The 48,805-nt window shown below is 59.9% G+C and carries 42 protein-coding genes and 2 tRNA genes; 12 read left to right on the plus strand and 32 right to left on the minus strand.

Annotation, left to right across the window (positions count from 1 at the left end; genetic code table 11):
* Positions 1-131: 131 nt before the first annotated feature.
* The 6 genes from NW858_RS04625 to NW858_RS04650 form a co-directional block, all read right to left on the minus strand.
* Entirely contained in the window at positions 132-449 is a 318-nt protein-coding gene (locus tag NW858_RS04625) for a hypothetical protein (protein WP_414520030.1), read from the minus strand.
* A gap of 114 nt (positions 450-563) precedes the next feature.
* Positions 564-636: transfer RNA gene (locus NW858_RS04630), tRNA-Ala, on the minus strand.
* The gene (locus NW858_RS04635; RefSeq protein WP_414520013.1) at positions 627-1,295 is read right to left on the minus strand and encodes a Uma2 family endonuclease; all 669 of its coding nucleotides are present in this window, start codon (positions 1,293-1,295) and stop codon (positions 627-629) included. Before NW858_RS04635 ends, NW858_RS04630 begins: the two co-directional genes overlap by 10 nt.
* A 159-nt stretch (positions 1,296-1,454) precedes the next feature.
* Positions 1,455-1,751, minus strand: a complete 297-nt coding sequence (locus NW858_RS04640) for a hypothetical protein (protein WP_414520014.1) — start codon at positions 1,749-1,751, stop codon at positions 1,455-1,457.
* A gap of 12 nt (positions 1,752-1,763) precedes the next feature.
* Positions 1,764-1,967, minus strand: coding sequence for a hypothetical protein (locus NW858_RS04645; protein ID WP_414520015.1), 204 nt, complete (start codon positions 1,965-1,967; stop codon positions 1,764-1,766).
* A 93-nt stretch (positions 1,968-2,060) separates the two neighbouring features.
* Positions 2,061-2,360 (minus strand): ferredoxin, encoded by a 300-nt coding sequence (locus tag NW858_RS04650; RefSeq protein WP_414336541.1) that lies wholly within the window; start codon positions 2,358-2,360, stop codon positions 2,061-2,063.
* Positions 2,361-2,827: 467 nt separating this feature from the next.
* On the opposite strand from NW858_RS04650, the gene NW858_RS04655 reads away from it, so the two are divergent.
* The 4 genes from NW858_RS04655 to NW858_RS04670 all read left to right on the plus strand — a co-directional run bounded on the left by NW858_RS04655 (position 2,828) and on the right by NW858_RS04670 (position 9,064).
* Complete coding sequence (locus NW858_RS04655; protein ID WP_414336542.1) at positions 2,828-4,582, plus strand: Ig-like domain-containing protein; 1,755 nt, start codon at positions 2,828-2,830, stop codon at positions 4,580-4,582.
* 145 nt (positions 4,583-4,727) lie between these two features.
* A complete protein-coding gene (locus NW858_RS04660; RefSeq protein WP_414370997.1) occupies positions 4,728-7,676 on the plus strand; it encodes a tetratricopeptide repeat protein in 2,949 nt (982 codons plus the stop codon).
* Positions 7,677-7,691: 15 nt separating this feature from the next.
* On the plus strand, positions 7,692-8,207 hold the full coding sequence (locus NW858_RS04665; RefSeq protein WP_414336546.1) for a class I SAM-dependent methyltransferase: 516 nt from the start codon (positions 7,692-7,694) through the stop codon (positions 8,205-8,207).
* Between the two features lie 17 nt (positions 8,208-8,224).
* Positions 8,225-9,064 carry an FkbM family methyltransferase gene (locus NW858_RS04670; protein WP_414336548.1) on the plus strand — a complete coding sequence of 280 codons (840 nt, stop codon included), beginning with the start codon at positions 8,225-8,227 and terminating at the stop codon, positions 9,062-9,064.
* Here the strand turns inward: NW858_RS04670 and NW858_RS04675 are convergent.
* A complete protein-coding gene (locus tag NW858_RS04675; RefSeq protein WP_414336550.1) occupies positions 9,061-10,170 on the minus strand; it encodes a hypothetical protein in 1,110 nt (369 codons plus the stop codon). The genes NW858_RS04670 and NW858_RS04675 overlap by 4 nt on opposite strands.
* Positions 10,167-11,687 (minus strand): FkbM family methyltransferase, encoded by a 1,521-nt coding sequence (locus tag NW858_RS04680; RefSeq protein ID WP_414336551.1) that lies wholly within the window; start codon positions 11,685-11,687, stop codon positions 10,167-10,169. Before NW858_RS04680 ends, NW858_RS04675 begins: the two co-directional genes overlap by 4 nt.
* Positions 11,688-12,088: 401 nt before the next feature.
* Here NW858_RS04680 and NW858_RS04685 point away from each other — a divergent pair, with 401 nt between their 5' ends.
* Together NW858_RS04685 and NW858_RS04690 are read left to right on the plus strand one after the other, a co-directional pair.
* Positions 12,089-12,676 carry a hypothetical protein gene (locus tag NW858_RS04685; protein ID WP_414336553.1) on the plus strand — a complete coding sequence of 196 codons (588 nt, stop codon included), beginning with the start codon at positions 12,089-12,091 and terminating at the stop codon, positions 12,674-12,676.
* An 18-nt stretch (positions 12,677-12,694) separates the two neighbouring features.
* Positions 12,695-13,540: a hypothetical protein gene (locus NW858_RS04690; RefSeq protein ID WP_414336554.1), complete on the plus strand. Its 846-nt coding sequence runs from the start codon at positions 12,695-12,697 to the stop codon at positions 13,538-13,540.
* A 141-nt stretch (positions 13,541-13,681) separates the two neighbouring features.
* On the opposite strand, the gene NW858_RS04695 is transcribed toward NW858_RS04690, so the two are convergent.
* From NW858_RS04695 to rpmJ, 15 genes are all read right to left on the minus strand, one after another.
* Complete coding sequence (locus tag NW858_RS04695) at positions 13,682-14,950, minus strand: class I SAM-dependent methyltransferase (RefSeq protein ID WP_414520016.1); 1,269 nt, start codon at positions 14,948-14,950, stop codon at positions 13,682-13,684.
* Positions 14,951-15,011: 61 nt separating this feature from the next.
* Positions 15,012-16,133 carry an ABC transporter ATP-binding protein gene (locus tag NW858_RS04700; RefSeq protein ID WP_414336042.1) on the minus strand — a complete coding sequence of 374 codons (1,122 nt, stop codon included), beginning with the start codon at positions 16,131-16,133 and terminating at the stop codon, positions 15,012-15,014.
* A gap of 214 nt (positions 16,134-16,347) precedes the next feature.
* Positions 16,348-16,788, minus strand: a complete 441-nt coding sequence (locus tag NW858_RS04705; RefSeq protein ID WP_414520017.1) for an Hsp20/alpha crystallin family protein — start codon at positions 16,786-16,788, stop codon at positions 16,348-16,350.
* A 179-nt stretch (positions 16,789-16,967) separates the two neighbouring features.
* Positions 16,968-17,261, minus strand: a complete 294-nt coding sequence (locus tag NW858_RS04710) for a PepSY domain-containing protein (protein WP_414520018.1) — start codon at positions 17,259-17,261, stop codon at positions 16,968-16,970.
* A 54-nt stretch (positions 17,262-17,315) separates the two neighbouring features.
* Positions 17,316-19,949 carry a bifunctional aconitate hydratase 2/2-methylisocitrate dehydratase gene (acnB, locus tag NW858_RS04715; RefSeq protein ID WP_414520019.1) on the minus strand — a complete coding sequence of 878 codons (2,634 nt, stop codon included), beginning with the start codon at positions 19,947-19,949 and terminating at the stop codon, positions 17,316-17,318.
* Positions 19,950-20,028: 79 nt separating this feature from the next.
* Positions 20,029-21,111, minus strand: coding sequence for a peptide chain release factor 1 (prfA, locus tag NW858_RS04720; RefSeq protein WP_414334843.1), 1,083 nt, complete (start codon positions 21,109-21,111; stop codon positions 20,029-20,031).
* A gap of 64 nt (positions 21,112-21,175) precedes the next feature.
* Complete coding sequence (rpmE, locus tag NW858_RS04725) at positions 21,176-21,400, minus strand: 50S ribosomal protein L31 (RefSeq protein ID WP_414334842.1); 225 nt, start codon at positions 21,398-21,400, stop codon at positions 21,176-21,178.
* A gap of 77 nt (positions 21,401-21,477) precedes the next feature.
* Positions 21,478-21,891 (minus strand): 30S ribosomal protein S9, encoded by a 414-nt coding sequence (gene rpsI, locus NW858_RS04730; RefSeq protein WP_414334841.1) that lies wholly within the window; start codon positions 21,889-21,891, stop codon positions 21,478-21,480.
* Positions 21,888-22,343, minus strand: coding sequence for a 50S ribosomal protein L13 (rplM, locus tag NW858_RS04735; RefSeq protein WP_414334840.1), 456 nt, complete (start codon positions 22,341-22,343; stop codon positions 21,888-21,890). Before rplM ends, rpsI begins: the two co-directional genes overlap by 4 nt.
* Before the next feature lie 44 nt (positions 22,344-22,387).
* On the minus strand, positions 22,388-23,230 hold the full coding sequence (gene truA / locus NW858_RS04740) for a tRNA pseudouridine(38-40) synthase TruA (protein WP_414520020.1): 843 nt from the start codon (positions 23,228-23,230) through the stop codon (positions 22,388-22,390).
* Between the two features lie 9 nt (positions 23,231-23,239).
* Entirely contained in the window at positions 23,240-23,590 is a 351-nt protein-coding gene (gene rplQ, locus NW858_RS04745) for a 50S ribosomal protein L17 (RefSeq protein WP_414334838.1), read from the minus strand.
* Positions 23,591-23,681: 91 nt separating this feature from the next.
* Positions 23,682-24,686, minus strand: coding sequence for a DNA-directed RNA polymerase subunit alpha (locus NW858_RS04750; protein ID WP_414334837.1), 1,005 nt, complete (start codon positions 24,684-24,686; stop codon positions 23,682-23,684).
* 144 nt (positions 24,687-24,830) lie between these two features.
* Positions 24,831-25,217: a 30S ribosomal protein S11 gene (gene rpsK / locus NW858_RS04755; RefSeq protein ID WP_414348903.1), complete on the minus strand. Its 387-nt coding sequence runs from the start codon at positions 25,215-25,217 to the stop codon at positions 24,831-24,833.
* 63 nt (positions 25,218-25,280) lie between these two features.
* Positions 25,281-25,664, minus strand: a complete 384-nt coding sequence (gene rpsM, locus NW858_RS04760; protein WP_414334835.1) for a 30S ribosomal protein S13 — start codon at positions 25,662-25,664, stop codon at positions 25,281-25,283.
* 233 nt (positions 25,665-25,897) lie between these two features.
* Complete coding sequence (rpmJ, locus tag NW858_RS04765) at positions 25,898-26,014, minus strand: 50S ribosomal protein L36 (protein ID WP_011433187.1); 117 nt, start codon at positions 26,012-26,014, stop codon at positions 25,898-25,900.
* 146 nt (positions 26,015-26,160) lie between these two features.
* Between rpmJ and NW858_RS04770 the strand changes: the two genes are divergently transcribed.
* Both NW858_RS04770 and NW858_RS04775 read left to right on the plus strand, forming a co-directional pair.
* Positions 26,161-28,134 carry a carboxypeptidase regulatory-like domain-containing protein gene (locus tag NW858_RS04770; protein WP_414520021.1) on the plus strand — a complete coding sequence of 658 codons (1,974 nt, stop codon included), beginning with the start codon at positions 26,161-26,163 and terminating at the stop codon, positions 28,132-28,134.
* 108 nt (positions 28,135-28,242) lie between these two features.
* Positions 28,243-29,196 (plus strand): carboxypeptidase-like regulatory domain-containing protein, encoded by a 954-nt coding sequence (locus NW858_RS04775; RefSeq protein ID WP_414520022.1) that lies wholly within the window; start codon positions 28,243-28,245, stop codon positions 29,194-29,196.
* Here NW858_RS04775 and NW858_RS04780 read toward each other — a convergent pair.
* The 3 genes from NW858_RS04780 to gyrA form a co-directional block, all read right to left on the minus strand.
* Positions 29,193-31,193 carry a hypothetical protein gene (locus tag NW858_RS04780; RefSeq protein ID WP_414520023.1) on the minus strand — a complete coding sequence of 667 codons (2,001 nt, stop codon included), beginning with the start codon at positions 31,191-31,193 and terminating at the stop codon, positions 29,193-29,195. The genes NW858_RS04775 and NW858_RS04780 overlap by 4 nt on opposite strands.
* 63 nt (positions 31,194-31,256) lie before the next feature.
* Positions 31,257-31,583, minus strand: coding sequence for a DUF760 domain-containing protein (locus tag NW858_RS04785; RefSeq protein WP_414334831.1), 327 nt, complete (start codon positions 31,581-31,583; stop codon positions 31,257-31,259).
* A 238-nt stretch (positions 31,584-31,821) separates the two neighbouring features.
* Entirely contained in the window at positions 31,822-34,377 is a 2,556-nt protein-coding gene (gene gyrA / locus NW858_RS04790) for a DNA gyrase subunit A (RefSeq protein WP_414520024.1), read from the minus strand.
* Between the two features lie 306 nt (positions 34,378-34,683).
* Here gyrA and NW858_RS04795 point away from each other — a divergent pair, with 306 nt between their 5' ends.
* Entirely contained in the window at positions 34,684-36,390 is a 1,707-nt protein-coding gene (locus NW858_RS04795; RefSeq protein ID WP_414520025.1) for a SulP family inorganic anion transporter, read from the plus strand.
* Between the two features lie 94 nt (positions 36,391-36,484).
* Positions 36,485-37,297, plus strand: a complete 813-nt coding sequence (locus NW858_RS04800; RefSeq protein WP_414520026.1) for a DUF6671 family protein — start codon at positions 36,485-36,487, stop codon at positions 37,295-37,297.
* 127 nt (positions 37,298-37,424) lie between these two features.
* On the opposite strand, the gene NW858_RS04805 is transcribed toward NW858_RS04800, so the two are convergent.
* The 3 genes from NW858_RS04805 to NW858_RS04815 all read right to left on the minus strand — a co-directional run bounded on the left by NW858_RS04805 (position 37,425) and on the right by NW858_RS04815 (position 40,561).
* Positions 37,425-39,005 (minus strand): iron uptake porin, encoded by a 1,581-nt coding sequence (locus NW858_RS04805; RefSeq protein WP_414509185.1) that lies wholly within the window; start codon positions 39,003-39,005, stop codon positions 37,425-37,427.
* A 286-nt stretch (positions 39,006-39,291) separates the two neighbouring features.
* Positions 39,292-39,363, minus strand: a tRNA-Val gene (locus NW858_RS04810).
* A 34-nt stretch (positions 39,364-39,397) separates the two neighbouring features.
* The gene (locus NW858_RS04815) at positions 39,398-40,561 is read right to left on the minus strand and encodes a GuaB3 family IMP dehydrogenase-related protein (protein ID WP_414335148.1); all 1,164 of its coding nucleotides are present in this window, start codon (positions 40,559-40,561) and stop codon (positions 39,398-39,400) included.
* 156 nt (positions 40,562-40,717) lie between these two features.
* On the opposite strand from NW858_RS04815, the gene NW858_RS04820 reads away from it, so the two are divergent.
* Positions 40,718-41,689 (plus strand): energy-coupling factor transporter transmembrane component T family protein, encoded by a 972-nt coding sequence (locus tag NW858_RS04820; protein ID WP_414335149.1) that lies wholly within the window; start codon positions 40,718-40,720, stop codon positions 41,687-41,689.
* A gap of 10 nt (positions 41,690-41,699) precedes the next feature.
* Here the strand turns inward: NW858_RS04820 and NW858_RS04825 are convergent, their stop codons facing one another.
* From NW858_RS04825 to NW858_RS04835, 3 genes are all read right to left on the minus strand, one after another.
* Positions 41,700-44,582 (minus strand): GAF domain-containing protein, encoded by a 2,883-nt coding sequence (locus NW858_RS04825; protein ID WP_414520027.1) that lies wholly within the window; start codon positions 44,580-44,582, stop codon positions 41,700-41,702.
* A gap of 179 nt (positions 44,583-44,761) precedes the next feature.
* The gene (locus NW858_RS04830) at positions 44,762-45,385 is read right to left on the minus strand and encodes an NADPH-dependent FMN reductase (RefSeq protein ID WP_414335151.1); all 624 of its coding nucleotides are present in this window, start codon (positions 45,383-45,385) and stop codon (positions 44,762-44,764) included.
* Between the two features lie 136 nt (positions 45,386-45,521).
* Positions 45,522-47,684: a spermidine synthase gene (locus tag NW858_RS04835; protein WP_414520028.1), complete on the minus strand. Its 2,163-nt coding sequence runs from the start codon at positions 47,682-47,684 to the stop codon at positions 45,522-45,524.
* Between the two features lie 106 nt (positions 47,685-47,790).
* Between NW858_RS04835 and NW858_RS04840 the strand changes: the two genes are divergently transcribed.
* The gene (locus NW858_RS04840; protein WP_414520029.1) at positions 47,791-48,705 is read left to right on the plus strand and encodes an alpha/beta fold hydrolase; all 915 of its coding nucleotides are present in this window, start codon (positions 47,791-47,793) and stop codon (positions 48,703-48,705) included.
* The last annotated feature ends 100 nt before the right edge of the window (positions 48,706-48,805 follow it).

Raw genomic sequence — 48,805 nt, forward strand, 5'->3', positions numbered from 1 at the left:
ATACACCTTGTTGATGGTGGGCGGGGGCATAGGGTTATAACTGACGGCAGCGCGGGAGAGGGGCCGGGGGTGAGGGGCTGCTCCCCCAAAGAGAGGGGCCGGGGGTGAGGGCCAGCGCGGAGCGCTTGGGCCTACCGCCGTTCCAAAAAATCGCGGCGCAGATCTCGAATCTCCTGCCGCATCTCCCTCATCTCTTGGGCCATCTCGTCAGTGCGCCGTTCCAGAGCTTCAGTTCGGCGCTCCAGGGCATCCGTGCGGCGCTCGATAGCGCGGGTGCGCGCATCAAAGCGATCCATGGACTCGCGAAAAAACTTAGCCAGCATTGCCTGCCCTTCTCGCAGTTCTTGAATCAGAAGCTGCTGATTTTGTTGGACAAGACGTAGCTCCTGCTGGGCCGCTTGCAGCTCTTGAACAGCGCGGATCAGCCACTCTTCTTGTTCCGGAGTCATCATCAACCAGAGCGAGAGGATGCCAAGATCCTACCACCAACCCCCCTCTCCCTGAGGGAGAGGGGCCGGGGGTGAGGGTCATCCCTCAGGGAGAGGGGCCGGGGGTGAGGGCAATGGAGAGTAGGGAACTCGAATCCCTGACCTCTGCGGTGCGATCGCAGCGCTCTACCAACTGAGCTAACTCCCCGTGGCTTTACCAGAATAACCCAAGTCCGCCGCCAAGATCTCCCCCGCCTGCAGCTCCAGCCCTGCAAAAACCTTCGAGGGCACCCGCCCGGATCCCTTCAGCTCCAGCAGGTCGTACCAGCCCTCGTGCAACAGCAGCAGGCTCACCTTCTCCTCCATCGGATCCACAATCCAGTACTCACCAATGCCCAAAACACAGTATTCCGCCCGTTTGGCTCGGTAGTCCGCCGCCCGGCTTGATTCGCTCACCACCTCCACCACCAACAGCGGCGGCGGATCCTCCAAGCGAATCAGAGCCTCTCGGGATCCCATCTCCTGCCACTGCTGCAGAGGCAGCACCACCACATCCGGGATCCGCACCGTATCCCAGCGGTTGCCCCGCGGCGACTGGATCCCGATAGCCATCGGCTGAGAAGTCCACGGCAGCTCCTGGCGCCGGATCTCAACTCGAAAAGCGGTATTGAGGAAATCCACAATCTGACCATGCCGTCCGGTTGGAAGGGCCATCGGCACCAACTCCCCCGCCACCAGCTCATAGCGGGTATCGCCGCCATCGGAATACTTGAGGTACTCTGCCAAACTCAGGCGAGCCGCTGTCGGCCCAGGAACGGATCCTATCGTCAAAGCCACAGCCGCCTCCAAAAGCCACTCTGCTGCCATCCTAACCCCCCTCTCCCTCAGGGAGAGGGGCCGGGGGTGTTCGCGCTAGCGGCGCGGAGCGCTTGGGCTGCTCCCTCAGGGAGAGGGGCCGGGGGTGTTCGCGTGAGCGGCGCGGAGCACTTGGGTCGTCCCCCAGGGAGAGGGGCCAGGGGTGAGGGGCTATCGCCGTTCCAAAAAATCGCGGCGCAGATCCCGGATCTCCTGCCGCATCTCCTTCATCTCTGCCGCCATCTCGTCGGTGCGGCGTTCAATAGCCCGAGTGCGCTCGTCAAAGCGATCCAGCGCCTCGCGGAAAAACTGCGCCAGCATCGCCTGCCCCTCGCGGACTTCCTGAATCAGAACCTGTTGATTCTGTTGGACAAGGCGCAGCTCCTGCTGGGCAGCCTGCAGCTCTTTTTGGGCAGCCTGCAGCTCTTGAACGGCCCGGATTAACCACTCTTCTTGCTCTGGAGTCATCGTCAAAAAGTTCTACAGAGAATGAGAAAATCCTACTCCCCTCTCCCCCAGGGAGAGGGGCCGGGGGTGAGGGTCATCCCCCAGGGAGAGGGGATGGGGGTGAGGGTCGTCCCTCAGGGAGAGGGATCGGGGGTGAGGGCTGGGAGAGGAGTCGGGAGTAGTCGCCTGCGGTGGCGCGGAGCGCTTGAGGCTGCCGGAAAGGAGCACCCAAAACAAAAAACCCCTCTCCCTGGGGGAGAGGGGCCAGGGGTGAGGGTCATCCCCCAGGGAGAGGGGCCGCGGGTGAGGGATCGGGGGTGAGGGCCTCACTCAGTACAGCGCCTCTTCTTGATGGGTGATGATGGTGCAGTCAGAAGTAGGGTAGGCCACGCAGGTTAACACATAGCCCTGCTCGATCTGATCGTCATCCAGGAAGGATTGATCGCTTTGATCCACCGTGCCGCTCACCAGCTTGCCGGCACAGGTCGAACAGGCCCCGGCGCGGCAGGAATAGGGCAGCTCGATCCCTTGCTCCTCCGCCACATCCAAAATGTACTCGTCATCCGGCACATCGATGGTGACGTTCAAGCCTCGCTCTTCGTTGATCAGAGTGACCTTGTAGGTAGCCATCCTGGTTGGGTCTCCAGAAAAAACATCCACTCCTCATCCTGCCACCCTTCTGCCCCGGATCAAGCACCATTTTTCAGAGAAATAGGTAGATCTCCCGGTTTTTTAGAGTTGGATCCGAGAAAACCTTGCTGGGCAAAGATTCCGGCCACGTCTCACCTCCCTCGGCCAAGCCTCAACCCAGCCTATGGAGCAGAGTTGTACGAAGCAGTAGCCACAGGCAAGCTCATGCTATCGTCTGTGACCCAGATCACTCCCCATTGGCCCGGAAAAAGTCGATAACTCTTGCCAAAGCTGCCGCATCTGCCTGTATGATTAGCAGAGTAAACAGGCTAGCCACCAAACTGGCGTGTCTGCGTCTCCCCTCGATTGGCCATTTCTCAGAAGGCTTAGGTTGCCCTGAGCGAGCCGATCGGGTAATGTGAGGGAAGTGTTCAGCCGAACCCTACTTTTTGGTTAAGAGGAGAAACATGAACGGAACAATGCACAAGTGGCTGCTCAAGTCACTGGGGTCTCTGTCTCTGGCATCGACGGTGGTGCTGCTGCCCATGCTGCTCACCGGTTGCGGCGAAGATAGCTCCGGCACGTCGGTGCCCGTACCGCCCCCGCCCCCGCCGGCTCCTCCGGCTCCCCCGGCTCCGCCGCCAGCACCTCCCACCCCTACTCCCACGCCTACGCCGGTGGGACGTGTTATCAGCATCAGCCCCTCGGATGGCTCCACCAACGTTGCCATCACCACCTCGATTACCATTCGCTTCAGCGAGCCGGTGCGCGAGGCTCCCTTGGCTCAAGCCCTGAGCATCACCTCGGTGGCGCCCCAAGCCGGAGCTGTCCCGCCTCGGGATCTGGCCTTCAACTCCGACCGCACCCAAGTCACCGTCACCTTCCGCACACCCCTGAGCAACGACTCTGTCTATCGGGTCACCATTTCGCGGGCGGTGCCGGATCTGTTTGCTTCGGGCCGCAGCCTGGCCGAAGACTTTGTGGCCACCTTCACCACCGGCAACGTGGCGGCTACTGGCGGCCCGGTTAGCTTGCTGCCGACACAACTGGCGGCGGTGACGCCCAACGGGCAGGTATTCTCCAGCCCGAACGTGGTGCCGGTGGGGTATGGCATTCGCCGCAGTGGGGTAGCGGAGAACCTGCCGGTGGGGGTTTACACCGACTACCGTGCGGTGCTCTCCTTCTCGATTCCCGACAGCATTCCGTCCAACGCCGCGGTGCAATCTGCGCAGTTGACGCTGGTGCAGTTGCCCTCCAACGACTCGGCGGAGATTGGAAACTTTGGCGATAGGGGGCGCGGCTTTTTCTTCCTGGATCCGACGCCGCACAACCTGCCGGCCAACAACGTGGTGTTCCAGGAAGTCAACCTGGGTGCGCGCGACAACGTGGTTTCCAGCGACTTTTTTGCGCCGGCTTCCACGCCCAGCTTCATTGCGTTGAGCATCAACGGCAACGTGTTGGGTGGGGATGTGTCGGCGGGGCCGCGGACGGCGGATGTGCAGCCGGGTGTGCAGCGGTCGGTGTCGGGCACGCGCTTCTACCAGGTGCGGCTGCAGTGCGCCAAGGAAGTGTGGAACAACCAGGCAGCTCCGGTCTTTTTGGTGACTACGGGAACGACGTCGGTGACGACGACGGGGATTGTGACGGCGACGCAGCGTTTCAACGTGACGGCGACGCAGACGTTTGTCGTTACGGGTGCAGCGAGTGCCACGGTATCCAACACCATCACCGGTGCGGTGACGACGCCGTTTACACAGTCCTTCTCGGCCACTGGCACTGTCTCTGGCGTGGCTACGGCATCAAGGACAGTAATAGTAACACAAGGAGAGGGTACTCAAACTCGAACTGCAACTGACACTGAATCCTTTACCTTTAGTGTCACTGGCACTGCTACCTTCACTGCCTCTCAATTTATTACAGCGGGCCTTGGCTTTACCTCGGTAGCCAGCGCAACGGTGACCTTTGCGGCCACAGGCACGGTCGTTGGCTCTGAAACCCGCTCCGAAACGGTGACGGTCACCGGCTCGGTCACGGCCTCTGCCACCACTACGGTGACGCCCTTCACCCGCACTGCTCCCAATGCTGGCTTCGAAATCAGCCAGGGAGCCAACGGGGTCTGCCGCGCCGAGTTCGACCGCGAGCCGGCTACGGGCACGGGTGGTTCGCCCATCACCACTGCTCGTGGTCCGCGTCTGGATATCACTTTCTCCATCCCGCGCTAGCGGCGCCTCTAAATCTAGGCTGCCTCTGTAGTCCAGGAGCGGCCAAATACAGGAAGTGGGCAGGTCTTGAGAGCCTGCCCATTTTCCTAGGCCGCTAAATCTACAAATTCATCTGATAGAATCGTTGCAGTCAAGGCTTGGAGATATGAGAACCGAGATTCAAGAGCTCCTAGAGCGAGCATTTCGCCATCATCGCTCGGGTGAGCTGGATCAAGCTGAGAAATGCTACCTGGAGATCTTAAGCTTAGAGCCTAACCAGCCTGATGCCATTCAGTATTTGGGCATACTGGCCTATCAGCAGGAACAATACGTCAAATCTGTGGAATGGCTGGAAAGGTGTGTCAGCCTTGGTCAAAGGTCGGCATCGCTTTACACTAACTTGGGTGTGGCTTACGAGAAGCTAAACCGACCCGAAAGGGCAATAGAGTGCTATCAACAAGCCATCCAAATAGATCCAGAAAGCCTTAATGCAAACTTTAACTTAGGTCTGGCCCTTATCCAGCTTGAGCGCTGGGATGAAGCAGAGAAAGCTTTTCTGAAGGTTCTGGAGCTGGATCCGCAACAGTTTGAGGCAGCATACTTTCTTGGACAGGTACTGCTAAAGTTAGGCCAGGTAAATAGTGCTATCGGCATCCTAAAGAAAGCAGTAAAGGATCAGCCAGACTACCTTGAAGCTCATCTTCAGTTAATTGATGCCTTTTCTCTATCTGGAGATAAGGATCAAGCCATTCGACACGCAAAGCAAATAGAGCCCCTATTTTCGACTAGTGCCGACTTGCAAAACAAACTAGGTTTATTGCTAGTAGAACTGGGACACTATGAAGACTCAATCACTGCTTTTCAGAAAGCTTTGATGATCGAGCCCTCTGCTGTCACTCACTTGAACCTGGGTAGAGTATACGGTGAGGTCGGCCAAGAAGATAAAGAGATGGAGCACTATAAGAAGGCTATAGAGATCAATCCGAACTATGCAAAGGCTTATAACAATCTAGGGGCAGCTCTGAGCCGAAAGATCCAACCCCAAGCTGCAACAGAGATAGCCGTTCAGGAGCTAAATCTAGAAAGCAAAAAAAATCTTGAGGATCGATACCAAGCTATTCAAGCTGCAAGAGATTGCTTTCAAGTCGCCATTTCTTTGGATCCAGGGTACGCCGAAGCTCACCACAATCTGGGTGTTCTTTACAGGACAGAAAAGCGGTTGCACCTAGCCAAGCATCATATACGTCTTGCTATTGAGCTAAATCCAGGGGAATCAGAGTATTGGCATAGCCTGGGATGCTACTACTTAGATCTTGCTATGGGTGAAAAGGCAGTTCGATGCCTTGAACAAGCAATTAACCTAGATCCAACATCTGCCCGAGCCTACAATAACTTGGGTCTTGCCTACCAGTTATTGGGGAAGAAAGAGGAAGCAGAGTTTGCTTTTCATAGAGCTGCGGAGCTTTCCCCAGACTTTGCAGAAGTTTACTGCAACATCGGAGCTAGACTCTTTGAGCAGAAAAAGTACGATGATGCTTTAGAACATCTACAGGAGGCCATAAGGCTCAAGCCTGAATTAGCTGATGCATACTTCTACAAAGGCTTGACCCTGGCCAAGCTATCCCGAACTCAGGAGGCCATAGATAATTATCTACTGGCCATTGAAAGAAAGCCAAACTTCGCCGTGGCTTACCAAAATCTAGGCGGTGCTTATCTAGAGCAATGCAGATTACGTGAAGCACTGGCTAGCTATAGGAAAGCTCTCGAGATCGCTCCTGACTTTGCGGGTGCGATGTCAAATATCCTTATGGTCTCGCATTACTCAGAGAACTTTGATCCTCTAGAAACATTCTTGGAGCATCAACGGTGGGGTATTCGCTACCAAAGCCAATATCAAAGTTACTGGAAGCCCTACACAAACTCGCGAACCACTCAAAGGCCACTTAAGATCGGCTACCTGTCAGGTGATTTTCGATTGCATTCGGTACACTTTTTCATGAGTTCAATCTATGATAACCACAATCAAGAAAACTACCAGATTTATTGCTACTCAAATGTTGATCAACCTGACATGGTAACTGAGCAGCTCTCTGCATGGGCGACAGGATGGAGAGATATCAGTAAACTAAGCGACGAGAAAGTTGCAACGCTAATCAGAGAAGATCAAATTGATATTCTGGTGGATCTAAGCGGGCACACTGGCGGTACAAGAGTACACGTAATGGCTCTCCGTCCTGCACCTGTACAAGTTACCTACCTCGGCTATCCTGACACCACCGGTATGACCGTCGTGGACTATAGAATAACGGACAGCTTCGCAGATCCCTATGACGTAACTGATGGCTTGAATACCGAGAAGCTGATAAGAATGCCCCATAGCTTTCTCTGCTATAAGCCTTCTCGGGAGGCACATGAGGTCACGGATCCACCTGTGGTTAAGAATGGCTTTATCACCTTTGGGTGCTGCAACAACCCTTCCAAAATTACCCCCCGAGTAATTAAGTTGTGGGCAACGATACTAAAGGCGGTACCCAACTCAGTTTTACACTTAAAGAATCAGCGGTATAGAGATGAGAGCACCTGTAAGATCTTCCTGCAAAGAATTGGAAGCCACGGCATTTCGGAAGAGCGAGTCAAGCTTGAATATGGTAGACAGGGCTTTGCTGAGCACTACGCAGCCTATGGAGAGGTGGACATTGCCCTAGATCCGTTCCCCTACAACGGAACAACGACAACCTGTGAGACATTATGGATGGGAGTTCCGGTAATAACGCTGGAGGGCTCAGCACATGTCTCCAGAGTTGGTGTGTCAATCTTAAAAACAGTAGACTTGCCAGAGCTAATTGCACAGACAGAGGAAGATTATGTTCGTATTGCCTCAACGCTGTCCGAAGATACAGAGCTTCTGGTCTGGATGAGAAGGACTATGCGAGAGCGTCTCTATTTGTCTCCCCTTCTTGACGGAAAGAGATTTACAGCTTTTTTAGAGAAGGCATATACCCAGATATGGGAACAGTACTGCCAAGATAGGAAAGGTAGAATTAGGTTCACAGATTTGCCATTTAAGTTTCGCAAGCATCCAAACTTGGCTAAACTTACTAAGATGGTTAGCTAGGAGCAATGGGTAAGCATGTTTAATCTACATATTGGTGGTAGAGAGCCACATCCTGACTGGAAAATACTTGACGTTTTGCCCTCGCCTGAAGTCGACTACGTCGCAAACGCAATTGACCTCAGCTTATTTGGAAGTGAAAGCGTAGATCAGATATACGCCTCACATGTTCTTGAGCACTTTGATTATCGAGAGGCAAAGGTAGCTTTGACAGAGTGGTATCGGGTACTGAAGAAAGGAGGAAGATTATATATCTCTGTGCCCAACCTAAAAGCGCTATCTAGAGTTCTTCTAAAGGACGATCTTTCCTATGATCAACTGGTGTACATCATTAGTATGTTCTATGGTGGCCAGGTCGATCAGTATGACTTTCATAAATATGGATATACCATTGAGAATTTAACTCATTTACTCAAAACTGTTGGCTTTGACTTCATCGTCCAAGTAGATCAGTTCGGTATGTTTAATGACGCAAGCACAATTGTTTACTGCAATGAGCTTATCAGTCTAAATGTAATCGCTCACAAGGAGTGAAGTGAAGAAAGGAAGTCATGTCTGAGCTATCTATAGCCTCTGTCTTGGGAACCTCAATGCCTCGCATTAAAGTAATTGCTGCAGGAGCATCTGATCTTGGGACTCCTGAGATCTATACTGAAATGATTCACAAGGGCTTTGGAGACTTAGTTGCATTTGAGCCCGATCGAGAAGCATACGAGCGGTTAAAAGAGAAAAGTTTTAGCAGCTCTAATGTTTTATACCTTCCTATGGCTGTTGGCGATGGCTCTGAATCGACTCTTTATCTAACCAACACCGGGATGACCTCATCTCTGTTCCAGCCCAACCATCAACTGCTGGAGAGGTTCCACGATCTAGCTGAGCTTTACCAAGTCGTCTCAGAGGAAAAAGTCAAGACGGTTCGCCTCGATGACCTGGAAGAGGCTTCAGATGCAGACTGGCTTGTCATGGATACTCAAGGAAGTGAGCTTAGCATTATCCACGGCGCCGCTCGTCTCCTCAGCGAGAGCATTGTAGTGGTTCAAACTGAGGTCCTGTTTGTCCCCCACTACATTGGCCAGCCCTTGTTTTCCGACATAGATATTGCTCTGAGGAAGCATGGCTTTCTTATCCATAGCCTTACTGGGATTGCCTGCCCAGTTATGAAGTCCTTTCCCAAGAATCTGACTTCTTTGTGCACCCAAGCCTCCTGGACTGACTTTATCTATGCCAAAGACTTTATGCGAGTGGGAGAGCTTCCCTCCAGAAAGCGGCTAGCACTTGCCGTAATTCTTCACGAGGCCTATCGCTCATACGACTTATGCTCTCATGTGCTCAAAATTCACGACGAGATAGAGGGCACCTCATTCTATGATATTTACCTTTCGAAGCTTTAAGATGTTATGTTTTTCGCCTTCAGGTCAAGGAAAGACCACATTCGCTTGGCCGCTTCTTCCCACGTCATGTTTTTTGTGTAGATCAACCCTTGCGAGAGTACAGAACTTCTATACTTTGTATCTCTCAATTGATCGATTGCCTGCGATATGGCATGTGGCTCCAGAGGTATCTCAATCCACGGTTCAGGCGCATTGGCATGTTCCACTTTTCTTTGAGATTCTCTGAGAATGATAACTGGACAGCCACATCGCATCGCCTCGAGAACATAATTGCCCATTCCAAGCTCGGGTTCAACCTCAAGTAACCCCGTAGCTCCTGTATAGAGTAGCGGTAACTCGTCAGGCGAAAGTTTGAGGTTGTGGATTCGAGCTCGAATTGGTTTAGATAGGTCCACGAAAGATTCCAAAGGTGAGTCAGTCCTACTTCCATCAACTGATAGGTAAACAACTTCCGGAACTTGCCCGGAAGCTATCTCGCTCAGGCTATCTAGGATAGCGCGGAAGGCTATCTTTCTTCGTTCCCCTGCTCCCGCCCTGTAAATGATGTAGGGACGAGTCAGATCTCGCTCTTCTCGAAACTTCCGTAGCTTTAGAGGAGGAGATGGCCCTAGGTCACCATGCAAGCCTGGGTAGATAACTTCAATATCTTCTTTAGAAATACCAGGATATTTTGCCATCAAGTTTGATGCCACCCACTCAGACGGACATATAAATGCCGATGCATTCAAAATGGAGTTATGTTTCTCTTGAGCTGCCAAGTTTGACAGAAACTCTTGGCTTTCATCCACACTATAAATCATTGCCACACTAGGTGTTCTAAGAGGATATGTGTACAAAGTTGAGATAAAGAGCGTTGACTTAAGCTGGTCACAGGCGCTCTGCAGACCTACGTGATCGGATTCAGCGTCTTCGTAACTATAGTCAGGAATCACCGCTATGACTGTATCGCCTGGAAGAGCAATACGTTGGCTTTCTCTCACCAGTACCACAAAGTCTCGACTGTGGCCAAGCTTTAACCATTCACCTACAACATTTTGCCAAAAGGTTATAATAGACGGTGGGGTTTCTAAGTTACTCTGCAAAGCAACACCATCAACAACAATCATTGGCTTTCCTCGAGCAAATCTTTAAGTAAAGACAACAGGCTTGAATCAAGCTTCTTAGATGGAGATAGGTCTTTCTGGAGGACGCCGTCCTCTATAAGACTAGCGTAGCGCGCTTCGGGAACTGCAATTAAGTTTGTCGCAGAGAGGCTGCGAGCTTGTTCCCGAGCTCTCGATAATTCGTTCAAGGTGGAGTTGTATGCAAAAAAAGTGTACCCCAGATCTGACAGGTAAGAGGATGTTTCCCTCGACACAAATCCCCCACCATCTTTTGCTTCTAGCTGAATGAGTGGGAGACAGCTTTTTATAAGTTCTCGACCTCCCTGTATAACACCTAAGGGATCTACAACTACATCTATCTTGACCATATCGACCAAAGGCTTTCTGTAAGAGCGCCACCAATCATCTAGCGTAATTTGCCGGATGATCTTTACAGGGTGGACTACTCCTGAAAGGTTAGTTACCACTCTATTGTACACACTATCGTCTGTTTCTAGAAAATATGTCTGCCCTGACTCGCTACCCACTGCATATGGGTTTATCGTAACTTGCGATAATCTATTAACGCTGACATTGTGTTTTAATATTTCCACACAAGATTGAGTTGGCTCAAACGCAATTACTTTGCCTTTGGTTCCTACGGCCTGGGCAGCAACAAGAGTGTATAAGCCTACATTTGCCCCTACATCTATAAACATCATTCCCGGCTTCAGGTAGGACCTAACAAAGTCTATCCCTGACTCAAACCATCTTCCTTGGGCCAGATAACAATGAGTAACTAGTGAGTTTAAACTATCTTCTAGCCTCATTGTGTAACCCTCGTAGCATATATCAACAAATTCTCTTTTGCTTCTCAAATTTATCGAGTTTGATTCACCCATCTTTCTTTGAAGAAAGCTTACAGAAGTTTGATAACAGGCTTGAGCCCATCTTTTGGCTGTTTGTGTGGCCGTCATAGCCTGAATTTGCCTCAGATGCCTTATACCTTCGATCTGCAGGTTTTTAGATAGACCAAGGCCTAGGATTGCTTTAGCTCTTAGATCTTTGGGGTGAATTGAGGCAGCAATGCGCCAAAAAGGAATTACTTGTGTTTGGTAAGGCAGCCCTATTCTTTCTGCTATCCAGCGAGCTAAGTAATACAGGTACTGATCTATAGATGGTAGATCCGGATCAAGTGGCTCAAAGTCAGGGGAATCAACTTTCCATGCCAACTCATAACCTTCTATGTTTGGAGGGGGAATATCTTTCCATCTCTCTGGGTTTAACTCTAACTGGTTCAAGAGTTTAAGTGCTTCTTCTAAAAAAGTAAATGAGACACCTAGAACCCAAAGTGCATGGAGTCTATTCAATAAGCAGGGCAGATGATTTGGCTCAGTACTGATCCCTTGATCCCAGTAGTAGAGTGATACTGACCAAGCGTTTCTTCTTTCCTTTGCAGTAGGAGCCGTTTCTGCTACACGGGCTTGACTGATCCCGCGAGCATTCCAGGTTGAGCCTGATTCAGACAATGGGACTGCCATTTCCTTACCTAAGCTTAAACTTGTATTATGACCTACCGATTTATCCTAGCTGACGTAGCCTTTTGCATATTGCTGAGCAGTAGACTCAGTGCATAACTCTACACAAGCAGCAGCCATGGAGGGTAGTGTCACGAGAGGCTGCCGGTTAACCATAGCATCAAAGCTGTACGTTTGTTGTCACTGCTTCCTGGAATGGTATCATAGTTCTGATTTTCGGAGATCGTCATTTTGAATTGGACAGTTACCTCAGGCAGGCCTGACGCAAGTACGGCAGACTCCATCTACCTGTTACATCTCTTAAGCTTCCAGGCCCAATCTGCATCTGCTATTGTTCTCAACTTTCGAGCCAACGTCTGCCGAGGTTTGTCTCGAGACAGCGCATCTTAAACAAGGTTGTTCCTATGCTACGTCACATCAGCACCTGTACTCTTCTTCTCAGCTTGGGTAGCACGATCGCCTGTACGCAGGCCACACCAGCGCAAACCCCCGACCAGGTGGTGAGCACCTTTATCGCTGCCACCGAAAAGGGGGATTGGGGCACCGCCGACGGCTACCTGACCGAGCGCTTCAGCAATGCCCTCAGGCCGGGATCCCTGCCTTCGATTTGGGGGGCAGCGGGAGAGAATGTGCAGGTGCGCAACCAAGAGGTGAGCGGCAAGACGGCCTACGTGTGGGTGGAGGGCGAGTCCTCTCTGGAAGAGGCGGCGCAGCGCCTGGGGCTGGATCCCTTGACTTTGCGCAAGTACCTGACCGAGCCGGATCTTGCCGATCCCACCTATCAGCAGTTGGCCCCGCAATTGGTGGGCCTGCGCCTGGAGGGAGACACGGTGACTTCCCGCCTCAAGATCACCCTTTACCGACAGGAGGGCGGCTGGCGAATCGAGGTGTGGCAACCGGATAAGCCGCCCGCAGAGGGATCCCAGCCGGAGAACCCTGAGCCCTCTCCCTCTCCGGCAGAAACTGAGCAACCTGCCGAAAATCAGCAGTGAAGTGGCGGGGGAAAGGTGTTGAAGAAAGCTTGGTTCTTGCTGGCCCTGGTTTTGCTCAATGGCTGCGGGCAGACGCAAACGGCCAAAGAGACGCTGCAAGCCTTTGTGCAGGCGGCCAACGCTCGGGATTTTGCCACGGCAGAAGCGCTGCTCACCCCGCGGCTGCTGAGGGGGATCCCGCCGGGCGCCCTGGATCGCTCCTGGCCCTCGGCAGAGGAGTTCACCCTCACTCCTATCCAGGAGGTGGGCAACACGGCCATCTTTCAGGTAGACGCAATCCTGAGGCCGGAGGCAGTGGTGCCCACTTTGTACTTCCAGTTCACCGCCGCGGAGCTGCAGCAATTCTTAACCGAGCCGGATCGGGAGGATCCGCGGTTTCGCCCTTTTCGCTCCCAGTTGGGTTTCTACGAGCCGCTGCCGGACGGGCGTCTGCGGGCGGCGATGGAAGTTACTCTCTACCGCCAGGCCCAGGGATGGCGGGTGGAGCTGGCCCGTCTGCAGCCTCTAAACACGAGAGTTCTCTACGAGCCGATCCAGCTAGCAGAAGAAGCGCAACCTTTTCGACTGACAGGAACGGTGCGGCTCCTCAACCGCGAGGAAGGCTGGATCGGGGTCAATTTGGACGAGGTCAGCCCCAACCTGCAGCGCTACGCCGGCACCTGGGTCTCGGTGGTTCCTGCGGAAGATGTCCAGGTCATCCGCCTTGGCCGCCCCGCCAGTTGGCTGGAGCTGCGCCCAGGGGACGAGGTGGAGATGGAGGGCAAGGTGCGTTTTGCCGTCAATGCCGACGCCGAAGGGCGGATCCCGGCGGCGATTCGGGCCGAGCGCATCCGGGTGCTGCAGATCCCCAGCCCCTCTCCCTGAGGGATGGCCCAAGCGCTCCGCGCCGCTCACGCGACCACCCCCGGCCCCTCTCCCGCTCTCACCCCCGGCCCCTCTCCCTGAGGGAGAGGGGGGTAGTGTTCCATCGTGGGTGGGAGGGAAGCTAACGCGGGATCCCTGAACTTAGCGCAGGGGCGAGTGCAGCAGCACCACCAGCCGCTCTTCCAGGAACTTGAGGTTGGCCACCACTTGGTTAAAGGCCTCTTCGGGGGTCCAGTCCATGAGATCTAGGGCCTTGGCCGCCAGCGCCTGTACGGACACAGGCTCTTCCCCAAAAACATCAATCAGCCAGCGTACCGAGAAGGGATCGATGACGATGTTGCCTTCGGATCCCGGCCAGCCGTTGATGTTGACCGGGCCGTTGTCGCGGATGGCATTCTCGAAGGCAACCTTGGCGTTAAGACGCAGCAACAGAGGATGGGCCTGCACGGAGCCGTTTCGCCATTCTTCCAGGGTAAAAGGGGCTGGTGGAGCGGGGCGAGGGTGGCCACACCAAAAATCAATCAGCCGGGTCAGGTTGGGAAAAATCAGCTCGATAAAGTGCAGCAGCTCCTCTTGGCTGAGCTTTTTAAGGTGGCGCAGGGCGTAGGGAACCGGCTTGGTGAGGACTCGCTCCAGCTTCCACTGCTGCCAGTTCACCATGCTAATGAACTCCAGCCCGGCCTGGCGCAGCATCTCGAACACCTGGGGCACCGTAAAGCCCTTGTCGCTGCGCAGCAGAAAGTTGGCCAGGATCCCGTTGGTGGTTTTGATGGCGTCTCCCTGCCAGTGGCTTTTGACGAAGCTGCCTTCATGGAGGGCATCCATCAGCTCTCGGAGAATGGGAACGGCTTTGGCAGCCGGCTCGTCCATCACCCCCAGCAGCTCCATGGCATCCTGCATGTTGAAAATAAACTGCCGCTGATAGAGGCTGTGGACGTTGGTGCGGATAATACCCTCGGGTTTGAGCACCTGGCGCATGCCTTTGAGTCCGGCCACCGGATCTTCCAGCAGGTAGAGCACGTCGTTGCAGGCGATGAAATCAAACTGCTCCCCTAGCGCTCCCATATCGGTGATGTCTGCTACTTCAAAGCGCACATCTGGGATCTGGTGGAACTCGAAGCGCTGCCGGGCCATCTCCAGCGATTTCGGCGAGATATCCACCCCGACCAAAGAGGCACCTGGGTTGGCCGTGGCCAGAACCAGGGTTTCCCAGCCGGAGCCGCAGCCGGCGTTGAGCATCACTTTGCCTTCGGGCTTGACCACCTTGCGATCTCGCACGTAGCAGGCGGTGGTGTAGCTGTTGGCAAACAGGGCAAAGGTATCCGTAACCGTCTGCTCAATGGGGACGTTGGGATAGGGAAATTCGTCGAACTGCGCCTGCACCAACTTCGAGGCAGATTGCTCCGGCATAGGGATCCTTTTTTCTCTGGAGCCTATGGTAGCCAATCTTTAGCTTGACAGCGCCTCTTGTTTATTCCAGCCGCTCCTCGGTTTGCGGGTCAAAGAGGTGGAAGCGATCCATGTCAAAGACCACTTCTGCCCATTGGTTAACGCGAAGCTGGGTACGGGGATCCACGCGGGCCACAAACTCCTGCTCGGGGAGGATCCCTTCGGCGTCGGTGGTGCTGAGGTGGAGGATGACCTCGTGGCCCATCAGCTCGGCGACCGAGACTTTGGCGCGCACGCGGGCGGGTTGGATCCCTGGGGGTTGGTACTGGGGATCGTGGATGTTTTCCGGGCGGATGCCGAAGATGACCGGCTGGCCGGCGCGGGGCCGATAGGGATCCGCCTGGTGGGGGGGGATGGGCACGCGGAAGGCGCCGCTATCGACCCAGAGGGTGCCCTCTTGCTCCCGCAGCTTGGCTGAGAAGAAGTTCATGGAAGGGCTGCCGATGAAGCCGGCCACAAACAGGTTGGCGGGGCGGCTGTAGAGGGCCTGGGGAGTATCCACCTGCTGCAGGCGGCCATCCTTCATGACGGCGATGCGGTTGCCCATGGTCATGGCTTCCACCTGGTCGTGGGTGACGTAGATGAAGGTGGTGCCCAGTTGCATGTGCAACTTGCTGATCTCGGCCCGCGCCTGCACCCGCAGCTTGGCGTCGAGGTTGGAGAGGGGCTCATCCATCAAAAACACCGCCGGGTTGCGCACAATGGCCCGCCCGACGGCGACCCGCTGCCGCTGTCCACCGGAAAGTTCCTTGGGCTTGCGGTGGAGCAGGTGTTCGATCCCCAGCCGCTTGGCCACCCCCCGAACTCGGCTTTCGATCTCCGCCCTAGGCAGGCCACGCAGCTTGAGGCCAAAGGCCATGTTCTCGGCCACGGTCATGTGGGGGTAGAGGGCGTAGGATTGGAAGACCATGGCGATATCCCGATCCTTGGGGGGAACGTCGTTCACGCGGCGGTCGCCGATGTAGATGGAGCCGGCGCTCACCTCTTCCAGGCCGGCCAGCATGCGCAAAGAGGTGGTCTTGCCGCAGCCGGAGGGGCCAACGAAGACGAGAAATTCCCCATCTTCGATGGCGATGTTCAGATCGTGGACGGCCGTGGTGTCGCCGTAGCGCTTGGTAACGTGTTCGTAGGTCACGCTGGCCATGCTCTCGCTCCCCAGCCACTTCGCCCTCAACCTTATCCAACCCCAGGGGCAGAGGTCAAAGGGGATCCTTATCCGGCCCTCACCCCCGGCCCCTCTCCCTCAGGGAGAGGGGAGTTGAGGATGGACAAGCCAAAAAGCAAAAAAGGTAGGCTCATGGCCTACCCTCTGGGATCTGGATCTTGCTTAAGCCAAAAGTGGCGCTCGCCTCATCCCATTAGGAGACAACGTTCACTTTGACCACTTGGGCTTTTTCGGAGTCCGCTTTGGGCAGAGTCAGGGTGAGGATGCCATCTTTGTATTCCGCTTTCACCTGATCGTGCTTGATCCGGTTGGGCAGCGGGATCACCCGTTGGAAGCGCCCGTAGCGGAACTCGGTGCGGGTTACGCCTTTGTCTTCGGAGCGTTTTTCAAAGCGCCGCTCACCGCTGATGGAGACCGCTTCCGCCGTCGCTTGGATGTCCAGATCGTTGGGGTTCAAGCCGGGCAGCTCCAGCTTGAGGGTAATGGTCTCTGGATCGTCGTGCATTTCCACCGCCGGCACAAAGGCAAAGGCATCAGTCTCGGCGGGACGGGCTATCAGCCGGTCGAACATCCGGTTCATTTCCCGTTGAATTTCGTCAATTTCCCGAAAGGGATCCCAGCGAACCAGAGCCATATCTATCCACCTCCTGATCAGATTTTGGTTAACTTTTGGTTAGCTTCTCTTTAAGCTTTACTCACAAGGCTTTAGCCTAGCCTCTGTACATTAAAATAAGCTTTCTGGCTGGCTCCAGAGGTCGAGTTTTCTGGAAATCGGTTGGGGTATTTTCTCACCCAAGAATCAGGAGAAAGCTCTCAGGAATCGCTGCGCTGGGGCGGGCGATGGGATCTCGTTTGCAACCACAAACTTAGGCCGGTAGCCACCATCACCAACAGCCCCAGGCCGTTTAAGAAGGGGTAGATGGCCTGCAGATCCAGCGGCCCCCACTGCCCTTTGTGGATTTGGATTAGCCAGTAGTAGTCCAAGTTGTCGTTGAGGCGGGCAATTTGGTAGAGGGATCCCGTTACCAACGTCACCACCAGGGGCAGAGCCAGGATGGGAGCGAGGGCGCGGTGGATCTGGCGGGTGAGTTTTCGGGACAGGGCCATCAGGATTTCTCCAAGGCTAGCAAACCATGCTGCCATGGTATCAGGGTGGCCCCTTTAGGAACGGATCCCGAGGACTTCCTCCAGCTTGGGCATTTGTTCGCGGGGGATGATCCGCCCTTCGTCCTCAAAGCCGGGGATCTCGTGGAAGTTGAGGTAGCGGTACAGCTCGCCGGCAAAGGGCTGGATCTTGGTGGCAACGATCTCCCGGTATTCCTCAGGGGTAGGGATCCGCCCCAGGAGGGCGCAGGCAGCCGCCAGCTCGGCGGATCCCAGATAGACCCGCGCGTCCTTGCCCATGCGGTTGTTGAAGTTGCGGGTGGAGGTGGACATGACGGTGGCCCCATCTGCCACGCGGGCCTGGTTGCCCATGCACAAGCTGCAGCCCGGCATTTCCGTCCTCGCGCCGACAGCGGCAAAGGTGCCGTACACCCCTTCGGCGCGCAGTTGCGCCTCGTCCATGCGGGTGGGGGGACAGATCCAAAATTGGCGTACCTTGGCCCGACCTTGCCCTTCCAAGATCTTGGCGGCAGCCCGGTAGTGGCCGATGTTGGTCATGCAGGAGCCGATGAACACCTCGTCAATTTGGATGGGTGTGTCGGGGTTGCCTGCCGCGTGCTGGGCGTGGACTTCGCTTAGAGTCATCACCTTGTCGGGATCGTTGGGGGCACAGACGATCGGCTCGGTGATGGTGCTGAGGTCAATCTCGATCACGGCAGCGTATTCGGCGTCGGGATCCGCCTCCAGCAGGGTGGGGTTGGCCAGCCAGGCCTCCATCTTGGCGATGCGCCGCAGCAGGGTTCTCGCATCCTGATAGCCGCGGGCGATCATGTTTTTCAGCAGCACCACGTTGGAGCGCAGGTACTCGGCGACCGTCTCGACGCTTAGCTTGATGGTGCAGCCGGCGCAGTTCCGCTCTGCCGAGGCGTCGGTAAACTCGAAGGCTTGCTCCACCTTGAGATGGGGCAGGCCCTCGATCTCCATAATTCGCCCGGCGAAGACGTTTTTCTTGCCCTGCTTCTCGACGGTGAGCAGCCCCCGCTGGATGGCCACGTAGGGGATGGCGTGGACGATGTCCCGCAGGGTGATCCCGGGTTGCAATTCCCCCCGGAAGCGCACCAGCACCGACTCCGGCATATTGAGGGGCATCACCCCCATGGCGGCGGCAAAGGCCACCAGCCCCGATCCCGCCGGGAAGGAGATGCCCAGGGGGAAGCGGGTGTGGGAGTCGCCCCCGGTGCCGACGGTATCCGGCAGCAGCATGCGGTTGAGCCAGGAGTGGATGATGCCGTCGCCGGGCCGCAGGACAACGCCCCCCCGCGAGGCAAAAAAGTCGGGCAGCTCTTTATGGATCTGGATGTCCACCGGCTTGGGATAGGCGGCGGTGTGGCAGAAGCTCTGCAGCACCAGGTCGGCGCTGAAGCCCAGGCAGGCCAGCTCCTTCAGCTCGTCGCGGGTCATGGGGCCGGTGGTGTCCTGGGATCCCACCGTGGTGATCAGCGGCTCACAACTGGTGCCCGGGCGCACCCCCGGCAGCCCACAGGCTTTGCCGACAATTTTCTGGGCCAGGGTATAGCCTTTGCCGGTGTCGGCGGGCGGGGTGGGACGGATAAATAGGGGAGAGGGATCCAGCCCCAGGGCCTGGCGGGTTTTGTCGGTGAGGGCCCGGCCAATCAAGAGGGGGATGCGGCCCCCCGCCCGCACCTCGTCCGGCAGGGTCACAGGCCGCAGGGAAAAGGTGGAGAGGACTTGGCCATCCTCAGAGCGGATGACGCCTTCGTAGGGATAGATGGTGACCACCATGCCCGTCTCCAGCCGCGAGACCTCGCACTGGATGGGCAGGGCGCCGGCATCTTCGGCGGTGTTGAAGAAGATAGGCGCGATCGTGCCCCCCAGAATCACGCCGCCGGCCCGCTTGTTGGGCACATAAGGAATGTCGTGGCCAATGTGCCAGAGCAGGGAGTTGAGGGCGGACTTGCGGGAGGATCCCGTGCCCACCACATCCCCCACAAAGGCCACGGGATAGCCGCGGCGCTTCAGCTCGGCAATAGCAGCCAGGGATCCCGGCGCGCGCGACTCCAGCATGCTCTGGGCGTGCAGGGGGATGTCTGGGCGGGTGGTGGCGTGGGCGGCGGGGGAGAGGTCGTCGGTGTTGATCTCGCCGGCAATTTTGAACACCGTCACGGTGATGGCCTCGGCCAGGGGCGGCCTGGTAGTGAACCACTCTCCTTCAGCCCAGGACTGCAGCACCTGCCGGGCGCGGGCGTTGCCGGCCTGGCTGAGTTCCAGCACGTCGTGGAAGGCATCGAAGATCAGCAGCGTGTGGCTGAGGGCGCGGGCCGCTGCTGCCGCGATCTCCTGCCGCCTATCCTGCAGCAGCTCCAGCAGCACCTGGACGTTATAGCCCCCCAGCATCGTGCCCAAGAGCTCCACCGCCCGCAGGGGGGTAATCAGAGGTGAGCGCGCTTCTTCCTTGGCCACAGCCGCCAAAAAGCCCGCCTTCACATAGGCCGCCTCATCCACCCCCGGCGGCACCCGCTCTGTGAGCAGATGCAACAAAAAAGCCTCTTCGCCGGCAGGGGGATCCTTGAGCAGCTCACACACCCGGCTGGTCTGGGCGGCATTCAAGGGCAGCGGCGGGATCCCTTGATCCGCGCGGGCAGCAACATGTTGGCGGTACTCGGCCAGCATGGGGAGGATTCCTCGGGTCACTCGACATGGGTATTTATTCTACCGCCAGGTCGGCAGCAGGAAGGGATCCCAGCAGCGCTTAGGATAGCTCCGCCAGCAGCTCTTTTTGGTATAGGCCAATACAAGCTTGGATCAACTCGTCCAGCTCCCCTTCCAAAATCGGCTCGAGCAGGAAGTTCTGGTTGAGGCGGTGGTCGGTGACGCGGTTGTCCTTGTAGTTGTAGGTGCGAATTTTTTCCGAGCGGGATCCCGTTCCCACCTGCATGCGACGGGCGGAGCTGATGGAGGCCTGTTGCTCCTGCAGCTTCATCTCGTAGAGCTTGGCCCGCAAAATCTGCATCGCCCGCTGCCGGTTTTGCAACTGGGATCGCTCCTCGGTGCAGAAGACGCGGATGCCGGTGGGCTTGTGGAGGAGATCCACCGCCGTTTCCACCTTGTTCACGTTTTGGCCGCCCGCCCCGCCGGAGCGCGCCGTCTTGATCTCGATGTCCTTGGGGTCGATCACCACCTCCACCTCGTCCACCTCCGGCATCACCGCCACCGTGGCCGTCGAGGTGTGGACGCGCCCCTGCGCCTCTGTCACGGGCACCCGCTGCACCCGGTGCACGCCGGCCTCAAACTTCAGCTTGCTATAGACCTGGTCGCCGCGGATTTCCAGGATGGCCTCTTTGTAGCCCCCCATCTCTCCTTCCGAGAGGCTGGCCAGGCGCACCGACCAACCCATCTTCTCGGCGTAGCGGGTGTACATGCGGGCCAAATCAGCCGCCCACAGCGCCGCTTCCTCGCCCCCGGTGCCGGCGCGGATCTCCAACATGATGTTTTTTTCGTCGTTGGGATCCCGGGGCAGCAGCAGCAGGGTGAGCTGTTGCTCCAGTTGCTCTTGGCGGGCGCGCAGTTGCTCGAGTTCCGACCTGGCCATCGCCTCCAGCTCCGGATCGGAGGCCGCCTCGCGCAGCAGCTCTTCCGTCTGCTTCAGGTCGCGAGTCAGCTTCTGCCAATCGTGAAAAGCCTGCACGGTGGCTTCCAGGGAGGAGCGGGCCTTGGCGATCCGCTGCAGCTCCGCCGGATCCGTCGCCACATCAGGATCGGCCAGGCGCACCGTCAGCTCCTGAAAAGTGGCCTCGACGTTCTTAAGCTGCTCGATCAGTTGAGCAGAAGCCATGGGTCTAGCCTCACCGAGAAGTCTAAGCAGGGCCCAAATGGGGAACCTTGGTGCAGAAACTCGGCTACTTGGCTTTCTTGCTGCCGCCCATGCCGTACTTGCGCATGAACTTCTCCACCCGTCCTTCGCTGTCGATGATCTTCTGGCTGCCGGTGAAAAAGGGATGGTTGCCGGACCAAACGTCGACCTTCAGCTCCGGCTGGGTGGATCCCACCGTCATCACCACTTCGCCGTTGCAGATGACTTTGGCTTCGGGATACCACTGTGGGTGTATTCCTTTTTTGGGCATGGCAATCTCCTCCTCTGGGCTTGTTTCTATACCCTTGTCTACCAACATCGACCTTGAAAAAGCAATGGCGGGGATCCCTAGCGCTTCGAGTACTGGGGAGCCTTGCGGGCCTTGCGCAGGCCGTATTTCTTCCGTTCCACGGCGCGCGGATCCCGTTTTAGGTAGCCCTCTACCTTCAAGGGGCCGCGATTGGCCGGATCCACCTCGCAGAGGGCGCGTGCCACCCCCAACTTGATGGCATCGGCCTGGCCGTGGACGCCGCCCCCATGGGCTCGCACCAGGATGTCGTAGGCGTTCTCCAAACCAAGGATCTCCAGCGGCGCTTTTACGTTGGCCAATAGCGCTTCTTGATACTGCAGATACTGGTCTCCCGGCCTGTCGTTGATGAGGATCTTGCCGGTGCCGGGCACCAAGCGCACGCGGGCAACAGCGGTTTTGCGGCGCCCGGTTCCCCAATAAACGGCTCGATGGCTGCTGGCTGCTTGCGTCATGCTTTGGCTCCTGGGATCGTGTGAACGGGATACACCTGCGGCTGCTGGGCCTCGTGGGGGTGGTGGGGGCCGGCGTACACCTTCAGCTTGGTAAATTGCCGCCGGCCCAAACGGGTGTGGGGCAACATCCCCTTGACCGCCTTTTCCACCACCCGCTCCGGCAGGCGAGCTTGCAGTTGGGCAAAGGTCTCGACTTTCATGCCGCCAGGGCGGCCAGAGTGGCGATGGTAAAGCTTTTGGGTGCGCTTTTTGCCGGTGACCACCACTTTTTCGGCATTGATCACGATTACATAGTCCCCCGTATCCAGATGGGGGGTGAAGTCGGGCTTGTGCTTACCCCGCAAGAGGGTGGCCACGGCCGCGGCCAGGCGCCCCAGCCGCTGGTCGGCAGCATCCACCAGGTACCAGCGGGGCGCCGCAGTTTCGGGAGTGGGAAGGGGAGTTTTGTTCATGGCAGCTAAGGAGGACAGAACTGCAGGATTGGACAAGAAAACGCTCAGACCAAGGAAGGGACACCCACAGCCAGATGGCGGGCTTCAGGGGGCCCCAAAAAGGGCAACAGGTGGGCAAACTGCCGCCCAAAAGGATCCGCAGCGTAGCCCACATCCAGCAAACACAACCCTTGCGGAGGGGCGCTGTAGCGGGTGCGCATCTGGCTCCAGTCGTTGTGCTGCCAGAGGTGGACAAATTGTTGCGGGCTGAGCTCGCCGCGGCCCACCACCTCCAGGGATCCCACCAGCAGCCGCATCATCCGGTAGAGGAAGCCGCTGGCCTGCACCTCGATGCTCACCAGATCCCCCAGCCGCCGGCAGAGCACCTCCTGCACCTGCACCCGCGAGTGGGGCCGGTCGGATCCGCGCCGCCGGAACGCTTCCAAGCTGTGCTCGCCCAGCAGGGAGTGGAGGGCCTCCGCCATCGGCTCCACCTGCAAAGGCCAACGCACCTGCCAGCTAAAGAGGCGCCAGAACACATCCGGCAGCTCCCGGTTCAGGATCAAGTAGCGATAGCGGCGCCAGCGGGCCGAAAAGCGGGCATGCCAGAAGTCAGGCACCTGAGCGGAAGCCAGTACCACCACATCTTCCGGCAGACAGTCGTTCAGCACCCGCGCCCACTCCGTGGGTGGGATGCCAGAGGTGGTGTCGAAGTGGGCCACCTGGCCTGAGGCATGAACCCCCGTATCGGTGCGCCCTGCCCCGTAGAGGGCCACCGGGTGCCCGGCCCGCGACGCAATCGCCTCCTCCAGCACCCCCTGTACGGTGCGGTGGCCCGCTTGACGCTGCCAGCCGCGAAAGCCGCTGCCGAGGTACTGAATTTTCAGGGCAATGCGACGGTTTTGCATGGGATCCCTTCACACCAGCTCGATGACCGCCATTTCCGCTCCGTCCCCCCGCCGACGCACGGTGCGCAGGATGCGGGTGTAGCCACCGGCCCGATCGCGGTAGCGCTCCGGCGCTTGCTCAAACAGAGAGCGCACCAGCTCCTTGTCGTAGACGTAGGCCAGGGCCTGCCGCCGCGCCGCCAAAGATCCCTCTTTGGCCAGGGTGATCATTTTCTCGGTGGTGGCGCGAATGGCCTTGGCGCGGGCTTTGGTGGTGGTGATCCGCCCTTCCCGCAGCAGAGCTGTGGTCAGCGCCCGCAGCAGGGCTTTGCGCTGGTCGGCAGGCTTGTTGAGGTGGGGGGTACGACGACGGTGACGCATGGTAACCTCTATCCTGGGCTCTTCGGGGATCCTGACTGAGTTTTGCGGTGACGCCGGCGGCGCCAAGCACCTTGGAGGGTTGCTTGGGGCTCTAGGCCTTGCCCTTTTCGCGGGCGCGGGGCAGCGTTAGGCCAAAGCGATTCTTGAGGGCCTGGATCACCTCTTCGGCAGATTTCTGGCCGAAGTTTTTGATCTCCAGCAGATCCTCCTCGGTGTAGACCAACAGATCCGCCACCGTATTGATCTGGGCTCGCTTCAGGCAGTTGTAGGCCCGTACCGATAGCTGCAGCTCCTCGATGGGGATCTGGTTCTTTTGGTTATCTTCGGTTTGCTGAGGCGCTACCGGCGCATCGAAGCTGACCTCCTGCAGGGGCGAGAACAAGCTCACCAAAATGCGGGCCGCTTGACTGAGGGCCTCTTGCGGAGTGAGGCTGCCGTTGGTCCAGATCTCTAATATTAGACGATCTTTTTCCAGGGACTGGCCGACCCGGGCTGCTTCCACCGTGTAGTTCACCTTGCGCACCGGCATGAAGACGGAGTCGATCTGCAGAAAATCGATGGCCGTCGATTTGCTGTCGGAGTAATCGACGGCGCGGTAGCCATGTCCCCGGCCAATCATAAACTCCATTTCCAAAATCGCCCCTTCCGCCAAAGTGGCAATGTGGTGGCGGGGGTTGATCACCTCCACTTCGCTGGGCAATTGCAGCTTCTCGGCGGTAACTTCCCCCGGCCCTTGCGCCACCAAACGGCCCACCTGCGTGTCAGGAGCCGTGGAGCGCAGCACCAGCTCCTTCATGTTGAGCAGGATCTCCATCACGTCTTCCCGCACTCCCGGCACCGTGGAGAACTCGTGGCTCACGCCGGCGATGCGGACAGCGGTTACTGCCGTCCCTTCCAGATTGGAGAGCAACACCCGCCGCAGGGCGTTGCCCACGGTGATCCCTTGGCCGCGCTCCAGCGGCCCCAGAGCAAATTTGCCGTAGTGAACGCCGGTGGCATCCTGATGGGATTCAACGCACTCGGTCTGGTAGGCAACAGCGCTTGCGCTCGCTTTGCTGCTCAAAGCATGGAGGGTTCGGCTGGTTTGAATCATCATAATGGCCCCGTCCGTCTGGCTGGATATCCGCTTGGAGAACTTATGAAACTTCAGAGGTCATCTCGGGCAAACCGGTCGCTGGCGCGGCGCGTAGCCTTGGAAGAAACCCCCCAGACGCTCGCCCGGCCCTCAAGTCGGGATCCTTTAGACACGCCGCCGCTTGGGGGGTCGGCAGCCGTTGTGGGGAATGGGGGTGATATCCCGAATGAGGGTGATCTCCAGGCCCGTTGCCTGCAGAGCGCGAATGGCGGTTTCCCGGCCGGCTCCTGGACCGCTCACCATCACTTCGATCTGACGCATGCCGTTCTCCATCGCCTGCCGCGCTGCATTTTCTGCGGCCATTTGGGCGGCGAAGGGGGTGCCTTTTTTGGCGCCTTTGAAGCCGGTAGAACCTGCCGAAGCCCAAGACACTACATCGCCGTTGGGATCGGTGATGGTGACGATGGTGTTGTTGAAGGTGGACTGAATATAGGCCACTCCGTTAGGAACGTTCTTTTTGACTTTACGTCCGCGCCGTTGCTGCCGAGCCATGATCCATGCGTCCTTGCAATCAACTGTTTGACAACTGTTTGGGATTGGAATGGTCGAAGGGTCTTATTTCTTGGCAGGAGCTTTCTTCTTGCCGGCAACCGTTTTCCTCACCCCCTTGCGGGTGCGGGCGTTGGTGCGGGTGCGCTGGCCGCGTACGGGCAGACCCAGGCGATGGCGGCGGCCTCGATAGGTGCCGATGTCGATCAGCCGCTTGATGTTCATCGCCTCTTGGCGGCGCAGATCCCCTTCCACCTGGTACTCGCCCTCCACCACCGTTCGTAGGGCGGCCACCTCGGCGTCGCTGAGGTCGCGGGTACGAGTATCCGGGTTGATGCCGGTTTTCGCCAAAATTTGGCGCGAGCGGGTTAGCCCAATGCCGTAAATGTAGGTGAGGGCGATCTCAACTCGCTTTTCTCGAGGGATGTCAACTCCCGCAATCCGTGCCATAGTCTGGGATGCCTTATAATCCGACCAATCAAACTAACTCGAACAAACTTGCCCAAAAGAACTGAGTTGCCTGCCGGCTGCTAAGATTGGGATCGCCAAAGTGGGGAATGTGCCACAGCAAGGCCAAACGTGGGATCCATGCTCTCACCGCCGCCCAGGGCTCTGCTCCGTTGTGCTAGGCTCCGCTGTCTTTGTCTTCTGCTGCGATCCTGGACACAGCCGCCGTCGTGCCCTTATCCCTGCCGCTGCTTGTGCTTCGGGTTAGAAGAGCAAATCACCATCACCCGCCCATGGCGGCGGATAACTCGGCACTTTTCACAGATCCGACGGACGGAGGGCCGCACCTTCATGGTTGATCCTGCTAAAACCAGCGAATATCCATTCTAAGTTCGTCTGGGCAGCCTGTCAAAATGTGTTTGGGCTTCCGAGGGCAAGCGAACAGGCAGGTTGGCTATGCTGGGTCCAAGCAGGCGCGGCTCTGGGGTGGAGAAGGGCAATGCAGTGGCAGTGGCTGGTCGTGCTGGGCGGTGTGCTGGGGCTGGGCTCCCCGGTGTTGGGGCAATCGCCTGAAACAGGCTCTCCCGCTTCTGGGGGGAACCTCTCGGCGGCGGAAAACGGGCAGAGGGGGGAGGGGGATTGGCTTTTGCCCTTGCCCAGCTCTGCCGATCGCCTCGATGCGGTGCCGGAGCAGGGCTGGCTGGCGGTGGGACTGTTGGAAGCGCAGGCAGTGACGCTGCTGGATGGGGCGAGCGGGGATCCCCTGTGGCAGGTGGCGGTGGGCTTTGCCCCCGGCGTGGTGCGGGTGGATGCGGCACGGCAGGTGGTCTATGCCTCCGGCCCCAATGCTCCTGGGGTGGTGGCCCTTGATTTGCTGACGGGGGAGCTGCTGCAGGCCTACGGGCTGCCGGCGGGGGTTTTGGATATGGCCGTGGATGCGGCCGGGGGGCGAGTTTTCGCCTCCATGCCCGCCGCCCAAAGTTTGGCGGTGATCCCCGCTCCCAACCGCCAACGGAATGGATCGGAGCCTCCGCAGGCCCGCAACTTGCCGCTGCCGGGGCCACCCTTGGCTTTGGCCTATGACCCAGAGCGGGGAGCCCTGTTTGTGGGCCTGGCCGGCGAGGATCCCCTCAGCCTGCTGGTGGTCAACCCCGACAATGGCGAGCTGTTGGCTCGCTGGCGCGGCGGCAACACTCCAGAAGCGATGGCTCTGGATGCCCAACGGCAACGCCTGGTGGTGCTCAACTCGGGCAGCCAGGATCTGACGGTGCTGGATCTGGGCCGCAGCGGCGAGGCCCTGCAGCGGATTGGCCTGGATTGGCGACCGACACGGCTGGCCCTTTCCGCCGATGGCCGCTGGGCCTACGTGACCTCCCGCAACAGCGACCGTCTGCAGGTGGTGGATCTGGAGGTGGGGCGATTGGCCGCCTCGCTGCGGCTGGAGGGACAACCCACGGGTTTGGTGAGGCTGGGGGAGCGGGATCTGTGGGTGGTGGCGGCAGGGATCCCGGCTTTGCGCCGTCTGGTGGATATTCAGGCTCAAGTTGGCGACGGACGGGCGGAGCCCTGGAATGGGGGGGCAAGCCAGCAGAATGGGATCCCCTCTTCCGGCAACCGCGGCGTGGTGACGGGGCGGGTGCTGGATATTGCCGGCCAACCCGTCCAGACGGGGGTTTTGCGCCTGGCCGTCACCTCCACGCAGCCCCCGCAGACGGTTCGCATCGCTGCCGACGGCACCTATGTATTGCCGGAGTTGCCGGCGGGGCTGTACCTGGTGGATGTGGAGGTGCCGGGGTTTCCGCCCACCAGCACCCAGGTGGAGGTGCGGGCCGGTTTTGTATCCACCCAAGATATTCGCCTGCCGCCGGGGCAGCCGGCCCGCCAGCCGGAGGGCATTGGCCTTTTGCCGGATGAGCCGGTTTACTCGGATGAGCTGGCCCGCCACCTCAGCCTGGCCCTGAAGGAGTTGCAGCCGCAGCGACCGGTGCTGCTTTTGAACGGGCCTTTGGGGCCGGATCCCCGCTTTGAGCCGCTTTTGCCCCTCATCCAGGGCCTCACTCTGTTGGATCGGGATGAGCGCTACACCGCCGACTTGGCCAAGCTGAAGGCCATCGGCGATGCCCTTGGCTTGCGCTACATTCTCTTGACCCAACTGCAGATTTCGCGGGACTACAACCGCCAGGGCAGCTCGCTGCTGAATACGGCCCTGCGCTTCCTGGCCCCGGCTGTGCCGGTGGAAATTCCCAATTTCACCCCCAACCAGTTGCGCAGCCGCGGCCTGGTGGTGGTGGTGGACTTGCAGCGGGATCGGCCGGGGGATCGGGCTCGCTACTATGAGGCCTATGGGCGGGATGATGTGGGCGGGGATCCGCTGTTTGAAGATGCGGCAGCGGGCCTGTTTCGGCTGCAGGTGCGCAACATGGTGCCCGTCTTTATCCAACAATGGCAGGCCAACAATCCCTTTTCTGGGTGAGGATCCCTGCAGCAGGATTTTGCTCTGATAGAACCGACTGCCACTACTGGATGTAGCCTTGCCATGCCTCTTTTCTTCTCCCTCAATTCTCTCGGGTGCAGGGTCAGCTTGGGCAGTCTGGCTCTCTGCGGCTGGCTGGCCCTGACTCCGGGAGCGCTGGCCCACCCCATTCCCCACTTCACACCGCTGTTTCCCCATCGAGACCAGGCGGGATCCCAGGCGCGGCTGGTGGGGCAGGTAAGCAACAGCCTGGGGCAGACGGTGGCCGGGGCGCAGGTGCAGTTGGAGGGCTTGGAGCCCGTCCAGACGGACGAGCAGGGGGCGTTTGAGCTCGACCAGGCTCCTGCCGGACGTTGGATGTTGACCGTATGGCACCCCGACTACGAAAAGGCGGAGCACGAGATCCTGCTGCAGGCGGGCCTGACCACCCCTGTGGATGTGGTTTTGCAGGTGCCCATCCGGCCCCAACCCCGGCGTCGCCTCGGCATTTTGGGGGTAGGAGGACTGGAACATACCCAGCTTTTGGGCCAGCGCCTGGCCATCGAAGCGGTGCGCCTGGGCCTGATCCCCAACAGCGAGAAGGTGGTGCCCCTGGACAACCGCCGCATTCAGCCCCTTTTGCGCCAGGTGGGCTGGCCGGTCTACGAGCTGTTTGAGTGGGATCGCCGCAAGCCGGAAGCGGTGAGCCAGTTTTTCGATTACCTGGGCCTGGAGGCCATTGTCATCGCCCGCGTCGATGTCCTCACCCGCCCGGCCTCGCCGACGGAGGTGAGTCTGCGCTCCCGCAGCCGCCTGGAGCTGTGGCGGTTTGACGAGCAGGGCAACCTCATGGCGGAGGTTCTGGCAGAAGCCAGCCGCGATCAGGTGGAGCGGGGCAACCTCAACGCCGCTGAGCTGGCGCAGCTCTATCAAATCCAGGTCACCCAAATGGCCGGCGAAATCGGATCCCGCTGGAAAGAAAATCACCCCCTGGCCCCCTACCTGGAACTGGCTCCAGGCGAGGCCCCACCCCCGCCCTCGCGCCTGGATACGGCTGTGGAGCTGGTCATCCCCACCCCCTAGCGACGACGGGAGGAGCCGCCCGAAGAGTGGCGGGAAGAGCTGCCCCCGGAGGAATGGCGGGAGGAGGAGCCGGAAGAACCAGAAGAGCCGCCCCAGGATCCCGTGCCCGAAGAGCGGCCAAAGTCCCTGTCCCAAGAGGAAGTCGAGGTAAAGACTGTAACGGTGCTGTGCCGCTCATCTTCTTGCTCCGCCTGCCACAGGGATCGCTCCAGGCGATCCAGCCTGTCTGCACAGCGCTGCAGAGCGGCTTGAACCCGCTCGATCTCTTGCTGGGCCTGATCGAAGTTCTGCTCGGAGAGGCTGTTCCAGCGCTGAATGGCCGGGATCCCCTCTTGGCTGATGTAGAGGAGGAGCCGCCTCGTTTCTTCCAGCGCTTTGCGCTCTTCCTGCGGCGGGTGGCGGAAGAAGCCCCCATACACCCGGCGATCCAGGTCGGGTAGGCGCTGCTTGAGGCTTTGGAGCTGAGTTTGCAGGCGGCTGAGCTCGGCCTGGTTTTTTTGGTGTTGCTGGACGTAGGCGCGGCTGTGGTTTTCTAGGCTGTCGATGGCGCTGTGCAGCTCGGGCAGGGATCCCAGGGCTGAGGCCAGTTGGGCCAGGTCGTCGGCCTGCCGGGGAAAGCGGTAGCCCTGGTTTTGCCAAGTTTGCAGTTGAGCCAGCAGATCCAGCAGGCGGATCCCGGCCTCGGCCAGCTCCAACCCATCCAGATCCAAACCCCTTTGCTGCAGGGAGCGCACTTGGTTCAACAGCCCGGCCAAGCCAGAGCCGAGAGAGGTCGGGATCCCCGCAGGGGCTTGGCGCAATCGGTTTTCCAGAGTAGCCAGCTTGGCGGAGAGCAGAGCAGGGGCCTTCTGCAGGCGATCCAGCTCCCGTTGCACCCGCTCGATCAGGCCGAGAATGCCATCGGCATCCAAGCGGCTGGGATCCACCCGCAGCAGCTCGACTTTCAGGGGGCGACCTTCCAACTGTTGGCGCAGGTCTTCCAGTTGCCGCAGCAGGGATCCCCCTTCCTCGGCCAGGTTAGAGGGAAGAAACTGCACCGGGTTGAGCAGAGTTTGCAGTTGCTCTTCGCTGAGGTTGAGCAGGCGCTCACGGCTGCCCACCAGGCTGATGTAGAGGCGTTCCCAGGCTTCCACCTGCTGCTCCAGCTCCCTGAGGGTGGTGGGAGTTTGGTTGGAGAGCTGCCCTTGCACCCAAAAGGCCTGCGTGAGAGCCTGCCGACAGGCCTGCAAAGTCTCGAGGAGGCGGGATCCCAACTGTGGGTAGCGCTCCCCCCCCAAAATCAAATAAAGCCGGTAGAAGATAGTCTCCTCCGGCTTGTCACTGGGCAAGAGACCCTCTAGGGCCAAGAGCAGAGTGGCCACCGGAGCTTGCAGGACTTGGATCTGGTTTTGCAACTGCCGGCGGCGCCGCTGCCTGCGCCAGGAGATCGTGCCGCCGATCACCGCTGCGGCACCGGCCCCCACTCCCAGCAGCGGCCAGGGGGAAGGCGGAGGCGGATAGGCCAGCCGATAGCTCTGCTGCAGCCCGACCACCAGCGCCTGCGAGGGATCCCCTTGGCCAAGCAGCTCGCGCACCTGGGATCGGAGGTGTTGGTACTCGTGGTCGGCGGTATCGAGGCGGGTGCCGTAGAGGGTTTCGCCATAGGTGATGTTGAACCCCCAGGGCGGGAAAGTATCGGTGCTGGCGGCTACCGTCAAGCCGTTGCGGTCGTAAAAATCCCCTTGCGACAGATCCCGCAGGCCGGCCTCTGCCTCCACACGATCCAAACGGGCAAACCAGGCCTGCTCCGAGGGATCCCGCGCATCGGTGAGATAAACCAGCACCCGAAAACCTTTCGCTGCCCAGGGGGCAGCCGCCTCGCAGACTTGCTTGGCATCCACCGCCAGCCTGGACTCCAGGCGCAAGGTGGCGTAGGGGCAAGCAACCCCTTGGGCTTGAACCGGGCTGGGGGCAAACAGCCACGCCAGTGCTAACAAAAGAGCGACGAGAAATTGCATGCTCCTGGCCCAGCCCGACAGCTCCACTCTAGCGCCATGCCGCAGGAAGTTATGCCTGGGCGGCTAAGAATGGCCGCTCTCCGAATGAGGAGAAGTGTCAGGAGCGGACGGGCTGCCCAAGGATTGCTCCAGGGCCAGACGCTGCTCCATCACCCGCAGAAAATAGCCGCCCATCATCGCGCCGGAGAGCATTTTCGCCAAGCTCTCGCGGTTGGTGATGATCTGCACCCCAAATTGATCGGAGGGCAAGCTCCCCACCAAGCTGCGGATGTTGTGGCCCAAGATCTCCAGCACCTCAGGGGAAGAATTGCGGGCAATATCCTGAAAAATGCTGGGATCCTGAGCTTGCAGATACTGCCAGAGCCGGTTGTCGGGGCTCGGAGTTTGCACAGCCTCAAAACCAGGGATGAAATTTAATGGGCTCGACATGGAGTCACCAAGCTCCCCAAACACAGCAGATCCAGCCCAACTCGGAAGCCCGGCCTGATCCCTCAGGCCTTCGCAGTTGGCCGTTTTGGGCTATGTCAACGCTAACACCCAATCCTCACCCCTCTCGGTACGGGATCCTACCCCTCTGCCGTGGCAAATACCGCACCTGGGATCCAGAGCTGAAACTGGGGCCTCAGGATCAACGGCTGTCTTCCGAGGTTTCGCCCGCGGGCTCTTCCTCGACTTCAGTGGGATCCCCGACAAAAGAGGCCGGCACCACCGTCACCGCTACAATGCTGTCTTCGGGATCCAAGCGCTGCACCAGCACCCCTGTTGCCTCACGAGACTGAGTGGGGATGGCCTTGGCCAACTGGCGCATAACAATGCCTCTGGCAGTTACCAACAGGATCTCGTCCTCGGCATTGACGATGCGCAGGGCAGCCAATTCATCCGACTCCTGGCGGAACTTGGTGGCGATCACCCCCTTGCCACCCCGGTTTTGCTGACGGAAGTGGTCGATGGCCGAGCGCTTGCCCCGCCCTTCTTTGGTGATCACCAATACCCAGGGGTTGGCCAGCCCCTCCCCCTCTCGCTCAGCAGCCATCACCGACTCGGCGAAAATAATGTCCATACTGACGATGTCGTCACCGGGGTTGAGGGTGATGGCCCGCACGCCGCGAGCAGGCCGCCCTAGGGGACGCAGTTGCTCGTCATCTGCCCGGAAGCGAATGGACATGCCTTGGCGGGTTGCCATCACTACATCGTCGCTGGAGCGGGCGCGGCGCACCCAGCGCAGCTCATCGTTTTCCTCCAGAGAAATGGCAATTAGGCCGTTGGAACGCACATTGGCAAAGGCGCTGAGGGCCGTTTTTTTGATGTAGCCCCCCTGGGTCAGCATCACCAGATATTCGTCGTCGCTGAACTTGCTCACGGGCACCATCGAGGTAACCCGCTCTTCCCGGCTCAGGGGCAGCAACTGGACGATGGCGCTGCCGCGGGCGGTGCGGCTTCCCTGCGGGATCTCGTAGGCAGGCAGGGTATAGACCATCCCCCGATCTGTGAAAAAGAGGATGGTGTCGTGGCTGCGACAGGCAAAAAATTGCTCGATGGCATCGTCGTCTTTGATACGGGTGCCAGCCTTGCCGCGGGTGGCCCGCCCCTGCACCTGAAATTCTTTGATGTCCATGCGCTTGATGTAGCCCTGCTCCGTGAGAAAGATGACCGTCTCGCGGTTCTCGATCAGATCGGCTGTCTGCAGCTCACAGTCTTCCAGACAGAGGCGGGAGCGGCGCGGGCTGGCAAAGCGGGCCTTGAGCTGCTGCAGCTCTTCGCTGATGATCTGCATCACCCGTTCCCGCCGAGTCAGAATGTCCCGCAAATCGGCAATTTGCCTCACCAAGTCTTCGTGTTCGGCCTGGATTTTCTCTGCTTCCAGGGCGGTGAGGCGGCGCAGTTGCATTTGCAAGATCCCGTCGGCTTGCGCTTCGCTCAGGCCCAATGTTGCTTGTAATTCGGATCGGGCGGCGGCGGTATCGGCGGCTCCGCGGATGAGGGCGATCACCCGATCCAACTGCCCCAAAGCCACCAGGTACCCCTGCAACAGGTGATCCCGCTCCTCCGCCTTTTGTAGCTCATAGCGGGTGCGCCGCTCGATCACCGCCTCCCGGAAATCCAAGAAAGCCTGCAGCGCGTCCCGCAGGGTCAGGGTGCGCGGCTCGCCGTTGAGGATGGCCAGCATGTTGACCCCGAAACTAGACTGCAGGGGGGTCTGCTTGTAGAGGTTGTTGAGCACCACCTGGGGCTGGGCATCCCGCTTCAGCTCGATCACCACCCGCATGCCGCTGCGGTCGCTCTCGTCGCGAATGTCGGCAATGCCTTCCAGTTTTTTGTCGTTGACCAGCTCGGCAATTTTTTCAATCATGGCTGCCTTGTTGGTCTGGTAGGGCAGCTCGGTGATGATGATGGCGTCCCGCGCCGGTCGGCCCCGCTGCTCAATGGTCTCGATGGTGGCCACCCCCCGCAGGGTGATGGAGCCGCGCCCGGTGGTATAGGCTTCGCGGATGCCCTCCTGGCCCAGGATCAGCCCGCCGGTGGGGAAATCGGGGGCCGGGATCCACTGCATCAACTCCAAGCTGGTCAGGTTGGGGTTGTGGATGAGGGCAATCAGGCCGTCCACCAGCTCTCCCAGGTTGTGGGGGGGGATGTTGGTGGCCATGCCCACGGCAATGCCGGAAGATCCGTTCAACAACAACTGCGGGATCCGCGCCGGCAGCACCAGCGGCTCTTGCTGGGATCCGTCGTAGTTGTCGATGAAGTCGACGGTGTTGGCGTCGATATCCTGCAGCAGGGCTTCCTGGGCAAAGGCGGTGAGACGGCACTCGGTGTAGCGCATGGCCGCCGGCGGGTCGTTGTCGATGGAGCCGAAGTTGCCGTGCCCGTCCACCAGGCGCTCCCGCATGGAGAAGTCCTGGGCCATGCGCACCAGGGCATCGTAAACCGCCTGATCCCCGTGGGGATGGTATTTCCCGATCACATCCCCGACAACGCGGGCGCACTTGCGAAAAGGGCGATCCGCCGTCAGGCCCAGCTCGTGCATGGCGTAGAGGATGCGGCGATGCACCGGCTTGAGGCCGTCGCGGGCATCCGGCAGAGCCCTCCCGACGATGACGCTCATGGCGTATTCCAGGTAGGACTGCGCCATCTCCCGCTGCAGGTCGGTGGAGATGATGCGTGCGGTCAATTCGTTGTCGCTCATGGGGTGGGGGTAGAGGTGAGGGATCCCGGTCGGCTTGGGCGCGGGCAGGGTGCAAGCTCAGAAGGTTGTTGCCCGCCAACAGTCGGCAACCTAGGGCAGTAACCCCAAATCCAGGTGTTTCCAGTCTACCATTCTGGGGTAGAGCGGCTGTCGGCAGGCAGCTCTGCTTGGCAGAGAGAGTTTCCCAAACTCGGCGCCGAAAGGGGATCCCTGAAGAAACTTATAGATAGAAATCTATTCTCTAGTCTAGTCTTTATGGTAACGCTCAATGGTAGCCTACCTACATAGTGTCGAGAGCGGTGGAGCATGCTGCAGCAAGCGAAAGAAGAGCAGGCCGGCGGTAGGAGATTTCTGGATTGGCAGCGGCGGCTAAGCCTAGAAAACTGGCGTGGGGATCTCTTCGGCGGCCTGACGACGGCGATTGTTTCCTTGCCGATGGCTTTGGCCTTTGGGGTGGCTTCCGGGGCGGGGCCGGTGGCAGGTTTGTACGGGGCGGTGTGTGTGGGCTTTTTTGCCGCCCTGTTCGGCGGTACCCCCACCCTTATCTCCGAACCCACCGGGCCGATGACGGTGATGATGACGGCGGTGGTTGCCAAGGTTACCGCCAGCTATCCGGATCAGGGGTTGGGGCCAGCTTTTACCGTGGTCATGCTGGGGGGCCTGTTTCAAATTTTGTTTGGATCCCTGAAGCTGGGCAAGTACATCACCCTCATGCCCTACAGCGTCATCTCCGGCTTTATGTCGGGAATTGGCTGGATCATGATTTTGCTGCAGATCCCGCCGCTGTTGGGCCACGCCAGCCAGGGGGGAGTGATCGGGTCGGTGCAGAACCTGCCGACCTACCTGCTTAACCTCAAGGTGCCGGAACTGGGGTTGGGGCTGCTGACGCTGGCCATCCTCTTTTTCTATCCCAAGCCCTGGCGACGGGCGGTGCCGCCCCAGTTGGTGGCCCTGGTGCTGGGAACGCTGGTGGCCAACTGGTTCATGGCTGACTGGGATTTGCGGCGCATTGGCCCCATTCCCACCGGCCTGCCCCAGGTGCAATGGCCGCAGTTGCCCTTTTCATCTTTGGCCAGCTTGGTGTTGGACGGGGTGGTGCTGGGCATGCTGGGCTGCATCGACACCCTCTTGACGGCGGTGATTGCCGACAACCTCACCCGCACCCGCCACGACTCTGACCAAGAGCTGATCGGGCAGGGGATCGCCAACCTGGTCTCCGGCTTCCTGGGGGGCTTGCCGGGGGCGGGGGCGACCATGGGCACGGTGGTGAATATCCAGTCAGGTGGGCGTACCCCTTTAGCCGGCATCACCCGCGCCCTCATCCTCTTGATGGTGGTGCTGTTTGCCGCTCCCCTCACCCAAGGGATCCCGATGGCGGTGCTGGCGGGGATCGCCTTTAAGGTGGGGGTGGATATCCTCGACTGGAGCTTCCTGAAGCGGGCCCACCGCCTCTCCCTCAAAGGGGCGGCCATCATGTACGGGGTGATGTTCATGACGGTGTTCGTGGATCTCATCGCTGCCGTGGGAGTGGGGGTGTTTGTGGCCAACTTGCTCACCATCCAGCGCTTGAGCGAGCTGCAGTCGGAAGAGGTGAAGGCCATTACCGATGCCGACGATGCCGTAGATCTCACGCCGCGGGAAAAGGAATTGCTGCGCCAGGGCCGCGGCCAGGTGCTGCTGTTTTACCTGAGCGGCCCGATGATCTTCGGGGTTTCCCAGGCCATTTCCCGCCAACACCAGGCGGTGGCTTCTTGTCTGGCTTTGGTGGTGGATCTGTCGGATGTGCCGATGCTGGGGGTTTCGGCGACGCTCTCTCTGGAAAATGCCATTCGTGAGGCCCTAGATCGCGGCAAGCAGGTGTGGATTGTCGGGGCCAGGAGCCGGATCCGACAGCGCTTGGAAAGCCTACGTTTGCCCTTGCCGGCAGAGCGGTTTGTGGAGAGCCGGGAGGCCGCTTTGGCCGAGGCCGTCGCCCAGTTGGGCTTGGCGGCAGAACCCAGTCCCCTGGTTTGAGCCATCCGATGAGCCCAACAATAAAGCTGTAGACTTCGTTTGCCGGATCGGGGTCGGGCCTGAGTCTATGCAATGGAAAGGTCGGGTTGCCTACTTGGCAACCCTGCATCGCAAGGAGCAAGTGATTGGCCCCCTCTTGGCCCAACACCTGGGGATCCAGGTGCAAGTGATACCTCTCGACACCGACCAACTGGGCACCTTCTCACGGGAGCGGCCCCGACCGGGGGATCCCATCCACACCCTACGCCTAAAGATTGAGAGAGCCCGCCAAGCTTATCCTGCCTCTTTGGTTTTGGCCAGCGAGGGATCCTTCGGCCCCCACCCCCAGCTTCCCTGGATCCCTTGGAACCAGGAATGGGTCATGCTCAAGGTTTTTGAACCTGACGCGGATCCCTTGGAGCTGGTGGGCTATGCAGAAAGCGTGCAAACCAATTTCAGCCATCGCTGGGTGCAGAGCTGGGCAGAAGCGCTCGACTTTGCCCGACAGGTGGGGTTCCCACAGCACGGCCTGATCGCCCTCGACCAGCCGGAAAACCCCCAACTTATCCACAAAGGGATCCAAGACGAAGCAACCCTAAAGCAGGTGGTGGAGGAGCTGCTGGCCCGCCAGGGAGGGCTGCACCTGGAAACCGATATGCGGGCCCTGTACAACCCAACCCGCCTGCAGGTGATTGCGGCAGCCACCCAAAACCTCATCGCCAAAGCCCAAAGCCTCTGCCCCGCCTGCGGCACTCCCGGCTACTGGCGCATCCGTTCCATCTCGGGGCTGCCCTGCGGCCAGTGTGGTGCCCCCACCCCTGTAACCAAGGCGTGGGTGTATGGCTGTGCCCGCTGTTCCCACACCCACACCGAGCCTGTGGCAGAGACCTGGGCAGATCCGGCTCAGTGCGCCTTTTGTAACCCCTAGCTTCCCGGCGCCCGCTCCAACTTGCTCGATGTCTTCCAGGGCAAGGCTTGGGAAACTTCCCATCAAAAAAGGGATCCGCCGCGGCGGATCCCCCCGTTGTTTTTAACCTAGGCGGGAGAGCAAGGGGTTAGAAGGTGAACACTGCCCGCAGAGCACCCACACCGATGGTCGGGTCGTTGTCCCCTGGCCTGCCCCCATTGGGATTGCTCACAAAGTAGGCGGCGGGCGTCAAGGTAATGTAGTCGTTGACCGGGAAGCTGTAGTAGACATCCACAATGAAGGGCCGAGTATCCCAAACCCCGTCGTTGTCTGTAGTCACAATCGGCTGACCGAAGACTACACCACCCTTGGCACCCTCAATGAAGAGATCCGGGAAGGCAAAACCAAGCAAGAACCCGTTGAAGTCTTCATCGCCCGGATCGATAGTGCCAGCCGGCACCACATTGGGCAGGTTATAGTCAACGTTGCCCGCCGTAAACCAGCCGGACAGGATAATGCGGGGGCTCAGCTCCCAGTTAGCAGCCACTGTAAAGGCATTGACCCGAGCCGAGGGGGTGACGTCATTCCGGCGCAGCGGACCGCGGAAAAGGCTGCTGCCGGTAGCCAGGAAACCGGGGCCGCGGCTAGCGTCCTGCAGATAGGTGGAAGCAAATTGCAAATACAGCTCCAGATTTTCCGTCGGCAGAAAGCCCAGCTCCACCGTGTGAGCGCTGTCGTTACCGGTCAAACCGCTGTCACCGAAACCTCTGCCCAAGGTCTGGCCGCCGCGGGTGCTGTAGGCGTAGGCCAGACGAAACTGGTCGCCGAGGCGATAGCGGAAGCCAAACAGCGTGCCACTGGGCACATCTCCCGTGGAGTTGGGGAGGTCGGCAAAGTCGGAGAGGGCATCGAAGGGGACGCTGTATTGCAGGACACTGGACACCCCAGTGCCCGTGATGCCGGCGTAGATGGTGGCAGCGCGGTTAAAGGCAGGGAACTGATAGACCAACTGGGCCAGTGTGAAGGTGCCACCACCACCCCCTTGGAAGCCAACGCCTGGATCCCCTGCGAAGAAGGTGGTTACCGCATCGCGAGCCTGCAGACGAATGCGCAGACGGTCACGCCCAGCAAAGGAAGCGTCGAAGTTCAAGCGCACCCGGTAGGGCAGGGTCATGTTCGCCTGATTCTGCTCGGCCACCACCCTGTTGTTGACCACCCGGTCGTCGGTGAGAGCGCTGCCCAGGACAGCGGTGATCACTTGGGCATTCAGCTTGGTGACCGGGTTGAAGACCTTGCCCTTCAGGTCATTTACGTCGGCTTCCAGCGCGTCTACCCGTCCCCGCAGGGCTGCCAGCTCGGCGGCAAACTCCTCCTGCAGCCGCTGCAGTGTAGCCAAGTCCTCCTTAGAAACCTTGTCGGCCAGGCCGGCGGCGATCAGCTCGTTGATGCGATCCAAGCAGGCATTCATCCCGGCGGCAAACTCAAAACGGGTCATGGCCCGGTTGCCGCGGAAGGTGCGGTCAGGGTAGCCGGCAATACAGCCGTAGCGCTCGACCAGCGATTGCAGCGCCTGGAATGCCCAGTCGGTGGGCTGCACATCGGAAAGCTCAGAGATGGAGGTGACAGGCCCTGTAGCTTGGGCATAGGCCACTCCAGGGGTTAAGACTGCCGCTGCACCCAGGGTGCCAGCCAGCAGCGTTTTCCAGTAGTTCGTGTGTTTCGCGGGCATGTTTCTCTCCTTGTTTTTTGTCCTCACACCTGTTTAGCTGTGGCAACGTCTCCTAGCGATGCCCAACTGCCCAACTCTAGAGCGAGCCTGACAGTTGCGAATTCTAGAAGAACATAGTACAGCCCTGTCTTACATCGTCTACCACTTTACACACTTTTTGAGCGAGACTCAATGCGAGGCTCAAGGGCGGCAGACGCTCCAGGCCCTATACCCATTACTTTACCTCAGGGATCCGGCCCTGGCTAGCGGGTGTATCCTGAAGCTGAGCCACGGGCTAAGGCGGGGATGGGCGGTACCGGACTCGAACCAGTGACATCCTGCTTGTAAGGCAGGCGCTCTACCGCTGAGCTAACCGCCCCCTCGGCTCCCTGAGTCTAGCATTTCCTGAGGGGCTATTTCCCCATGCCCAGGCTCTGCGCCTTCTGGTACACCTTGCCCTCGGTCAAAAGGGAAGGGGCAATGCAGATCGCCACCTGGTGCATTTCCTTGAGGTTGGCGGCGCCCAGGGTGGCCATGCTGGTGCGCAGAGCGCCCCAGAGGTTGTGGGTGCCGTCATCCAGGCGGGCGGGGCCGCGCAAGATCTCTTCCAGGGTGCCGGTGGATCCCACGCGAATGCGGGTGCCGCGGGGCAAAACGGGGCTGGGGGTGGCCATGCCCCAGTGAAAGCCGCGACCGGGCGCCTCCTGAGCGCGAGCCAAGGGGGATCCGATCATCACGGCATCGGCCCCACAGGCGATGGCCTTGCAGATATCCCCGCCGGTCACCAGGCCGCCGTCGGCGATGATGGGAACGTAGGTGCTGGTTTCGGCCAAGAACTGGTCGCGGGCGGCAGCGCAGTCGGCAATGGCGGTGGCCTGAGGTACTCCCACCCCCAGCACGCCGCGGGAGGTGCAGGCAGCGCCGGGGCCGATGCCCACCAAGACGCCGGCAGCTCCCGCTTGCATTAGCTCCAGGGCGACATCGTAGGTGACGCAGTTGCCCAGCACCACGGGAATGGGCATGGAGCGGCAGAACGCGGCCAGATCCAGCTTTTGCATGCCCTCTGGCACCTTGTGATGGACGGAAACCACGGTGGCCTGGACGAAGAAGAGATCTCCGCCTGCTTCCGCCACTAGGGGGCCATATTCAGCCGCATGGGCGGGCACGCAGCTAGCGGCGGCAATGGCGCCGGCGGCTTTGATCTGGCGGATGCGCTCTTGGATCAGCTCCGGCTTGACGGGCTCGCTGTAGAGGCGCTGCATCAGGGGAACAAACTCGTCTTTGCCGACCGCAGCAATCTGATCCAGCACCTCGTCGGGATCCGCGTAGCGGGTTTGGATCCCGTCCAGGTTCAGCACGCCCATCGCCCCCAGCTTGGAGAGCAAAATCGCCATCTTGACATCCACCACGCCGTCCATGGCGCTGGCGATGATGGGGATGGGCCGTTGGATCCCTCCCAGAGTGAAGTGGGTGTCTACCAGGCTGGGATCCAGAGTTCGCCTGCCTGGTGCCAGCGCGATCTCATCCAGCCCATAAGCGCGTCTTGCCTGCCGATTGCGGCCCAGTTGCACGTCCATTTTTGCCTTGTTCTGCGGATCCCTCGTTCTTATCATGCCGCCAAGGGGGGATCCAAGGCTAGTGAGGGTTGTGTTCTCTTGGCCGCGATTTGAATACCGCCCAGCGGTCGGAGTCGGGTAGCTTACATAGATAGGCTGTTTCCCGCTTGCCCGATCGTGGATATCCTGCGCAATGCCCCGCTGGGGATTTATCTGGAAGAGCCTCGCACCTGGCTACATTGCCTGGATCCGCGCGTGAAGCTGGCCTGGCTGCTCAGCTTCCTGCTCAGTCCCATTTTGGCCGGCAATGGCTGGCGCCTGGCGGTGGTGGCACTTCTCTTGCTCTTGACGGTGGCAGCCCGTCTGCCGCGCCGGGTTTGGTCAGGCCAACTCGCTCTGGTGTTGGCTCTCAGCCTGCTCACCTTTGGGATCACCAGCTTGGCCCCAGATGGGTTGGGGGTCTTTCCGCAGCCGCAGCGGCAGGATGTGCAGGTGGTGGGCTATGGGCTGACCGGGATCCCCGGCGTTCGCGATAGCCTTCACCTGGCTGCAGAACAGGGATCCCCAGACCGCGCCTGGCGCGAGCAAACCCGTGCCTGGCCAACGCCCTATCGCTACCGCTTGGTTCAATTGTCCCTGTTGGGGCGAACCTTTCAGGTGTCGCGCCGTTCTCTGTCGGTGGCCTTGCGGCTGGGCACCCTCATCTTTACGCTGCTCTATGCCACCAACTTGTTTTTGCTGACCACCGCCCCAGAGGAGATCACCGCTGGGATCGGCCAACTGTTGCAACCTTGCCAGCGCTGGGGATGGCCGGTTGCGGAGGTGATCCTCACCCTCACCTTGGCGCTGCGCTTTCTGCCGCTGGTGATGGAGGAGGTGCAAAACCTGGTGCGGGCGGTGCGAACTCGGGATGTGCGCTGGGGATCCCTCAGTTTTCGGGGCGGGATGCAAACCCTGCTGGCCCTGGTGGAGCGCTTTTTTGAAAACTTGCTCCTGCGGGCCGAACAGATGGCCATGGCCATGCAAGCCCGTGGGCTGACCGGCCCCGACCATCCCCTGCGCTGGCACCGCCTACAACTGCGGCGGCTGGATCGAGGGGTGCTGGCCTTCTTGCCCCTGTTTTGGCTGCTGAGGATCTTGTCTTCCTGAGGGCTGTGCTCTACGCTGGGCTCAGCGGCAGGAGCAGTCGGGAAACGGAGCGCCCATCCCCAGACAGATAGAAGGAGAGCTGACCTCCCATCCGCTGCACCACCCGTTGGCATAAGCTGAGTTCCAGGCCGGGGCTGGCCGCCAAAGGCGACTTGAGCAAAGGATCCGCGTAGATCACCCGCTCCGGCTCCAACTGAAGTGCCGCTGCCAGGTGAGGGTCAAAGCTGCCCTGATCCACCACCAGCAGCTCTGCATAGCCCTCGCCAGCCTGGCTCCACAGATCCAGCCGCCCCCCTTCCGGGCTGCGCAAAGCGGCGGCCACCAGCAGCTCCCAGAGCACCATCTCCAGGCGTCCGGGATCCCCCTGGATGGCCAGACTCATGTCCCCATGGGCCCGCGGCCACAGCTTGCGTCTTTGGGTCAGGCCCTCCACCCGGCGCAGGCTTTTGCGCACCAAAGTAGCCAAAGATACCGACTGCAACTGTGGCTGGATCTGCCAGGTTTCCGCCTGCAACAACGGCTCTGTGGAGACCGTCAGCTCTCGCAGCCCCTTGCCGATCTCCACCACTTTTTGCCAGCGGGTGGCTTCGTCGCCGGGGATCTCCGGCACCTGACCCAAGCGGCGCAGGCCGTCCAGGAGGGCATTCTGTAGGTCTAGCAGGCGGCGGTGTTTGTACCAGTTCAACTCCCTGAGCACCTCCTGCTGCTCTTGCAAAGTTTGCATCCAAAGCAAGCGCCGCAGCGTCCAAGCGCAGGTCTGGGCGATCAACATCACAGCCGCCCGCTCGTCGGGATCCCAAACCTTACCTGCCTCTGCCCCCAGGATCAAAACCCCCAGAGGCTCCGGCAGAGAGGGATCTGTCTCGCCCAAGGGCACCAGCAGCCAGGATCCCAGGCCGGCAGAATTGAGCCAGGTGCGGCTGGCAGCCGGGATCTCTTCTTGGGCAAGCTGAAGGGGCTCCCCCGCCTGCAGCACATAAGCCAGCAGCGGATCCTGGCGGTCGATCTCGGTGGCTCCGCTGGGGCAGAACTCAGGGGCAGCAGCAAAGGGCGGCTGTAACTGGGCCCGGCTCTCCCCCGGCTGCCAACTGACTACGAGAGCCAACGGGATCCCCAGCAATTGGGCCGTCTGTTGAGCGGTGGTGGTGTAGAGAAAGGACTCTATACTGCTGTTGTCGCCAACGGGCGAGGTGTTCAGGTTTTGCAGGGCCAGACAGGTGGCGATCAGGCCCCTGAGCAGTTGTTCTTGCCGTTGTCGCTGTTGTTCCGATTGGAGGTGCCGCAGGAGCAACCCCACTTGTTGGGCGATCCCGCGCAGCAGTTGCCGTTCTTCCCGGCTCCAGGCCCGTAGCTGGGGGTGTAATACCAGGAGCAGCCCTTCCGGAAAGACAGCGTTGCTGACGGCGCCGCCGACCCGAGTATGGGTGAGCATGAGGGAGCGCACCCCCAGAGGGGCCAGTTCTTGCCGCCAAGAGAGCAGGCGCAGATCTTGGTCGTAGTTTTCTGCCACCACCACCTCGCTGCGCAGCAGATCCTGCCAGTCTTGCTCGCTCAAGGGGCTAAACTGCGGCGGCAAAGCCTGCTTGCCTTCGCTGCGGTGCTCGTAGAAGAGGCGGGGGATGGGCCTGTCGGGATCCACCGTCAACACGGCCACCACAGCGGCCTTCAGGCGCTGCCCCAGGCCAACCACCGCTTGCTGGAGAGCCTGTTGCAGCTCTGCTGGGTTGTAAAGCGAACGGCCCACCTGGTGGACAAACTCTTGGTCGTCGGCCAACTGGCGAATGCGGCGATCCAGATTTTCCAGGGGGGCGGCCAAGGCCAGCCCATTGGCGGCAGCGGCCACCAACTGTCGCTCCACCGCTTGCCAGGTGCGGGGCAGCTCCGATTGCACCCAGATAAACCCCAGCAGATCCCTCTCCAGCAAAATCGGGGCCGCCAAAACCGCCTGAGCCCGCAACTGCTGCATCAGCTTGGGGGGAACCTCAGAGCGGGTCGTCCCCGTGCCGCCCACCACCACCTGGCCATCGGTGAGGGTGTAGTACATGTCCCCCAATTCCCGCAGAGAAAGGCCGCCATCTTTTGGCGACGCTGCTCCCGCTTTGGCCTCTCTGGACATGGGGGCAGGAGTGGGTGGCTGGCTGGGCCTAGCGGCGCTTCCATGGGGAACAAACCGCCCCTGGCTGCGCTCGTGCCAGTACACCTGAATATGGACGGCGCCCAGGAACGTCTGCAGCTCCTGCCTCACCAGGCTGACCCGTTCCTGCAGGGATCCCGCCTGGCGCATCGCCGTTCCCAACCTCAGAAGTAGATCCTCAAGGCGCTTTTCGGTCTGCTGTTGCCAAGCGTTTTCTAGCTCTTGCAGCGAGGCCGCCAACTGCCCCAGCAAAATCCCCAGCAGGGCCTTTTCGTCCTCGCGGGTGGTAACTCCCCACATCTGGGATCCCAGCATCAGGATCCCCAGGCAGCGCCGCCGCCCCACCGCCGAGAAGGGATAGATGAAGCAGCCCTGGATCCCGCCCAGGCGCCTGGCCTCCCGCTGCCAAAGGCCCATGCGCGGCTCCTGGGAAAGATCGGGCACGCTGATGGGCCGCTGTTCGATCACCACCTGCTCCAGGATCTCCCCCGGCTGCAGGGGATACAGAGCTCGCAAGAGCGCTTGATCGTCTTCCCGCAGGGTCACCCCCCCTTGGCCCACCAACTGGTGATTGGCATAGTCGTAAAGAGCAAGCCAGATCAGCGGCGCCCCAAACACCGCCCTGACATACTCCAGCGTGAGCTGAATGAGGGCGTTGGCATCGCTCTGCTCCCGCATCTGTTGCAAGGTTACTTGCAGAGCTACCCAGGGAGACAGGGATCCAGCTCTATCGGAATAAGGGGGAACAGACTGAACCATACCCGTGTGGATTGATTCTGCAGGTTAGCCAATGCCCTATAAAACCTTCTCAACTCCTCCTCTTCTTTGCCAAAAAGTTGGCTAAAGAGCCATGCAAAGGACTTGCACTGGCTGGGAATAACTATAACCCCCCGCTGAGGGGCTGGGTAGCAACAGGGGCAGCCAGGGCCTGCAGGTATTCAGGAAGGCCTTACTACTGGGATCCCCCGCAACTTGTGGGTGTGGGTCACCAAGCTGTGGACAAAGTGTTGAAAGCGCTGTTGTAGCTTCTCGTCTTTGAGATTGCCCTGCTCGTCAAAAGCGCTCCAAGCCCGACCAATGGCGATTTGCTCCGGGATCGCCCAGCCATGCACCCAACGCACAATTAAGCGCATCTGGTTGAGGGTGTTGCTGTTGCTCTCACCGCCCAAAACGCTGATCAACCCGAAGACCTTGCCCTCCAGGTGCTCAAAACGCAACAGATCCAGGGCATTTTTCAGGCTGCCGCTGATGCCGCCGTGGTACTCCGGGCTGGCCAAGAGGATCCCATCCGCCTGCTTCATGGTCGCCTGCAAAAGCGCCACATCAGGATAGTCCGCGTAGGATTCCGAGCCATCCGCAAAGGGCAGCTTCATCTGCCGCAGATCGAGAATGTGCAAGGGGATCCCCAGCTTCTCAAACTCGCGCCGCGCCACCTCCAGCGCTTGATAAGTCAAGGAATTGGGCCGCAAGCTGCCGCCGATGGCCACGAAACGAGCCCCAGAGGCTTCAGCCATGACGGCTTGCGAATTGACAGTAAGGGCTTGCAAAGTTGAAGGAGACATGAGCTGAGCTCCTGAGCAGGCATTAGTTACGTTTCAAACAATCATAACTCATACCAACTCTGCGTTGTAAAGATTGTTTGAGCTGCGGGGCTGCCTAAGGCTGGTGCATTCGCCCAAGGGTCGAACAGTCCGATTCCTACTCGGAACTGGGGATCTGGGGCCAACGGATCACCTGCAGCAGGTTGGAAAAATCATCCCTCCAGACCGGATCTCCGGCTTGGGGCAGAAGGGGCTGCCAGCCCTGCAGAGCTCCAGGGTTGTTGGCCATCAGCACCCAGTGGGAGGGGGCCAGCCCTGCTTGTTGCTGGTCAGAGGACAGATCCCGGTGGGCCTGCTGCCAAGCCTGGAGCTGCAGGGATCCGGCCAGGCCGGCCAACACGGGGGCCAAGTTGAGGTGACGGTTGGTGATGTTGAAGAGCAGCCAACCCTGGGGCTTGAGCTTGCTTAGGTAGAGGGTCAGGGCCTCTAGGGTCAGCAAATGCACCGGCACGGCGTCGGAGCTGAAGGCATCCATCACCATCAAGTCATAGCTGCCCGCTGGGATCCTCTGGAGGCTGAGGCGGGCATCGCCGAGGATGACCTGTACCTGCGCCTGCTGGCTGGCCCAATCGAGATAGGAGAAGTAGCGGCCCGCCCAGTCGGCCACGGTGGGATCCAACTCGAAAAACGTCCACTCATCCCCCGGCTGGGCGTAGGCGGCCAACGTGCCGATCCCCAGCCCCAACACCGCAATGGCGGGCCGGAGAGCCGCAGCCTGAGCTCTAAACGCCGCAAACACCTGCCCAACCGGCCCAGACCGGGCGAAATAGGTCAGCGGCTGCAGGGCCTTTTGGGGATCCAGGTTTTGGCTGCCGTGTAGGGTGGTGCCGTGCAGAAGGCTGCGGAAGGATCCCTGCTCGGTCTGGTATTCCACGATTCGGTTGAGGCCAAAGGCGCTGCGCTGGCTGGCCACCACCTGCAGTCCCGGCATCAGCCAGGGTTGCCCCAGCAGCACAACCAACCCCGCCATCGTCCCCAGCCGCCGCAGCCATCCCCTCTTGCCCTCTCCTGTGAACACCAGCACCGCCCACCCCAAGGCTAAGCCCACGGCGGAGCCGCGGTGAAGCAGCGCCGGCAGGCGAAAGCGCAACAGCAGCAAGGGCAAGAGCAACCCCAGCCCCAGCCACAGGCCCACCCGCCCCCCCAGCACGGCCAGCGACACCCCCAAGAGCAGAGGATATTCCAGCACCGTCTCAAACACCTGCGGGGCCAAGAGGGCAGAGAACATCCCCCCCAAGCTCCCCCCCAAAGCCAACCACAGGTAAAACTGCGTCAACTGCTCCACCGGCGGGCGCCGGCAGGCCAACTGGCTGTGGCAGCCCCAGCTTACCAGCCCAAAGGTGACCAGATGCAGCAGCAGCAAAAAACCGGGCCTCACCCAGCCCAAGACCTGGGCCCCCACTGCCCCGCAGGCCAGAAGAGCCGTTGTTCCCAACATCCACTTCCTGGGGTGGATACCCCCAAAAGCCAGCATGAATGTCAGCAGATAAATCCCCAGGGGGATGGCCCACAACAGGGGCACCGCCGCCACGTCGGTGGTCAGCAAAGTGGTGACCGCCACCAACAGGCCTGCCGGCAAAAAAGCCAGCCCCGCCCAGCGCCAGCGCTCTCCCCAGGAGACTGCCAAGGATCCTGGGTCGGGATCCCCCACAGTGCTCTGGGCCGCTGACGCCAACAGCCCCACCCCGCTCAGCAGCACCAGGGCTGCCACCAGCGCGTAGGATCCCGTCCACAGGTGAGTTTGCCCAGCCAAAGACAGCCGGGGCTCCAGCAGCAGCGGGTAACCCAGCAGCCCGGCCAAACTGCCGGCATTGCTGGCCACATAGAGAAAATAGGGATCCCGCAGCCCCTGTTGCTCCGCGCCCTTTCTTGCCGCCAACCCCCGTTGCAGCAATGGCGCCGTCGCCGACAGGAGAAACAGCGGCACCCCAGCTCCCAAAGCCAGGTCTGCCAAGAGGGCGAGAGGGGGCCACGCTCCTTCCGGCTGCAGGCAGAGCCCAAATTGAAAGGGTAAAAGCCTCAGCCCCATCAGCAGCAAGATCCCCTGGATCAGCACGCCCATCCTGGGATGGAACCCACGCCCCAGCCGGTCTGCCCACAGGTAGCCCAACAGCAGGGTGACCTGGAAAAAAGCCAGGCAGGTGTTCCACACCAGGGGGGATCCTCCCCACAGCGGCAGCAGCAACTTGCCCACCAACAACTGTCCCCAAAAGAGGCAAAAAGCGCTGCCGAACAAGCCGAGGCCAACCAGCCAAATCAAAGCCGACCCACCGCAAAACCCTCAACTGCCAGTATTGCCCAGCCTCCCCCGGAAACTTACAAAGAGATTTAAGATCGCAACGTTGACGCGAAGCCAGAGGCTCCCCATGCTTCCTTTGCCCACCGCACCCCCCATTGCAGAGCACCGCTGGCTCTGGCGTGACCAGTCCATTCGCTATCAGCAGTCGGGATCTGCCGGCCCGGTGGTGTTGCTGATCCATGGCTTTGGGGCCAGCAGCGACCATTGGCGGAAAAATTTGCTGGAGCTGGGGCAGCACTGTCGGGTGTACGCGGTCGATCTGTTGGGCTTTGGGGGATCCGCCAAGCCTCTGCCCGGCTCGCCTCTGCCCTACACCTTCGAGACCTGGGGATCCCTGGTGGCAGATTTTGTGCGCGAGGTGATGGGCCAGCCGGCCTATCTGGTGGGCAACTCGATTGGCTGCATTGTGGCTTTGCAGGCGGCGGTTCTGGATCCGGGGCAGGTTTTGGGAGTGGCGATGTTGGATCCCTCGCTGCGGCTGCTGCACGAGCGGAAACGAGCGCAAATCTCCTGGCTGCGCCGCTGGACCACTCCCCTGCTCCAATCCCTGCTGGGGTGGCCCCCCTTTGGTCGTTTTTTCTTCGCCCAGATAGCTCAACCCAAGGCCATTCGCAACATCCTCCTCCAGGCCTACGGACGCAAAGAAGCCGTTACCGAGGAACTGATCCAGCTTTTGCTCAAGCCGGCTTTGGAGCCAGGAGCGGCAGAGGTCTTTTTGGCTTTTGTGCGCTATTCTCAGGGGCCTTTGGCAGAAGATCTCTTGCCTCAGCTCGCCTGCCCCGTCTTGATCCTGTGGGGGGAAGCGGATCCCTGGGAACCCATTGCCCTGGGGCGGGCCCTGGCGGGGTTCCCTTGCGTGGTGGGGTTCATCCCCTTGCCAGGAGTTGGCCATTGCCCCCAAGACGAAGCCCCCGAGCTGGTCAACCCGCTGCTTTTGGACTGGATCCGGGATCCCAGCCGGAAACCTGATCCCATAGTCTAACCCCTCACCCCCAGCCCCTCTCCCAGAGGTGCCCTCACCCCCAGCCCCTCTCCCAGAGGTGCCCTCACCCCCAGCCCCTCTCCCAGAGGTGCCCTCACCC

It is taken from the genome of Synechococcus sp. H55.10, assembly GCF_047502715.1.
Taxonomy (GTDB): domain Bacteria; phylum Cyanobacteriota; class Cyanobacteriia; order Thermostichales; family Thermostichaceae; genus Thermostichus.

Coding starts and splice junctions, on each gene's coding strand:
- NW858_RS04635 (WP_414520013.1), bottom strand. CDS start 1,295: ATGGCAGCAGAGTGGCTTTTGGAGGCGGCTGTGGCTTTGACGATAGGA.
- rpmE (WP_414334842.1), bottom strand. CDS start 21,400: ATGCCCAAAAAAGGAATACACCCACAGTGGTATCCCGAAGCCAAAGTC.
- NW858_RS04670 (WP_414336548.1), top strand. CDS start 8,225: ATGTCTGAGCTATCTATAGCCTCTGTCTTGGGAACCTCAATGCCTCGC.
- NW858_RS04660 (WP_414370997.1), top strand. CDS start 4,728: ATGAGAACCGAGATTCAAGAGCTCCTAGAGCGAGCATTTCGCCATCAT.
- NW858_RS04805 (WP_414509185.1), bottom strand. CDS start 39,005: ATGCCCGCGAAACACACGAACTACTGGAAAACGCTGCTGGCTGGCACC.
- prfA (WP_414334843.1), bottom strand. CDS start 21,111: ATGGCTTCTGCTCAACTGATCGAGCAGCTTAAGAACGTCGAGGCCACT.
- NW858_RS04685 (WP_414336553.1), top strand. CDS start 12,089: ATGCTACGTCACATCAGCACCTGTACTCTTCTTCTCAGCTTGGGTAGC.
- NW858_RS04795 (WP_414520025.1), top strand. CDS start 34,684: ATGCTGCAGCAAGCGAAAGAAGAGCAGGCCGGCGGTAGGAGATTTCTG.
- NW858_RS04700 (WP_414336042.1), bottom strand. CDS start 16,133: ATGGCCAGCGTGACCTACGAACACGTTACCAAGCGCTACGGCGACACC.
- NW858_RS04830 (WP_414335151.1), bottom strand. CDS start 45,385: ATGTCTCCTTCAACTTTGCAAGCCCTTACTGTCAATTCGCAAGCCGTC.
- NW858_RS04625 (WP_414520030.1), bottom strand. CDS start 449: ATGACTCCGGAACAAGAAGAGTGGCTGATCCGCGCTGTTCAAGAGCTG.
- gyrA (WP_414520024.1), bottom strand. CDS start 34,377: ATGAGCGACAACGAATTGACCGCACGCATCATCTCCACCGACCTGCAG.
- rplQ (WP_414334838.1), bottom strand. CDS start 23,590: ATGCGTCACCGTCGTCGTACCCCCCACCTCAACAAGCCTGCCGACCAG.
- NW858_RS04840 (WP_414520029.1), top strand. CDS start 47,791: ATGCTTCCTTTGCCCACCGCACCCCCCATTGCAGAGCACCGCTGGCTC.
- NW858_RS04815 (WP_414335148.1), bottom strand. CDS start 40,561: ATGGACGTGCAACTGGGCCGCAATCGGCAGGCAAGACGCGCTTATGGG.
- rpsM (WP_414334835.1), bottom strand. CDS start 25,664: ATGGCACGGATTGCGGGAGTTGACATCCCTCGAGAAAAGCGAGTTGAG.
- NW858_RS04770 (WP_414520021.1), top strand. CDS start 26,161: ATGCAGTGGCAGTGGCTGGTCGTGCTGGGCGGTGTGCTGGGGCTGGGC.
- NW858_RS04695 (WP_414520016.1), bottom strand. CDS start 14,950: ATGCCGGAGCAATCTGCCTCGAAGTTGGTGCAGGCGCAGTTCGACGAA.
- acnB (WP_414520019.1), bottom strand. CDS start 19,949: ATGCTGGCCGAGTACCGCCAACATGTTGCTGCCCGCGCGGATCAAGGG.
- NW858_RS04640 (WP_414520014.1), bottom strand. CDS start 1,751: ATGACTCCAGAGCAAGAAGAGTGGTTAATCCGGGCCGTTCAAGAGCTG.
- rpsI (WP_414334841.1), bottom strand. CDS start 21,891: ATGACGCAAGCAGCCAGCAGCCATCGAGCCGTTTATTGGGGAACCGGG.
- rplM (WP_414334840.1), bottom strand. CDS start 22,343: ATGAACAAAACTCCCCTTCCCACTCCCGAAACTGCGGCGCCCCGCTGG.
- truA (WP_414520020.1), bottom strand. CDS start 23,230: ATGCAAAACCGTCGCATTGCCCTGAAAATTCAGTACCTCGGCAGCGGC.
- NW858_RS04665 (WP_414336546.1), top strand. CDS start 7,692: ATGTTTAATCTACATATTGGTGGTAGAGAGCCACATCCTGACTGGAAA.
- NW858_RS04825 (WP_414520027.1), bottom strand. CDS start 44,582: ATGGTTCAGTCTGTTCCCCCTTATTCCGATAGAGCTGGATCCCTGTCT.
- NW858_RS04650 (WP_414336541.1), bottom strand. CDS start 2,360: ATGGCTACCTACAAGGTCACTCTGATCAACGAAGAGCGAGGCTTGAAC.
- NW858_RS04710 (WP_414520018.1), bottom strand. CDS start 17,261: ATGGCCCTGTCCCGAAAACTCACCCGCCAGATCCACCGCGCCCTCGCT.
- NW858_RS04750 (WP_414334837.1), bottom strand. CDS start 24,686: ATGATGATTCAAACCAGCCGAACCCTCCATGCTTTGAGCAGCAAAGCG.
- NW858_RS04655 (WP_414336542.1), top strand. CDS start 2,828: ATGAACGGAACAATGCACAAGTGGCTGCTCAAGTCACTGGGGTCTCTG.
- NW858_RS04780 (WP_414520023.1), bottom strand. CDS start 31,193: ATGCAATTTCTCGTCGCTCTTTTGTTAGCACTGGCGTGGCTGTTTGCC.
- NW858_RS04680 (WP_414336551.1), bottom strand. CDS start 11,687: ATGGCAGTCCCATTGTCTGAATCAGGCTCAACCTGGAATGCTCGCGGG.
- NW858_RS04705 (WP_414520017.1), bottom strand. CDS start 16,788: ATGGCTCTGGTTCGCTGGGATCCCTTTCGGGAAATTGACGAAATTCAA.
- rpsK (WP_414348903.1), bottom strand. CDS start 25,217: ATGGCTCGGCAGCAACGGCGCGGACGTAAAGTCAAAAAGAACGTTCCT.
- NW858_RS04675 (WP_414336550.1), bottom strand. CDS start 10,170: ATGATTGTTGTTGATGGTGTTGCTTTGCAGAGTAACTTAGAAACCCCA.
- rpmJ (WP_011433187.1), bottom strand. CDS start 26,014: ATGAAGGTGCGGCCCTCCGTCCGTCGGATCTGTGAAAAGTGCCGAGTT.